This window comes from Oceanisphaera litoralis, assembly GCF_016907015.1.
Classification (GTDB): Bacteria; Pseudomonadota; Gammaproteobacteria; order Enterobacterales; family Aeromonadaceae; genus Oceanimonas; species Oceanimonas litoralis.
Window position 1 is genome coordinate 56,994 of the sequence record NZ_JAFBBE010000007.1, and the last position, 57,671, is coordinate 114,664.

The following is a 57,671-nucleotide window of genomic DNA, read 5'->3' on the forward strand; positions in this document are numbered from 1 at the left end:
CAGGGCGCGGGCTTCTTCCCGCTCCACCAGCGGTGACAGCCTGTCGTCACCGTATTTTTCGGCATCGGCCAGTATCTCTTTTTTGATCAGGGTATTCAGCCGGCGCTCCGAGCCCAGCAACAGCGCCAGCTTGTCGCGCTCGGCGGCCAGCTCGTCCTGTTCACCGCGGATCTTCATCTCTTCCAGCTTGGCCAGGTGACGCAGTTTCAGCTCCAGGATGGCTTCGGCCTGGATCTCGGTCAGCTCGAAGCGGCTCATCAGCACCGGCTTGGGCTCGTCTTCGGCCCGGATGATCTCGATCACCTCGTCGATATTGAGGAAGGCGATCAGCAGACCGGCCAGAATGTGCAGCCGGGCCTCGACCTTGTCCAGCCGGTACTGCAGCCGGTTGCGCACCGTTTGCCGACGGAACTGCAGCCATTCGCCGAGGATCATATCCAGCGTCTTCACCTGGGGCCGGCTGTCCAGTCCCAGCATGTTCAGATTGACCCGGTAGCTCTTCTCCAGATCGGTGCTGGCGAACAGGTGCTGCATCAGCTGATCCACGTCCACCCGGTTGGAGCGGGGAATGATCACCAGCCGGGTCGGGTTTTCGTGATCCGCCTCGTCGCGCAGATCCGCCACCATGGGCAGCTTCTTGGCCTGCATCTGGCCGGCGATCTGCTCCAGTATCTTGCCGCCGCTGGCCTGGTGTGGCAGGGCGGTGATGACGATGTCGCCCTGCTCCTGGTGATAGACGGCCCGCATCTTGATGCTGCCCCGGCCGGTTTCGTAAATTTTACGGATATCGGCCCTGGGGGTGATGATCTCGGCCCGGGTCGGGTAGTCGGGGCCGTCCACGAAGGCCATCAACTCTTCTACCGTGGCCCTGGGGTTGTCCAGCATGTGCACACAGGCATTGGCGATTTCGCGCACGTTGTGCGGCGGTATGTCGGTGGCCATGCCCACTGCAATGCCGGTGATACCGTTCAGCAGTATGTGCGGCAACCGGGCCGGCAGCATGCGCGGCTCTTTCATGGTGCCGTCGAAGTTGGGGATCCACTCCACCGTGCCCTGGCCCAGCTCGGACAGCAGCAGTTCGGAGAAGCGCGACAGCCGCGCCTCGGTATAACGCATGGCGGCGAACGACTTGGGATCGTCCGGCGCGCCCCAGTTACCCTGGCCGTCTACCAGCGGATAGCGGTAGGAAAACGGCTGGGCCATCAGCACCATGGCCTCGTAACAGGCGGAGTCGCCGTGGGGATGATACTTGCCCAGCACGTCGCCCACGGTACGGGCGGATTTCTTGTGCTTGGACAGGGCCGACAAGCCCAGTTCGCTCATGGCGTAGATGATGCGGCGCTGCACCGGCTTGAGGCCATCGCCGATATGGGGCAGGGCTCGGTCCATGATCACGTACATGGAGTAGTTGAGATAGGCCTGCTCGGTAAAGGTGTGCAATGGCTGGCGTTCTACGCCTTCCATGGTGAAATCGTTGTTGTTCATTCTGTCTCTTTCCTCAGGCCAGGGGATCGACCAGGTTGCCCTTGGTTTCGAGCCATTCACGGCGATCGCTCGACCGCTTCTTGGCCAGCAGCATGTCCATCAGTTTCTCGGTGGCGTCCATGTCGTCCACCGTCAGCTGCACCAGGCGGCGGGTATTGGGATCCAGGGTGGTTTCGCGCAGTTGCTTGGGGTTCATCTCGCCCAGACCCTTGAAGCGGGTCACCTGTACCTTGCCTTTTTTCTTCTCGGCCCGGATCCGCTCCAGTACGCCGTCGCGCTCACCCTCGTCGAGGGCATAGAACACCTCCTTGCCCACATCGATGCGATACAGGGGCGGCATGGCCACATAGACATGCCCCTGCTCCACCAGATGACGGAAGTGGCGCACAAACAGGGCGCACAGCAGGGTGGCGATATGCAGGCCGTCGGAGTCCGCATCGGCCAGAATACAGATCTTGCCGTAGCGCAGCTCGGACAGGTCGGTCGAGTCCGGATCCAGGCCGATGGCCACCGAGATATTGTGCACTTCCTGGGAGGCCAGCACCTGACCGGACTCTACCTCCCAGGTGTTCAGTATCTTGCCGCGCAGCGGCATGATGGCCTGAAACTCCCGGTCCCGCGCCTGCTTGGCGCTGCCGCCGGCCGAGTCGCCCTCCACCAGAAACAGCTCGCCCCGCATGGGATCGGAGCAGGCGCAGTCGGTGAGCTTGCCGGGCAGTGCCGGGCCCTGGGTGACCTTCTTGCGCACCACCTTCTTGGCCTGACGCAAACGACGCTGGGCGCTGCTGATACACAATTCGGCAAGCTGCTCCGCCAGCTCGGTATGCTGGTTCAGCCACAGGCTGAAGGCATCCTTCACTATGCCGGAAACGAAGGCCGAGCTCTGGCGCGACGACAGCCGCTCCTTGGTCTGGCCGGCAAACTGGGGGTCCTGCATCTTGACCGACAGTATGTAGGCGCAGCGTTCCCAGATGTCGTCCGGCGTCAGCTTGACGCCCCGCGGCAGCAGGTTGCGAAATTCACAGAAGTCGCGCATGGCATCGAGCAGGCCCTGACGCAGGCCGTTGACATGGGTGCCGCCCTGGGCGGTGGGGATCAGGTTGACGTAGCTTTCACCCAGTCCCTCGCCGCCGTCGGGCAGCCAGGTCAGGGCCCACTCCACCGCCGAGTGTTCGGCGGTAAAGTTGCCGGTAAACGGCTGTTCGGGCAGGCAGGTGAATTCCTTGACCGACTCCACCAGATAATCTTTCAGGCCGTCCTGATAACACCATTCCAGGGTTTCGTCGTTGACCTTGTCCTGGAAGCGGATAGTCAGGCCCGGGCAGAGCACCGCCTTGGCCTTGAGCAGGTGCTTGAGCCGGGAAACGGAGAACCGGGGCGAGTCGAAGTAGCCGGCGTCGGGCCAGAAGCGCACCCGGGTGCCGCTGTTGCGCTGACCGCAGGTGCCGGTGACGGTGAGTTCACTCACCTTGTTGCCGTTTTCGAAGGCCATCTCGAACACCTGGCCGCCGCGACGCACTGTGACGTCGACCCGGGTACTGAGGCCGTTGACCACAGAGATGCCCACGCCGTGCAGACCACCGGAAAACTGGTAGTTCTTGTTGGAGAACTTGCCGCCGGCGTGCAGCTTGCAGAAGATCAGCTCGACCCCGGAGATGCCTTCTTCCGGATGTATGTCCACCGGCATGCCGCGGCCGTCGTCGATCACTTCCAGCGACTGGTCGGCGTGCAGTATCACCTCGACCTTGCTGGCGTGGCCGGCCAGGGCCTCGTCCACGCTGTTATCGATGACTTCCTGACCCAGGTGGTTGGGCCGGCTGGTGTCCGTATACATGCCGGGGCGACGCCGCACCGGCTCCAGACCATTGAGGACTTCGATGGCGTCGGCAGTATATTGACTCGATGTCATATTGACCTTCGGTAATCGGGATTCGTTGGCCGCATCTTACTACCTGAGGGCGCAGGCGCAAAGCGGCCCAAAACCCAGTGGCTGATACTTGAGTCTACAAATCGGACAAAGGGCTCGCTCCACCGACCCGCTTCGCGCCCATCCCTGGGACGCTCAGCACATAACGTCCCTGTTATGTGATGGTCGGCGGAGCAGGTCCCTTTGTCCTCCTGATGCTGCAGAGTCGCCTGTTGGCACCGACTTCGGGCAATTCGGTGCTCAGAAGAGGTAACAGGGATTGTCTCCCACGACCGTGAAATACCAAGGATGGCATTTCCGAGCCCCCATGGGGCAGCTTGCTGCCGTATATCTTTGTTGGGTAATGGACCGAATATCCAGTGAATATTCGCAGCCGTTACCCAGCAAAGATGGCTAGCCCAGTGGCGTGTCGAGGGAGACGACCCTGTTTCCTCTTGGCTGCGCCAAAACAGGCAACAGAAACGGGTAACCAAGAAAGAAGTAGTAGGCCTATAACTGCAGAAAACGAATGATCTGGGCGCAGTAGTGTTCGAAGCCGACGAAGGAGTGGTCACCCCCTTTCTGGATGCAGACCCGGGCGAAACGGTAGTAGTCCAGCGCCTCCCGGTAGTCGAGCACCTCGTCGCCCTGTTGCTGCAGCAGCCAGATGCGCTCCATGCAGCCGGGCGCCTCGACCCGCAGTTCGGCCAGCTCCTGCATGTGGCTGGGCGTCAGCAGGTAACGCTCGTCGGTGTAGGGATTGACTTGTTCGCCCAGGTAATCCTGCAACAGCACATGGGGATGCACCGCCGGGTTGATCACCACGGCCTGTACCCCGAACCGCTCGGCCACCCGGGTGGCCCAGAAACCGCCGAGTGAACTGCCGGCCACGCCGAAAGGCCCTTTTATCTCGTCACAGATGGCCGCTATCTGCGCCCAGGCCGCCGCCGGGGTGGCCGCCAGTTGCGGGCAGATAAAATGAATATCGGGCCGTTTTTGCTGCAGGTATTCCCGCATCAGCCGGGCCTTGATGGAGTGAGGCGAAGAATTGAAACCGTGCAAATACAACAGCGTTGGCATTATCAATATCCCTTGGCACTGAAGTCGGGCACAAAGGCATAGGGCGGCAGGCGCCATACCTGGGTGCCGAGGCGACCATCGGGATAGAGCGACAGGGCTCGCCAGCCCGGTGCCGTGCTGTCGAGGGCAAAGTCGTCGGACAGGGGCTTGAACTGGATGCAGGTGGACGGGCTGGCCAGATAGCGGATGCCGTCATGCACTTCGTCAAAACCCTGATGCACATGACCGGACAGTACCACCCGGGAGGCACCATGACCCGCCAGTATGGCTCTCATGTCATCCGCATTACGCAAGTTATGCTGATCCAGCCAGGCACAGCCCACCGGCACAGCCTGGTGATGCACCGCCACCAGCAGATGATGATCCGGATAACGCTCTATGGCCTGCTCAAGCAGCGCCAGTTGGGAGGCGGACAGGGCGCCATGGGTTTCACCGGGGATCTGGGTGTCGAGCAGGAGTATCTGCCAGTGTCCGCACAACAAGTGCTTGGCGTTGCTGACGCCGGCCTGGTCCAGCTCGGCCTGCATCAGGAGGGCATCGTCGTGATTGCCCGGCAACCAGAACACGGGTGGCGCCAGCTCACCCATCAAGTCGGTAAAATGACGATAAGAGGCAGCGCTGTGATCCTGAGACAGGTCACCGGTCGCCAGCACCAGGTCTCGCCGACCGGCCCCACAGGCCCGCTCGTCTTCGAGAATGGCATCCACCACAGCCCGGCAGCTGTGCCAGGGGGCAATGCCCAGCAAATTCGTGTCTTTATCGGCAAAGAGATGGGTATCGGTGATTTGCAGCAACTCCACGACCCCGTCGGGACGGTGGGGGCTGATCAAGGTGGTATCTAACTGGGTGTGGGCCTGGTTCAAAGCTGTTTAACCGTACTGAATCCGTGGTATAGGCAACATTTCAGCCATTCGGCCAGAAAGAGGTTAACCTGCTCTTTTTCATTGGGATGGTGCATGTTTTCATTGGGGTAATGGTAACTCGGCTGCAGGGTAAAAATCTGCTGACTGGCACACACTTCGGCCATGCGCACATCGTGATACAGCCGAACCTTGACCTTCATCCGCATAAAAGAGGGCAAGCCCGGGGTGCATTGCTCGATGGACACATGCCAGGTATAAGGGGCCGTTTCCAGCACCCGCAGCACGAACAGCACCTGTTCACTGATGCCGACCGACACGCTCTCGCCCACCGCCGCCCCATGAGGCAGCAATTTCATCAGAGCCAGATAGTTGACGTCGCAGGTGCGCTGCAACGCCTTCAAATCCGGTATGTGTTTGCGGGAGGAACCCCTGGCAATCAAATTCAACTCTCCTTGCAGCCACCGCCCTGGTACTGCATTCATGTGCTGACGACCATGGTGATCAAGGTCGTTTCTCTGCGTCCATTACAACAGCTTTTGCCGAGTCTGGTCAAAGGCAGCCCTTACTGCTCCGCCTTCATCGTCTTGCCCTGGAGACGCTGCAACTCGAGCCACTGCAGGGCGATGATGCTGGTGGCATTGTCTATTTTTCCTTCGGCCAGCCATTGCATTGCCTGCTCTCTGGGCAGGCGATGCACCCGTATGTCTTCACTCTCGGTAGCCACCCCGGCATGAGTGGCCGCCTGGCTGGCATCCACTTCGCCGATAAACACGGTGATGCGCTCGCTGCAGCCGCCGGGAGTGGAAAAATAACTCATGACCCGGGTCAGCTTGTTCAGGGTCAGGCCCGCTTCTTCCTCGGCTTCGCGGCGTACGACCTCTTCTGCCGACTCGCCCTCTTCCACTATGCCCGCCACCACTTCCAGCAACCAGGGGCTGCCCTCGGCATGAACGGCGCCAACCCGAAACTGTTCTACCAGCACCACCTCGTCGCGCACCGGATCATAGGGCAATACCGCCGCCGCATGACCCCGGTCGAACAGCTCGCGGGTAATTTCCTCACTCCAGCCACCGGCAAACAGCTTGTGCCGCAACCGCACCCGCAACAGACGGAAAAAACCCTTGTAGCCCACTTCTTCGGCCAGCAGCTGCAGGTCTTCCCGACCAAAAACGGAATAATGCTTTGTGCTCATGGCGTCTCCTTTATTGACATTGGACGGACTGATTCTAGATTGGCGCCGGTGATAAATGAACGTTTATTCCCTTCTGTTCGGCGCAGCAATGGCATCCATTGGCATGATGCCGAACGAATAATATCGAGGTTGCCGTTATACTGAACGGACCAAAACCCACTGCCTGCCCTTAGGGTCTGTTGACCCCAGCACGGCGATAATTGCTCACCCAGTTACGTAAGGCTACACCATGAAAAAAACGCTGTTGTCGACCCTGATATTGTTCTGTGCGTCAGGCCCGGCTCAGGCCGAAGACTTGCTGGATATCTACCAGCAGGCGACACAAAACGATCCCCAGGTACGTCAGGCCAAAGCCGAGCGTGATGCCGCCTTCGAGAAGATAAACGAGTCCCGTGCCGTGCTGTTACCCCAGATTGATCTTGGTGCCGGCCTCAACCATATACAGAGCAACCGGAACGACCGCTCCACCGCCAATGCGGAGCTCAGTCTTGGCCAGTCGCTCTACCGCAAGTCCAGCTGGATCAACCTGGATATCACGGAGAAAGCCGCCACCCAGACCGAGGTGAGCTACAGGCAGGTACAGCAGGCCTTGATTGTGCGTGCCACTCAGGCCTATTTTGCCGTGCTCGGCGCCGAAGATGTCCTGAGCTTCGTCCAGGCCAACAAGGAAGCGGTCAGCCGCCAGCTCGATCAGACCAGACAGCGCTTCGAAGTGGGTCTGAGCGCCATGACCGACGTGCACGAGGCCCAGGCCCAGTTCGATCAGGCGCTGGCCGAAGAAATTGCTGCCGAAAACGCGGTCAACAACGCCAAGGAAGCACTGCGGGAGCTGACCAACATGAGCTACGCCCGGTTGAACAAGCTCGATACCGAGACATTCAGCCCGCAGGCATCGGTGGTGACCGCCGACGCCTGGCTGGAGATCGCCCTGGAGCAGAATCTGGAGCTGCATCGCCAGCGCATCGGCAAAGACATCGCCAGCGAGCAGATCGGCCTGGCCCGGTCCGGGCATCTGCCGACCCTGGATCTGAACGCCGGCCTGAGCAGCAACTATACCGATAACAATAATAGTGGTTCAGGTTTCGGCTCCGGCGACGGCACCCTGAGCGAAGGCACCATAGGGCTGTCATTCAAATTGCCGGTCTACAGCGGTGGCGCCACCAGTTCCCAGGTGAAGCAGGCCCAGTACAACTATGTGGCCGCCAGCGAGCAACTGGAGCGCAGCTTCCGGTCGGTACAGAGCCAGGTGTACTCCTCATACAATGACGTCAGTGCCGCCACCGGCTCTATTCGCGCCTTCGAGCAGTTCGTCGTGTCGGCCCAGAGCGCACTCGAGGCTACCGAGGCGGGCTACGAAGTCGGCACCCGCACCATCGTCGATGTGCTCAATGCCACCCGTCAGCTGTATGACGCCAAGCAGAACCTGTCTGCCGCGCGCTACAACTACATCCTGAGTCAGCTGCAGCTGAAACAGGCCGCCGGTAACCTGACCGAGCAGGATCTGGTGGATATCAACAACGGCTTGAAACGCTGAAGTGAGGGGTGAGGGGTGAGGGGTGAGGGCTGAGGGGTGAGGGGTGAGGAGTAAAAGGAAGGCATCACGCCTTCCCCTTTTCGTTGTTGATGGGCATATCGCTCCCGGCCCGGCGCATCAGCCAGCCGGCAGTGAGGCCGAGTAGCAGAATCCTCAGCACGTGATGAAAGATCACCCAGGACGGTTCCAGCCCGGTCACCAGCGCCAGATAAATCATCGCCTCCACCGCGCCCGGGGCATAGGCCAGCCACACCTGAAACACCGGTAAATTCAACCACCAGGCCACGATCGCCGCCCAGCCCAGTGCGATCACCGAGCTCGACAGGCTGATCAAGAGACCGACCAGCAGCAACTGGCCCATCTCTCTGGCCGGCAACCGCTTCAGCCGACTGCCCACCAGGGCGCCCAGCAATACCATACTCACCGGTATCAGGCCGGCCACCGGCACCGAAGAGGCGCCCAGCCAGGCCGCATATGCCGCCGCCAGAAAGACCCCCGCCAGAATGTAACTGGCCGGCACCCGTAGCAAACCGGCTCCCTTGCCCAGCACCCAGGCCGCCAGCACCAGCAGCAGGCTCTCGGGCAGGGTCAGCACCCGGCTGACCGGAGTATCCACAACCGGCACCCATTCCAGCAGCATGACGGCACTGACCGTCGCCACCAGGGCGATCACCCGCACCGTTTGCGACAGTATCACCCTGATCGGGTTATCCAGCCGGGTGGCCAGTGCCGCCATGATTGACAGCGCCCCGGGCGAGGCCCCCATTGCCGCCTCCTGCCGCGACCAGCCCAGGCGACGCAGCAGATACTGCCCCAGCGGTATCTGGGTGGCCAGACACAGCAAAAGCCCTGTCACGCTGAACAGCAGCGAGGCAGGGCCGGGAAAGTCGAACTCCAGGCGCAACCCGACGGCCACCCCCAGACACGCCTGGATGGGAGGCAGCAGGGCCTTTGGCAACCGCACTTCCAGTCCCAGCATGGCGGAAAGGGCCACCAGCAGCATGGCTCCCAGCAGCCAGTCGGACGGAAAACCGGCCCAGTGGGCCAGTCCTCCTCCCGCCGCACCCAGGGCACAGGTACGGAGCCAGGTCATCATGCCTGTGCCGCCTCCTGCTGCTGCAGGGCGGCCCGGCGGCGCTTGCGTCGGCCCATCACCCAGGGCAGTACCAGCACCAGGACGCTGAAGCCCCACAGGCTCAGGGTGACACCGTTGTTGAACAGTATGCTCCAGTCACCGGCACTGATCGACAGGGCCCGGCGCAGGTTGTCTTCCAGTACCTCGCCCAGTACCAGACCCAGGATCACCGGCGCCAGCGAGAAGTCCAGCTTGCGCAGGATAAAGCCGAACACCCCCAGCACTATCATGAAGAAGAGATCGAAACTGGCGCCATGGATGGAGTAGATACCGACGAAGGTCAGCATCACGATTACCGGCACCAGGTAGGCCTGACGCACACTCAGCATGCGCACGAAGATACCGACCAGCGGCAGGTTCATCACCAGCAGGGCGATGTTACCCACAAACATGGAGGCAATCAGACCCCAGGCGATGTCCGGCTTCTGGCTGAACAGCAGGGGACCCGGCGTCACGTCGAACAGCAGCAGGGCGCCGAGCAGGATGGCGGTGGTGCCGGAGCCGGGAATGCCCAGGGTCAGCATGGGCACCATGGAACCGACTGCCGCCGAGTTGTTGGCTGCCTCGGGCGCGGCCAGACCGCGCACGTCGCCTTGCCCGAAGGTGTTGTTTTCACCGGCCATGCGTTTTTCGGTACCGTAGGCCACGGCACTCGCCACGGAGGCGCCGGTGCCGGGCAGCACGCCGATCACGAAACCGATCAGGGTGGAACGCAGCACTGTCCAGCGCACCGCCACCAGATCCGCCGCCTTGACGAACGACTTGCTCACCTTGTCTATTTTAGTGTTGCCGCTGTAGTGATGCTCCACCAGCAACAGGATTTCGCTGATGGCGAACATGCCGATCACCACCACCAGGAAGTCGACACCGTCAAACAGGCTGGTCAGACCGAAGGTGAAACGCAGCACACCGGTGCCCGAATCGACGCCGACGGTAGCCAGCGCCAGTCCGATGATGGCACCGATCACGGTTTTTACCGGACGCGAGCCGACCATGGAGGCCAGACAACAGAGGGCAAACACCATCAACGCCACGAATTCCGCCGGCCCGAAGGTCACCGCCAGTTTGGTCAGTACCGGCGTAAAGATCACCAGCAGGATCAGCGCGCCCATGGAGCCGGCAAAGGACGACACCGCCGACAGCGCCAGCGCCCGACCGCCCTCGCCCCGCTTGGCCATGGGGTAACCGTCCAGGGTGGTCATGATGGCGCCCGCATCCCCGGGCACATTGAGCAGTATGCTGGAGATACGACCGCCGTATTCGGCGCCGTAATAGACCCCGGCCAGCAGTATGATGGCCGACGCCGGCTCCAGGCCCATGGAATAGGCCAGCGGCAACAGGATGGCGATACCGTTGATCGGCCCTATGCCCGGCAGGGCGCCCATCAGGGTACCGAAAAAACAGCCTGCCAGTACCAGCGCCAGATTCATCGGCGTCAGGGCGACGGCAAAGCCCTCGACCAGGCTAGAAAAAACATCCATACAATTAACCTCCAAACACGGCGCCAACCGGCACATTCAGTTCCAGCACCCGGCTCAGCAGCACATAACCCACACCGCCAAGGGCGGCGGAATAGAGCGCGGCCTTGCCCCAGCCCAGCCCGAAGAGCCGGGCAAAGACGGCACCGACCAGCAGGGTGGACAGCATGAAGCCCAGCAATTCAAAGCTCCAGGCGTATGCCAGCAGACCCAGCACCACCAGCAGGTGACGGCCGAACATGCTGCGGCTGTAGGCTTCCTTCAGGCGATCGGGTCTGATCGCCAGCCAGGCCGTGCAGGCGAACAGCAGCACCGCCAGGATCAGGGGAATGGCCTTGGGGCCCACGGGTTCATATTGAAAGGGCACCTCGAGTTGCCAGGCGGCGGCCCCCAGGGCCACCGCCGCCAACATCAGTACCAGAGAAAAAAGACGATCAGCCATGGGGCCCCCTCTTACCTGAGCAGTCCCATCTCGCGGGACAGGTTCTGGAATTTATCGATCTCGGCCCGGATGTAGGCTTCAAACTCGTCACCGGCCATCGACAGCGGGAACAGGCCCTGATTGTTGCGTACCTGGGTAAAGGCATCGGTCTGGTACAAATCATTGAACTGCTCTACCCAGTAGTTGTAGGCGTCGTCGGATGCATCCGGCGCCATGTAGAAGCCGCGCATGATGGGCCATTCCATATCGAAGCCCTGCTCCTGCGCCGTCGGAATGCCGGCAAAATCGCCCTCCAGCCGCTCCGGTGACAGCACCGCCAGCACCCGGACTATGCCCGCATCCAGCTGGCCCTTGATCTCGGACACATCGCCCGGGTACACCTGAATGTGGTTACCCAGTACCGCCGCCAGAGCATCGCCACCGCCCTCGTAAGCCACATAGCGCATGGTGCGCGGATCCAGGCCCAGGCTCTTGTACAGGAACGCCGCCTTCATCCAGTCCTGGCTGCCCACGGTACCGCCGGCACCGAAGACCAGAGTGGGGTTGGACTTGATCTCCTCCGCCAGCTCCTGCAGGGTGTTCCAGGGCGCATCGGCCTTGACGATGATGGCACCATAGTCGGTACCGACGGCACCAATCCAGCGGGCATCATCCACATCCAGATCCTTGCCAAACTTGCTCAGCGCCAGGTTGAGCGAAGAGCCGGAGCTGAAGGCCACCACGGCGTTGTCGTCGGTACGACGGTTGCTGTTCATGTGGGTATAGGCCACGGCTCCCACGCCGCCGGGCATGAAGGTCACCCGCATCGGCTCTTGCAGCAGACCGGACTTGTCCAGGCTGGAGGTCAGGATACGACAGGTCAGATCGAAACCACCGCCCGGCTTGGCGGGGGCGATACATTCCGGTTTTTTGGGAGTAAAATCCGCATGAGCAGAGCCGGCGGCCATTGCCAGCAGGCCGGCACCCAGAACAGCATGAACCAGAGGGGTTGATTTCATCTTGTTATCTCCTTGAGGACAATTCCATTTCGCTGCTTGCTTCGTGTAAACAGCTTGTTAACATCCGGAATGCTAGCCCCCAAAGCTGTCACCAAGCTGTCATCGCCCAACAGAGGAGTAAATCGTGCGCATTCTTGTGATAGAAGACACCAAAGTGCTGGGTGAAGCCATCGCCGACCGGCTACAGAAGCTGGGCCACGGCACCGACCTTATCGGTAACGGTCGCCAGGCTGCCGACTGGCTGCGCCACCAGCGGGTCGACCTGATCATCCTGGATCTCAACCTGCCCGGTCTCGGCGGCGAAGGGGTGCTGGCAGAGCTGCGCCAGCGCAAGACCGATACCCCGGTGTTGATCCTCACCGCCCGGAATCAAATTGACGATCGCATCAAGCTGCTGGATCTGGGCGCCGACGATTACCTGACCAAACCCTTCGATTTCGGCGAGCTGGAAGCCAGAGTACGAGCCCTGCTGCGACGCAAGCAGGGCTATGCCTCCAATATCAGCGAGCACGGCAACCTGGTGTTCAACCGCGACGCCAAAACGGTCACCATCGACGGGCAGCCCTGCCCGCTGGTCAACCGGGAGTTCCGGCTGCTGGAGATTTTTCTGAGTGGCCTGGAGCGGGTGATGAGCAAGGAAGAGCTGACCGAAAAACTGTTCAATGCCGATGAAACCCCGTCCGCCAATGCCATCGAGCTTTATGTCGCCCGCCTGCGCAAGAAGCTGGCCGGCAGCTCGCTGCAGATACAGACGCTGCGCGGCCTCGGCTATGTCGCTCGGGTCATGCAGCCGTGAACAAGGCACCGGGCCATCATCCGGCCCTGCGTCGGCGTCTGCTGCTGCTCAGCGGCACCGTCCTCGTCGGCCTGGCGTTGTTGGCGATGGGGCTGATGGCCTCCTACAGCAGAAAAACCGCCGATCGCAGCTACGACATCATGCTCAACAGCGCCACCCTGCAGATGGCCAATGCGGTCCGCCACACCGAGCAGGGCTTCAACGTGGATATTCCGGTTGCCGCCTTCGCCACCCTGGCGCTGGCGCCACAGGATCGCGTCTTCTACCGGATCAGCATCAACGGCCGCTTTCTGACCGGTTATCGCTCCTTGCCGGATCTGCCGTCCGGCTCCCCGGACCAGCGGCAGCTGACCCTGCAACAACCGGATTTCTTCGATGTCGAATTTGACGGCGAGCCGGTTCGGGTGGCCCGTCTGATCCGCCTGAATACCGAGCGGCTGCCCCATGATGAAATCCGGATAGAGCTGGCCCAGACCCGGCTCGCCCGCCAGCAGCTGAGTGACGAGATCCTGTATCCGGCCCTGAAGCTGATCCTCGGCCTGCTGTTCAGTGCCCTGCTGCTGCTGTGGCTCGGTATCTATTACGCCCTGCGTCCCTTTGCCCTGATCACCCGGGCGCTGGCCCGACGACAGCCCCGGGATCTGACGCCCCTGTCACTGCCGGTGCCCAAAGAAACCCTGCCGCTGTTGAATACCATCAACCATTTTATCGCCCGTCAGCAGCAGATGCTGTCCCGGCTGGAAGCCAGAACCTCGGTCGCCGCCCACCAGCTGCGCACTCCCCTCGCCAGCCTGCGCGCCCTGAGCGAAAACGCCCGGGACGAACAGGACGCAGAAAAACAACGCATACAGCTGCGCGGTCTGATAGAGCAGTGCGATCAGCTGGCGCTCACCGTCGATCACCTGCTGAATCAGGCCATGCTGGACCATCGTTTTCACAGCCAGGAGCTGCTCCCTCTGGAACTGAATGCACTGGCCAGAAAGGTGTGTCTGGCACTGGCCGTGCCGGCCCTGCAACGACGGGTGGCGCTGTCCTTCGAGGCTGCGGACACGCCCTTGTGGATCCGGGGAGACGAGGTTGCCCTGACCCAGATGCTGAACAACCTGATTGATAATGCCGTGGCCCACTCTCCTCCCGACAGCCAGGTGGAAATATTGCTGCGCCAGGCACCCGAACCGACCGTCCTTATCCGGGATCGGGGACCGGGTATTCCCGCGACCGAGAAGGAAAAGGTCTTCGAGCGTTTCTACCGGGGCAGCAGCGGCCGCTATCGGGGCTCCGGCCTGGGCATGGCCATCGCCCGGGACGTGGCGGAGCACCACGGCGCCCGCATCCTGCTGCAGGACAATAAACCCGGAGGCTTGCAGGTCGAGATCCATTTCGAATCCCACCGGAGCCTTTCATGATACTGCCACCCCTGCTCGCCCCCGTATTTAGCCTCTTGCTTCTGGTCCTGCCTGTGCAGGCGGCGCAGGAATTTCTGCTGCCCGCCTCCGCAGGGCCAGAGCGGAAACTGGTGATCTACAGCGCCACCGACTATCTCCACCTGGAACCGCTGCTACAGCACTTCCAGCAAGAGCACCCCCGGCTGAGCATCCGTCTGCTGGATCTGAATACCCAGGAATTGCATGACCGATTTCTGACCGAAGGCCCCGACTCGCCGGCGGATCTGCTGATCAGCTCGGCCATGGATCTTCAGCTCAAGCTGGTCAACGACGGTCACGCTCGCCCCTGGCGCTCGAATCAGACCCTGGCGCTGCCCGCCGAGGCGCACTGGCGTCATGAGCTGTTCGCCTTTACTTTCGAGCCGGTGCTGACGGTCTTCAACCGGACTCTGCTCGGGCCGCATCCCGTGCCTCGCAGCCGACAGGAACTGCTGACCCTGCTGCGCCGGGATCCCGCCCGTTTTGCCGGTCGCATCGCCACCTACGACATAGTAAGCAGTGGCGTCGGCTATCTGCTGGCCAGTCAGGATAGCCAACAGGGACTCATGTATGGCCGCTTGCTGGAAGCCTTCGGCAGCCTCGCCGTTCATCTCGACGACACCAGCAACGGTATGCTGGAAAGCCTGGCCCGGGGCAATATGGTCATCGGCTATAACCTGCTCGGCTCCTATGTTTCCTCGGCCCTCGCTCGTTACCCTCAGCTGGAGGCGCTGGCGCCCGAAGACTATACCCTGATGCTGATGCGGCTGGCGCTGATCCCCAACTCGGCACCCCATCCCACCGCCGCCGGTGAGCTGATCGACTTCATGCTGTCGGCCCGGGGCCAGGCGCTGCTCGCCCAAAGCGGCCTGCATCCCCTGCTGGAGCCAGACTCGGACCAGCTCCGACTGGCGGTACAGGCCCAGGGTCCCATCACCCTAATCCCCCTGACGCCGGCGTTACTGCCACTTCAGGACCGGCTCGCCAGAAAGCACTTCATCGACACCTGGACTCACTCCATCGCGGCCCCGAACGCCGCGCCCTGAACCGCCACCATCAGCGTCTCGCCGGCCTGCACCATCATGGGCCAACTGCCTTGTCACCGTGCAAGGCGCTGCCCCGATAAAAAGATAACCAGTTGATTAACAATAAAATAACGTAATGGCACAAGCTTTGCTTGATAGATGTAAACACCTCTATCACAGGGTCATTATGACAGCTTCGATCCATACCACCTGCCCCTATTGCGGCGTTGGCTGCGGGGTAAAGGTTGACAGCCAGGGTGCCGTTGCCGGTGACCCGCTTCATCCCGCCAACCGGGGTGCCCTCTGCGTCAAGGGCATGGCCCTCGGGGAAAGCCAGACCCTGCCCCACCGTCTGCTGTATCCCCGGGTCGACGGCAGGCAGGTGGACTGGTCCGAGGCCATCGACACCGTCGCCGGCGGCTTTCGCGACATTATCGAGCAGCATGGCCCCCAAGCCGTGGCCTTCTATGGGTCGGGTCAGATGATGACCGAAGACTATTATGTGGCCAACAAGCTGATGAAGGGTTTTATCGGCTCCGCCAACATGGATACCAATTCCCGCCTGTGCATGTCATCCGCCGTCGCCGCCCAGCAACGGGCCTTTGGCGAAGACGCCGTACCCGCCAGCTATGAGGATCTGGCCGAGGCCGAACTGGTGATACTGGTCGGAGCCAACAGCGCCTGGACTCACCCGATTCTTTTTCGCCGACTGGAGCAGGCCAGGGCCGCCAACCCCAAACAGCAATGGGTGGTGATAGATCCGCGGGGGACGGCCACCAGCCAGCAGACCAATCTGCACCTGCAAATCACCCCCGGCTCGGATCTGCTGCTGTTCAATGGCCTGGCCCGTCGCATCCTGGACAGAGCCGGCATGGACTGCGCCTTTGTCGAGCGACATGTGGCCGGCTTTGCCGAACTGAGCCTGGCCCTGAGCGGGCCCGAATACACCACCGGCAAGGTGGCCGAGGCCACCGGCCTGAGCGTGGCCGAGCTGAACCGCTTCTACCAGCTCTTTCTCGACAACCCGAAAACCCTGACCCTGTTCTGCATGGGGATCAACCAGTCGGAGCGGGGCTCCGACAACGTCAACGCCATCATCAACTGTCACCTGCTGACCGGCCGTATCGGCAAGCCGGGCGCGGCGCCCTTTTCCCTCACCGGCCAGCCCAATGCCATGGGCGGCCGGGAAGTCGGCGGTCTGGCCAACCAGCTGGCGGCCCATATGGACTTTGCTCCCGACAACCGGGACAAGGTGGCCCGTTTCTGGCACACCGACAACCTGGCCCCGGGCCCCGGCCTGAAAGCCATGGAGATGATCGACGCCCTGGAACGGGGCGACATCAAGGCACTGTGGGTCATGGGCTCCAACCCGGCGGTGTCCCTGCCCGACAGCGTCCGTGTCCGTCGCGCCCTGGAAAAGTGCGAACTGCTGGTGGTGTCGGATATCAGCCCCAATACCGATACCGCCCGCCTGGCCAGGGTGCTGTTGCCCGCCGCCGGCTGGGGTGAAAAGGACGGCACCGTCACCAACTCGGTTCGCACCCTGTCCCGGCAGCGTCCGTTCAAGCCGGCCCCCGGCGCCGCCAGAGCCGATTGGTGGGCCATCTGCCAGGTGGCCAGGGCCATGGGCTTTGAACAGGCCTTCGCCTTCGACTCGCCCGCCGCGATTTTCCGCGAGCACGCGGCCCTGTCCGGCTTCGAGAATAACGGCCAACGGCTGTTCGATATTTCCGCCCTGAGCCACCTGAACGACGAGCAATATCAAGGGATGACACCACGCAGCTGGCCCCTGGCCGGTCAGCAGTCCGGTCCGGCCCGGCTGTTTGCCGATGGCCGTTTTTCCACCCCGGATGGCAAGGCCCGCCTGCATGTCGGCCATGCCCGGTCACGGCCCGAGCCGGCCGGTGCCCGCCTGCTGCTCAATACCGGTCGACTGCGGGATCAGTGGCATACCATGAGTCGCACCGGTCATGTGGCCCGGCTGATGGCCACGGCCAGCGAGCCTCAGGCCCAGATCCATCCGCAGACCCTGGCCCGGGCCGGCCTCGACCAGGCGCAACTTGTCCAGCTGCACAACGAGCGCGGTCATACCCTGTTACGGGTTGTCGCCGACGACAACATCGCCCCCGGCGAGATCTTCGTCCCCATGCACTGGAGTGGCGAGTTCGGCTCGGGCGGCCGGGTAAACGATCTGGTCACCGCCCGCGGCTGCCCCACCTCGGGTCAACCGGCCTTCAAGCAGAACCTGGTGCAGGTGGCGGCGGTACAGCATCAATGGCAGGCCAGCTGGATAGGCCTGACCGCTCCTTCCTGGTTGCCGGAATGGTGGAGCCTCCGCCCGCTGGAGAGCGGCGAATGCTGGAGCCTGATCGATTCGCAGACCTCGATTGCCGAGGCCAGGGCCGCCCTGACCCGTGAAGGCAGCTGGCTGGACTGGCCGCTGCCCCGGGGGCGGCTGCTGATCGGACTGAACGCAGGCAAGATAGAAAGCCTGTTGCTGCTTGGCCACTTACCCTGGCAGATTAATCCCGATCCCCTGGCCTCCCTGCTGGGCTCGCCGCTGCAACCCAGCCTGCTGATCGCTCAGCTGAGTCAGGCCCTGGCCGGCAATGGCCGCCTGGTCTGCAGTTGCTGGAGCGTCACCGAGGAGAGCATCCGCCAGGCCATCGACGACGGCGTCGAACAGATTGACGAATTGCAGCAGCAACTGAAATGCGGCACCCGTTGCGGCTCCTGTATCCCCGAGCTAAAACAGTTGATGGCGGCCTGTCAGGACCAGCCTCAAGGAGAGAAGTTATGAGCCAGACCATGCATGTCACCCTGGTGGGCGCCGGCCCCGGCGATCCCGAACTGTTGACCATCAAGGCCCTGCGGGCAATGGAACAAGCCGATGTGGTGGTTTACGACAGCCTGGTGAGTCCGGAGATACTGGCGCTGATCCCCGGCGGGATCAAGCGGCTGGAGATGGGCAAGCGCTGTGGCAAGAACAGTGCCCGCCAGGAAGATATCTGTGCCGTACTGGTACGCCTGGCCAGGGCCGGCAACCGGGTGGTACGACTCAAGGGGGGCGATCCCCTTATCTTTGGTCGGGGGGGTGAAGAAGCCCTCTATCTCAAGCAGCACGACATTCCCTTCAGTGTGGTGCCCGGCATCACCGCCGCTCTGGGCTGTGCCGCCTCCAGCCTGATCCCGCTCACCCACAGAGGGCTGTCCCGGGCCGTTACCCTGGTGACCGGCCACCTGCAAAAAGGCGGCGAATTCAGGGGCTGGTCCGCCCTGGCCCAGGCCGGACAGACCCTGGTGTTCTACATGGGCCTGGAGCAGGCCGACGTGATCCAGCAGCAGTTACTGGCAGAAGGCTGCCTTTCCCGGCTGCCGGTGGCGCTGATCGAATCGGGCACGACCCGCTCTCAGCAAGTGTGCATCACCGAGCTGGGGCGACTGTCTCAGACCGCCACCGTCCTGACGCCATCGGGCCCGGTACTGATGGTGATCGGCGACGTGGTCGGCCTGCGAGCCGAACTGATCGCCACCCTGAATAGCCTGGATACTCTGGCAGTAGCCTAGCTTCCTGCTTTACCGGCCTGAAGACAGGCCTTTCCCATGATGCGTTCTCCATACTCTGCCATTTGGCTGACTCCCATGTACTGCATGGGAGTTTTTTTTGGCTGACAACAAGATAACAAGTGGTGCAACCCTGCTTCATCTTGGTGAAGCCTGGCGCCTCTGACAGCCGGGCGGCATTAACCCTGACAACAAAAACCCTTTAAAATCAAAATCATAAAAATTGGCACGTATCTTGATACCCCTTATCTATCAGCCGACTGACACCGGTAGCGGATTTAATAACAGGGAGTTATCAAAATGACGTTATGGCAGAAAACAGCCCTGGTCGGGGCTCTTTCCCTTGGCCTGGCAGCCCAGGTCTCGGCCGAAACCAGCATAGGGCCGGCAGAAAAAGACGAGCTGACCCTCGGCTTTATCAAACTGACCGATATGGCCCCGCTGGCCATCGCCTACGAAAAGAGATTTTTCGAAGATGAGGGCCTGTATGTCACCCTCGAATCCCAGGCCAACTGGAAGGTGCTGCTGGACAGGGTCATCTCCGGCGAGCTGGACGGGGCTCATATGCTGGCCGGCCAGCCGATTGGCGCCGCACTCGGCATCGGCACCCAGGCCGAGCTGGTCACCGCCTTCAGCATGGATTTGAACGGCAATGCCATCACCGTCTCCAACACGCTATGGGACGCGATGAAGCCCCACCTCGAGCTGGACGAGACCGGCAAGCCGGTGCATCCCATTTCCGCCGCCGCGCTCCAGCCGGCCCTGACCGAATATCAGCAAGAAGGCAAACCGCTGCAGATGGGCATGGTATTCCCGGTGTCCAGCCATAACTACGAGCTGAGATACTGGCTCGCCGCCGGCGGCATCCACCCCGGCTTCTACGCCCCGCACAAGGGCGACAACAGCGGCCAGCTGCAGGCAGAGGTGCTGCTGTCGGTAACGCCACCGCCGCAGATGCCGGCCACCCTGGAAGCGGGCACCATTTCCGGCTACAGCGTGGGCGAGCCCTGGAACCAGCAGGCCGTGCTCAAGAAAATCGGCGTGCCGGTGATCACCAACCACGACATCTGGCCCTATAACCCGGAAAAGGTCTTTGCCGTCAGCCAGGACTGGAGCGACGCCAACCCCAACACCCATCTCCGTCTGGTCAAGGCGCTGCTGCGGGCCGCCCACTGGCTTGATCAGGGCGACAACGCCAACCGGAAAGAGGCCGTCGATATCTTGTCCCAATCCTATTATGTAGGCGCCGACAAGCAGGTGATCGCCGCCAGCATGACCGGCTCTTTCGAATACGAGCCCGGGGATGTGCGCCCGACGCCTGACTTCAACGTCTTCTTCCGTCATAACGCCAGCTATCCCTATTACAGCGATGCCATCTGGTTCATGACCCAGATGCGCCGCTGGGGTCAGATCCCCGAGGCCCAGAGCGACGACTGGTATCTGGAGCAAGCCAAGCGGGTCTATCGTCCGGATATCTACACCCGGGCCGCCAAGGCGCTGATCGCCGAGGGCAGATTGTCTGCCGACGACTTCCCCGAGCTGAACAGCCGCGACGGCTTCCGTCCCGTCACCCGGGCCTTTATCGATGGCAAAACCTACGACGGCCGTCATCCCAACGCCTACATCGACCAGTTTGCCATCGGCCTGACCGGCGATAGCCAGCTCTAAGGAGGTATCATGATCAACATCATCACCCTGTCCCGACTCTCCGGCCTGAGCTCGCCGCACCGGCTGTCCAGAACCCTGATCCCCCTGCTGGGCATTACCGGTTTTCTGCTGCTCTGGCACCTGCTGGCGGCCCAGGTCACCACCTCCCTCGGTACCCTGCCCGGCCCGGTGCAGACCGGGCAGCAATTCTCCAATCTGGTACAGGAGCACCAGGCCGAGCGGGACCGCGAGCGGGCCTTCTACGACCGGCAGATCGCCCGCAACCTGGCCATCAAGGCGGAGAATCCCGATGCCAAGGTGAAAGTGCGCGGGTTTACCGGTCGCCCCACCTTCTTCGATCAGATCCTGACCAGCCTGAAAACGGTCGCCGCCGGCTTTGTGCTGGCCATGGCCATCGCCATTCCGGCCGGTATCGCCCTGGGGCTGAACCGGAGCCTGCATCAGGCATTGAACCCTGTGGTGCAACTGCTCAAGCCGGTGTCGCCCCTGGCCTGGCTGCCGCTGGTGACCATAGTGGTCAGTGCCCTCTATGTGAGTCCCGAGCCGCTGGTGTCCAAGTCATTCCTGATCTCCCTGGTCACCGTCACCCTGTGCAGCCTGTGGCCGATGCTGATCAACACCGCCGTAGGGGTCGCCAACATGGACCAGGATCTGGTCAACGTCAGCAAGATGCTGCGCCTGCCCGGCCTCACCCATGTGCGCAAGATAGTGCTGCCCAGCGCCATTCCCATGATTTTCACCGGCATGCGCCTGTCTCTGGGCGTCGCCTGGATGGTGCTGATCGCCGCCGAGATGCTGGCCCAGAACCCGGGCCTCGGCAAATTCGTATGGGATGAATTCCAGAACGGCAGCAGCGACTCCATGGCCCGTATCATGGTCGCGGTAGTGGTGATCGGCCTGATCGGCTACCTGCTCGACCGGCTGATGCTGGCATTGCAGCAACGCCTGTCCTGGGACAAGAGCAGCGCCAGTCGCTAAGGAGAACGACATGAGCAAGCATTACCTGGAACTGAGCGGTGTGGACATGCGTTTTCGCACCGACAAGGGTGTATTCGAAGCCCTGAAGAACATCAACCTCAGGCTCAAGAAAGGCGAGTTCGTCTCGCTGATCGGTCACTCCGGCTGTGGCAAGAGCACGGTACTCAACCTGGTGGCCGGGCTCTACGCCCCCAGCACCGGCGGCGTCATCCTAGACGGCCGGGAAGTAGACGGCCCCGGTCCCGAGCGGGCCGTGGTGTTCCAGAACCATGCCCTGCTGCCCTGGCTGACGGTGGAGCAAAATATCGCCCTGGCGGTGGACAACACCTTTACCCGGCACGGCAAGGCCGAACGCCAGGAGCGGGTGGCACATTTTCTGTCTCTGGTGCACATGACTCATGCGGCCCACAAGCTGCCCGGCGAGATCTCCGGCGGCATGAAGCAGCGGGTCGGCATCGCCCGGGCCCTGTCGGTAGACCCCAAGGTGCTGCTGATGGACGAGCCCTTCGGTGCCCTCGATGCCCTGACCCGGGCCCACCTGCAGGACTCGCTGATGGAAATCCAGGCCGAGCTGGGCAATACGGTGATCATGATCACCCACGATGTGGACGAAGCCGTGCTGCTGTCGGATCGCATCGTGATGATGACCAATGGTCCCTCCGCCACCATCGGCGAAAGGCTGGACATCCCCCTGGCTCGCCCGCGCAACCGGGTCCAGCTCAGCGACGATCCCCAGTATCACAAACTGCGCCGGCGGGTACTCGGCTTCCTGTACGAAGGCCACGACAAGGTCAGCCAACTCACCAGCAAGTCCAAGGTGGCTTAAGGAGCAAGCTAATGAAACAGCAACTTATCATCATCGGCAACGGCATGGTCGGCCACCATCTGGTACAGCAGCTGGTCGACCGGCAGGGCCTGACCCGGTACGACATCACTGTGTTCGGCGCCGAAAAACACGCAGCCTACGACCGGGTGCACCTGTCGGAGGTGTTCGACGGCAAGACGCCGGAGCAACTGTCCATGGCCGGTGCCAACTGGTACCGCGACCATGGCGTGACCCTGCGCCTGAAGGAAGAAGTGACCGGCATCGACCGGGACGCCAAAACCCTGACCACCTCGCTCGGCCACCGCCTGAGCTACGATCGCCTGGTGCTCGCCACCGGCTCCATTCCCTTCGTGCCGCCCATTCCGGGCAATGATCGGGAAAACTGCTTTGTTTATCGCACCCTGGACGACCTGGCCGATATCAAGGCCGCCTGCCAGCAGGCCAGAACCGGGGTGGTGATCGGTGGTGGCCTGCTCGGCCTGGAGGCCGCCAATGCCCTGCGCCTGCTCGGCCTGGAAACCCATGTGGTGGAGTTTGCCCCGCGGCTGATGCCGGTACAGCTTGATGAACAGGGCGGCACCCTGCTGAAGGAAAAAATCGTCCGCCTGGGGGTGCAGGTTCATACCGAAAAAGCCACCCGCCACATTATCGACGGCGAAGGTGCCCGCCACCGCCTGGAATTTGCCGACGGGGCCGTCCTGGAAACCGACGTGCTGTTGTTCAGTGCCGGTATCCGCCCCCAGGATGCCCTGGCCCGCAGCGCCGGCCTCGCGCTTGGCGAGCGCGGCGGCATCTGCATCGATGACCAGTGCCAGACCTCGGATCCGGCCATACTGGCCATTGGCGAATGTGCCCTGTGGCAAGGCAGGCTGTTCGGTCTGGTCGCCCCCGGCTACCATATGGCCCGGGTCGCCACCGCCCGGCTGCTGGGCACGGAAGGCGCCTTCCAGGGTGCCGACATGAGTACCAAGCTCAAGCTGCTGGGGGTGGAAGTGGGCGCCATCGGCGATGCCCACGGCCAGACTCCGGGCTGCCAGGAAGTGCTGCTGCTCGACCGCAGCAAGGATCTGTACAAGAAACTGGTGCTGAACGAAGCGGGGGATCGCCTGCTCGGCGCCGTGCTGGTGGGTGACACCAGTGACTACGACAGCCTGCTGCAAACCTATCTCAACGACATGCCGCTGCCCGCTCACCCGCTGGCCCTGCTGGTTCCGGAAGGCGCCGAAGGGGGCTCATACAAGGCCGCCCTGCCGGCGACGGCCACCATCTGCTCCTGCCACAATGTCACCAAGGGCGCCATTGTCGAGGCGGTCCAGGGCGGCGCCTGCGATGTGTCCGCGGTCAAGGCCTGCACCAGGGCCGGCACCGGCTGTGGCGGCTGCAGCGGCCTGCTGGGTCAGGTGGTCAACCGGGCGCTGGAAGAACAGGGTATCAGCGCCGACAAGAGCATCTGCGAACACTTTTCCTACAGCCGCCAGGAGCTGTTCCATCTGATCAAGGTCGGCCAGATCAAGAGCTTTGGCGACTTGCTGGCCCGGCACGGGCAGGGCCTGGGTTGCGATATCTGCAAACCGGCGGCCGCCTCCATCCTCGCCTCCCTGTGGAACGAGCATGTGCTGGAGCCCAAACATGCAGGCCTTCAGGACACAAACGACGCCTTTCTTGCCAATATCCAGAAAAACGGTACCTACTCGGTGGTGCCCCGGGTGCCGGCCGGAGAAATTACCCCGGATCAACTGCTGACCATAGGCCGGGTCGCCAAGCGCTACGATCTCTACACCAAGATCACCGGCGGTCAGCGCATCGACCTGTTCGGTGCCCGCCTGGAACAGTTGCCGTTGATCTGGCAGGAACTGATCGACGCCGGCTTTGAAACCGGCCATGCCTACGGCAAGTCGCTGCGCACGGTCAAGTCCTGTGTCGGCTCCAGCTGGTGTCGCTATGGCGTGCAGGACTCGCTGGATATGGCGGTGGCCCTGGAGCACAGATACAAGGGCCTGCGCTCACCGCACAAGCTCAAGTTTGCCGTGTCCGGCTGTACCCGTGAATGCGCCGAGGCCCAGAGCAAGGACGTAGGCGTGATCGCCACCGAGAAGGGCTGGAACCTGTATTTCGGCGGCAACGGCGGCATGCGCCCCCGCCATGCGGACTTGTTCGCCACCGATCTGGATACCGATACCCTGATCCGCTACATCGACCGGCTGCTGATGTTCTATGTGGCCACCGCCGACCGCCTGCAGCGCACCTCGGTCTGGGCCGAAAACCTGGAGGGCGGCCTGGATTACCTGAAACAGGTAGTGATCGAGGATTCCCTCGGCCTGGCGGCAGAGCTGGAAGGGCGCATGACCCATGTGATCGGCAGCTACCAGTGCGAATGGAAGACCACCCTGGAGAGCCCGGAAAAACTCAAGCGCTTCAAGAGCTTTGTCAACACGGATCAGGCCGATGACAGCATCGTCTTCGACCGCAAGCGCGGTCAGATCCGTCCCGCCGAAATGATTGAAATCAAGGAGCTATCATGAGTCTCGTACGTCTTTGCCAACTGGATGAAGTGCCCGTATACGGCGGCATGGCCGCCCTGGTCGAGGGCCGGCAGCTGGCCCTGTTCAACCTGCCGGATCTCGGCTATTTCGCCCTCGACAACTGGGATCCCCTGGGTCAGGCCCAGGTGCTGTCCCGGGGCATACTGGGCGACATCAAGGGCGAGCCCTGCGTCGCTTCGCCCCTCTACAAGCACCATTATTCATTGAAGGATGGCCGTTGCCTGGAGCAGCAAGATACCGCCGTACAGGTCTGGCCGGTGATCGCCAGGGACGGCCAGCTCTGGCTGGCGCAGTAGGCGTATACCACTCCCTCGGCGGCGTCGGCATCAGATAAAACAAAGGGCTTCCCTACCCAGAGAAGCCCTTTTTTACTTTCTTTCCACTTCAGCCGAAGGCGAATGGTCAGCGGGTACGAATGGCCTCGATAATGGCGCTGGTGGAGCAGCCATCCTCGAAGTTGAGCACCCTGACCTCGCCGCCGTTGGCGGTCACTTCCTCGAAACCGGCGATCTGCTCGGGCTCATAGTCGCCGCCCTTGACCAGCACATCCGGCAGGGTCTCGGCAATCAGCCGCTGCGGGGTATCCTCAGCGAAGGGCACCACCCAGTCGACGGCGCCCAGGCCGGCCAGCACCGCCATGCGCCGGTCGACCGTGTTCACCGGGCGACCGTCGCCCTTGAGCGCACGCACCGAGGCATCGGTATTCACCGCCACTATCAGGCGGTCACCCAGCTGGCGGGCATGGTTCAGGTAGGACACATGACCGGCGTGCAGTATGTCGAAGCAGCCGTTGGTCATCACGATCTTCTCGCCCCGGCGACGGGCCGCGTCCACCACATATTTCAGCTGCTGCTCGCTCACCACGCCCATGCCGGACTCGGGGGCACCGTAGAGCACATTGGCCAGCTCGATGGCGGACACGGTGGAGGTCCCCAGCTTGCCCACCACGATACTGGCGGCCACGTTGGCCAGGGCACAGGCTTCGTCCAGCGGCAGGCCGGCGGCCAGGCAGGTGGCCAGGGTGGCGATCACGGTATCGCCGGCACCGGTGACATCGAACACCTCATGGGCCTGGGCCGGCAGGTGCAGTTCATCTTCGTCGGCGCGGATCAGGGTCATGCCGTGCTCGGAGCGGGTCACCAGCAGGGCCTTGAGCTCGAATTTATTCACCAGTTCACGGCCTCGGGCTACCAGTTCCTGCTCGTCTTTCACCTTGCCCACCACGGCTTCGAACTCGCTCATGTTGGGGGTGAGCAGGGTGGCGCCGCGATACTTCTCGAAGTCGGATCCCTTGGGATCCACCAGCACAGGCACACCGGCCTGATTGGCGGCCTGGATCAGCGTCTGCACTTGCGTCAACGCGCCCTTGGCGTAATCGGACAGCACCACTACGCCGGCCCCGCTCAGGGCGGCGCGGGTCTTGTCGGTCAGCGGGGCCGCGTCTTCCGCTGCAAAGCCTTCCTCGAAGTCCAGCCGCAGCAGCTGCTGGTTGCGGCTCATCACCCGCAACTTGGTGATGGTGGGGTGACTGGCCAGACGCACGAAGTCACATTCGACACCCACGCCCTGCATCTTGTCCTGCAGCGAGGTCGCCGCCTCGTCGGCGCCGGTCAGACCCAACAGACGAGCCTTGGCCCCCAGGGCCGCCACGTTCAGCGCCACGTTGGCCGCGCCGCCGGGGCGTTCTTCGTTGTGTTCGACCTTGACCACAGGCACCGGAGCTTCGGGCGAGATACGTCCGGTGGGGCCAGACCAGTAACGATCCAGCATCACATCTCCTACCACCAGCACCCTGGCACTATCGAATTCCGGCAACTTGATCTTCATGGTTCCGACTCTTTTGAACATGGGAAAGGGGAAATATTATCACAGCCACCCATAATCGCACCCGTCGACCGGCCATTGGTGGCCATTCGCGGCCGAGTTAATTAGAATTCCGTCACTTGTTGATAATGACGACCGTTGATAATGGCGACCGCGATGCACGACTCTCGACTTCCCCCTTTTACTCCCGCGCTGCTGCACCCGCGCTATGCATTGAACTGGCTGGGCCTCGGCCTGCTGTGGCTGCTGGTCACCCTGCTGCCTTGGCGTGCCCAGATGGCGCTGGGTCGTGGCCTGGGCCGGCTGTCGATGAAACTGCTGAAATCCCGGGTCAGGGTTGCCCGCCGCAACCTGGAGCTGGCACTGCCGGAGCTTGACGCGAGCGCACGTGAACGCACGCTCAAGGCCAATTTCGAGAGCGTGGGCTGCGCCGTGTTCGAAACCGGCATGGCCTGGTTCTGGCCGCACTGGCGCATGCGCGCCATCACCCGCATGGAAGGCACAGAGCACGTGGATGCCGCCGTGGCCGGGGGCCAGGGCATGCTGCTGCTGTCGGCCCACTTTCTGACTCTTGAGCTGAACGCCCGCCAGTTCGGCCTCTACCGGCCCGGCGTGGGCGTTTACCGCCCCAACACCAATCCGGTGCTGGAATATGCCCAGGTGCAGGGTCGCTGCCGTTCCAACAAGTATCTGGTGGACCGGCTGAACATCAAGGGCATGCTCAAGGCCCTGCGCCAGGGCGACGCCCTCTGGTATGCGCCGGATCACGACTACGGTCGCCATGCCAGCGTGTTCGTGCCTTTCTTCGCGGTCGAACAGGCGGCGACCATCACCGGCACCGCCACCCTGGCGCGGGTGAAGAAAACCGTCACCCTGCCCTGCTTTACCCTGCGTGAAAAAGATGGCTACCGGCTGTTGATCCAGCCGCCCATGGCCGACTTCCCGGTCGGTGACGACGTGGCGGATGCCATCGCCAGCAACCGCGTCATCGAAGCCGCCATCCGCCTGGCCCCGGAGCAGTACATGTGGCTGCACCGGCGCTTCAAGACCACCCCGGAAGGGGTGCCTTATCGTTATTGAGGCTGTGAGGGGTGAGGGGTGTGTTCAATATACGCCGGACGGCTCCTCCCCCTTGGCAGCGAATCGCAGATATCACTGCAGACTGTCGCCAGGGGGAGGCAGGGAGGAGGTGTCGCTTCACTCCGGAGCTGGTGATGTAACCCCTCCCCAGCCCTCCCCTTGCGTTACACCCCGCTGGTATTCTGTTGGTACCGGATTAAAGGGGAAGGAGCCACACAGCGCCCGCGCCGCAGTCCGAGATTCCCTCACCCCTCACGTCTAACCCCTCACGGGGTTTTCAGCCATTTATTCCAGCTGGCGACCACCCAGTCCCGCTCTTGGGTGAGTTCTGTGTCCGGTAGCAGACCCGGCTGGTCCGACAGGCTCAGCCGGTGGCCTCGGTTCCGGATGGCACAGTAGGCGGTTTTCAGCCGCCAGGCTTCCTCTTCCTCCAGCAACCCGACTTCCACCGCCGACTCCAGAATTCGGATATTGTCCGACCAGCGGGTCAGGGCGGCGGGGTGCTCATGACCATGGGCCAGCACCAGGTACTGGGTCAGAAACTCGATATCAACCAGGCCGCCCGCCGACTGCTTGAGATGAAATTCGCCGGGGCCGGCCTTGTTCAGGTGAGTACGCATTTTTTCGCGCATCTTGACCACCTCTTCCGCCAGGGCAAGGTGATCGCGGGGGGCGCTCAGGGTTTCCCGCCGGATCCGGGCGAACTCCTGGTGCAGCACGGCATCGCCCACGATCAGGCGGCTGCGTACCAGTGCCTGATGTTCCCAGATCCAGGCCTCGTTCTGCAGATAATGCCGATAGGCGTCGAGCGGGCTCACCAGCAGGCCGGCGTTGCCGCTGGGCCGCAGCCGCATGTCCAGCTCGTAGAGCACGCCACTGGGGGTGCGGGTGCTGAACAGGTGGATGATGCGCTGGGCCAGTCGCAGATAGAACTGACGCACGTCCAGTGGCTTGTTGCCGTTGGTCTGGCCCTTGAGCCCGGCCTCCTGCACGAACACCAGATCCAGATCCGAGCTGTAGGCCAGCTCGATACCGCCCAGCTTGCCGTAAGCCACCACGCCAAAACCCCGCCGCGGACTGTCCGCCAAGGTTTCGGGCACCCCGTGACGGGCGCTGATCTGGGCCCAGGCCTGGTTGATCACCTCCTCGACAATGGCTTCCGCCAGCCAGGTCAGGTGATCGCTCACCTTCATCAACGGCAAAGCATCGGCAATGTCGGCGGCGGCGATACGCAACAGATGGATCTGCTTGAACTGACGCAGGGCTTCCATCTGCTGCTCCACATCCTCTTCCGGCACCCGCAGCAGGAACTGGCGCAACTCATCCTTGTAGGCATCGAGCGGCATGGGCTTGTACAGCACCTGGGGCACCAGCAGCTCGTCCAGCAGTATCGGATAACGGGCCAGCTGTTCGGCCACCAGCGAGCTGGCCTCGCACAGGCGGATCAACTGGGTCAGGGCGCCGGCGTTTTCCACCAGCAATTGCAGGTAGGCGGTACGGGTCACGATTTGCAGCAACAGCTGCTGCAGCCGGGCAAACAGGATGCCGGGCGTGTCCGAGTGACTGACCTTGTCCAGCAGCACCGGCATCAGTTTGTCCAGCGCCTGTCGCCCCTGGGGACCCATGGCCCGACGCGGACACTCCTCCTTGAAGCTGTTGAGCGCCCGGGCCAGGCGCGTCGCCTTGTCCTGGTCCATGCCCTGCTCCTGCAGCACAGAGAGCAGTTCCGACTCGTCCAGTTCGGTCTGCCACAGATCGAACCAGATCTGGGCCGCGCCTTCCTCTTCGGCCTCGGAATTGTCACCGATAAGACCGCCAAACTGCCGGTGTACCCCGTCCATGGCCTGGTGCAACGCCTGATGGAAGCTGTTCCAGTCGTCGTGCCCCGTCAACCAGGCCAGCCGGCTGCGATTGAGGTCATCCTGAGGCAGGGTCTGGGTCTGCTGATCGTCGAAGGCCTGCAGGAAATTCTCGATCCGGCGCAACAGGCGATAGCTCTGGTGCAACAGCTCCGCCTCGGTTGCGGTGAGGGCCCCGGACTCCCGGATGGCCGCCAGGGCATCCGGCAGGTGCCGCACCTGCAACGCCGGCTCACGGCCACCGCGGATCAGCTGAAAGACCTGGGCGATGAATTCCACCTCGCGAATGCCACCGGCCCCCAGTTTGATGTTGTCCTGCAGGCCCTTGCGCCGTACCTCGGCGGCGATCATCGCCTTCATCTGGCGCAGGGAGTCGATCACCCCGAAGTCGATATAGCGGCGAAAGACGAAGGGCTTGAGCATGGCGCGCAGCTCGGCGCTGTAGTCGCCCTCGTCGTTGAGGATACGCGCCTTGACCATGGCATAACGCTCCCAGGTGCGGCCATGATGCTGGTAGTAATCCTCCATGGCGGCAAAACTCACCGCCAAGGGCCCCGACTCGCCGAAGGGGCGCAACCGCATATCGACCCGGTAGACCTGACCGTCGACCGTGGTCTGGTGCAGGGCGTTGACCAGTTTCTGCCCCAGACGGATAAAGAACTGCTGATTGGCCAGCTCGCGGCGCCCGCCCCGGGTCACGCCGTTATGGGGAAAGGTGAAAATGAGGTCGATATCGGAAGAAAAGTTCAGCTCGCGTCCGCCCAGCTTGCCCATGCCCAGGATCAGCATGGGCACGGCATTGCCTTCGCCGTCGGTGGGGGTGCCCAGCTCGGCGCACTGCCGTTGATACCACCAGCGATAGGCGGCCACAATCAGGGCATCGGCCAGCGCCGAAATATGCACGAAGCTTTCTTCCACCTCGGCACCCAGCAGCATCTCGCGCCAGGCGATCAGCAGCAGCTCGCGCCGGCGATAGCGGCGCAGGGTTCGCTGCAGGCCGGGCTCGTCGTGCACCCCGGCCAGCAATTGTGCCAACTCGGGCCGATAACGCTCGGCGCGTTCGGCGTTGTGCAGATCCTGCTCGTCGTCCAGTTCCAGCGCCAGTTCCGGCTGCCGGCACAGGCTGTCGGCGGCGAAATCGCTGCAGGCAAACAGGGTGTGCAGCTGAGTGCGGCGGGGTTCGCTCAAGCGCGCCACCACCTCGGCGGCACCTTCTTCGAACCGGGACCAGTGCCGGTCGGCCTGGGTTTTCAGCAGGGAGGGCATATCAACCATATACGTATCCTTGTCGGCGGCGTCTGACGGCAGATTATCATTGTTGTCGTCGTTGCACAGTGCGTCGATGCGGATTGTCGTCCGCCCCGGTGCAGGGAAGCCCGGGCTTGCACTGAGGGTAACAGCTGATTTAGTCTGTATCGGACTTATTATGTCAGGACCTCTTGATGGATCTCTCAGTTATCGGCCACCACCTCGAACGGCTCGACGAGCAATCGACCACCGGCTTTCGCTTTCAATGCTTTCCCATCTCCGGCGACGTCGAGGTGCTCAAGGTCACGGTCGAAGGGCGGGAAGAACTGCCGCTGTTTATTTCGGTTTCCGACGATCAGATCCTCTGTATCAGTTACCTGTGGGATGAAGGCCAAGTGGACCCAGTCCGGCGCCAGGCCATGCTCGAGGCCATGCTCGACATGAACATTCCCATGCCGCTGTCGGCCTTTGCCCGGCTCGATGACTGGTATGTGGTGTTCGGCGCCCTGTCGCTCCATTCCGCGCTGGCCGATATCGAACACGAACTGGCGGTGTTGAGCGACAACTGCCTGGAAGTGATCGAAGACATGGCGGAGTTTCTGTTATGAGGGCCGGCCGATGAGCACCCTGGGTCAGGTACTGCGTAGCCTGCATAACCCGGACAATGACAGCCTGGAGCCGGATCGGGTCTGTGTGCAGCTGCTGCGCGATGCTCGCCATGCCGAACAACATATGCAGGGGCTGGCACGCCAGTGCCAACAGCTCGGCCTCGATATCGAGCAATTGCGCCGACAACTGCCGATGTTGCAGCAGCAGCGGGCAGAGCGGGAACAGGCGGTGCTCACTGCATTGGCTACCGGTGAGCAGGATCAGGCCCGCCGGCTGGCTACCGAGCTGGCCCGCGAAGAAGACCGCCTCGATGCCAGCCAGCTGACGCTCGCCAGCCTGCTTAAACGGCACAGCTACTACCAGAGCCGCTGGCTGAGTGCCGAGCGCCATTATCACGATCTGTGCCGCCAGCTGGCGATGGCCAAGACCACCGCCTGTGTACGCAAGACCATGGCCGCCATTCGCCGGCACCCGGCGGTGACCCTGGTCAACGCCAAACAGGCACTGGCCGACATACGGGCACGAGAGCAGCAACAGGCGGCAGACTCGGAGCCCGAGGCGACACCGGCAGCCACAGCCGTGCGCAGTGCCGATCAGGTGCTGGCACGGTTAGAGCAACAACTGAGGGGCCGTTCATGAAGCAACGCAAGCTGCCGGATAAATGGCAAAGCTCGGTCCGCGCCGCCAAGGCGGTGCAGGTTGCCTTCGATATGGATGAGGCCCTGCAGTACCAGATCCGGAGAGAGGCGCTGGATAACGGCCTGAGTCCCTCGGATCAGATCCGCCATATTCTGACCCTGCCTACCGCCGACAAACCCAAGCGTCCCCGACTGACGGTGTCACTCAGCCCGGAAGATTATGTTCATCTGGCCGAGCGCTACGGCCTGCAGCCGGAACAACAGCTGGAAATCAAACACAGGGTGATGGACGAATTGCTGAGCTACAGCCAATCGCTTGATAAGTGAGTTAAAAAAGCTTTCAGCCGGAAGCGTTAAGCCGAAAGAAAAACACCGATCCCTTGGGCTCGGTGTTTTTATCTTTAGCTGATCGCTGACAGCTTAGCGCTGATAGCCAGTTTGCTACGTTAATTTATTACCAGTAGGGTTGCAGCAACAGCGCCTGGGCACGGGACTGTTCCAGCGCCTCCAGCAGAAAACGCTGTTTACGCGCCAGCCACTCATCCAGCTCGGCGCCGTCCTGCTCGTCCAGATCCTCACTCAGATCCAGCAGCGGCGACAGCATGTCCAGATCCTCGATGCCGCGCAGTATGTCGAGCCAGGGCATCCGAAACGCCATCCGCTCCCCTTCCGGATACAGCTCGCTGAAACAGAGCCCGACCATGAGATTGCGTCTGAGCTTGCCCTTTTGCTGTATGTATTGTGCACCATTCAACTCCGCCTTGCCCAGCGCACTGTGACGCAGAGTGTGCCAGCTGTCATCCAGCCGTTTCCGGGCCAGGCTGGCCACCGGGGCCGCCAACTGGACCGTCTGCGCCGGTGCCAATCCGGCTCGCCAGTCCTGCCGGTACAACCAGTGAGTCAGTCCCAGCAGCAGACGTCCATAACGGGGGCTGTAAAACAAGGCCCGCAGCCGGGCTTCGTCGGGCAACTGCGCCTGCTGCGCCATCAATTTGCCGACCAGGGTTTTCTGGCAGTCCAGTCGACGCAGATAGTGGCCTCTGTCACCGGTCAGGTGGGCCAGCATCTGCGCCCGATCCAGCCAGGACAACTGCTGCTGCAACCACAGCAGATCATCGATCCAGCCGCTGTTGACCCGGTGCGATACCAACTCGCCGAACAACAGCAGGGTCTGGTGTACCAGAGAAACCCCCTCTCTCAGCTGAACCAGCCATTCCAGATCCGGTTCGACCAGCCAGCCTTCTTCATGATGCTGCCAGTGGCGTAACCCCTGGTGCAGCAAGGCGACCATGGTCTGCTCACAGGCATCCTGCGGTTGCAAGGCCAGGGGTTCAAGCATTCGCAGTCGGGGGCTGGGGCTGAGCCCCGCCAGTTGGTAGCCTCGCTTGGCCTTGGATACCGCCCCCAGCCGCAAGCCTCCCTCTTTCACCAGGGCGTCGGCCAACTCGAACAGCTGGGAGGCGTCGCCCTTGACCAGTTCCAGCTCCAACTCGTGAATCGGTTCTCGTCGTTCTCCCGCCTGTACCTCCCCTTCGTCCAGTGCCAGCTCTATTTCGGTGCCGTCGATCACCAGCAACCAGCGCCGACGCAGAAAATCGGTGCTGAACAGGGGCTGCAGTGACTGCTGTATCTGCGCCGGGTTCACACCCTTGGGCCAGATCCGGGTGGGAAACAGCGATAAATCCGGGGTGTGCACCGTCAGGGGCACATTATATTCCGGCCTTTGATGCAGGCCACCCACCTGACTACCCGCCAGCTTGACGGTTTGCTCCATCTCCCCGTTCTGACTGCGAATGCGCAGACCGGCATCCATCTTGCGCAGCGCCAGATCGGCGGTATCGAAATAGGTGTTGGCCAGGTGTTGCTGGTCCTGTTTGAGAACTTGGTAAGCTTGCAACAGTGTGGGTAGCCGATTGGCCACATCGGGTGAGACAAGAAACTTGAGTTCGATTTCTGTATCCATAAGGGTGTCCGGAAGTCCCAACCTTTTGATTTGATAGTGGAAAGGGAAAGCAGCTACCACATTAACATGACAGTTTTATGAAAATGCTGTTTTCTTGCCTTTATAGTTAAGTTACCATTCGCGCCACTTTAATGTATCGAGTGTTTTTTCACCGAAACAGGGTTGGCCATGCCAGTAAATACTATTTTAGGACTCTTTGCCAAGTCCCCGATCAAGCCCTTGCAGAAGCATGTGATGAAAGTCCACGAAGCTGCACAACAATTGGTTCCCTTCTTCGACGCCATGTGGGAGCAGGACTGGGCACAAGCCGAGATCGTTCAACGACGCATTTCCCAGCTCGAACGGGAAGCCGACACGCTGAAACGAGAAATTCGCCTCAAGCTCCCTCGCGGCCTCTTCATGCCGGTCGAGCGTACCGACATGCTGGAACTGCTCACCCAGCAGGACAAGATCGCCAACAAGGCGAAAGACATCGCCGGCCGCATGGTCGGTCGTCAGATGAGTATTCCACCGCAACTCAAACCCGCCTTTATGGACTACCTCGGCCGGTGCATCGATGCGACCGCGCAGGCGGCCAAGGCCATTGACGAGCTCGACGAGTTGCTGGAAACCGGTTTCAAGGGTCGGGAGCTGGATCTGGTGTCCGAGATGATACACCAGCTCGACCTGATCGAAGATGATACCGATGTGATGCAAGCCAAGCTACGCAAACAGCTGCAGGCCATCGAAGATGGCTATAACCCCATCGATGTCATGTTCCTGTACAAGATACTCGAATGGGTCGGCGACCTGGCAGATCAGGCCGAACGGGTGGGCTCCCGTCTGGAACTGATGCTGTCCCGTTCCTGAGTGAAATAACAAAGGTATAACAATGGATATCATCGCTAACTACGGCACCACGCTGATTATTATCGCCGCCGTATTCGGTCTTTTCATGGCCTGGGGTATCGGTGCCAACGATGTGGCCAACGCCATGGGCACCTCGGTAGGCACCCGCTCACTGACCATCAAACAGGCGATCATCATCGCCATGATCTTCGAATTTGCCGGCGCCTATCTGGCCGGCGGCGAGGTCACCTCCACCATCCGCAAGGGCATCATAGATGTCAGCGCCTTCGACGGGCATCCCGATCTGCTGGTGTTCGGCATGATTGCCTCGCTGCTGGCGGCCGGCAGCTGGCTGCTGCTGGCCTCCTGCTTCGGCTGGCCGGTGTCCACCACCCACTCCATCGTCGGCGCCATTATCGGTTTCGCCCTGGTCTCCCTGGGTTCGGACGCCGTCCAGTGGACCATGGTGCTCGGTATCATCGGCTCCTGGATTGTGACTCCCGCCCTGTCCGGCGTACTGGCCTACTTCACCTTCATCAGCGTGCAACGGCTGATCTTCAATGCCGACAAGCCGCTTGAAGCCGCCAAACGCTATGTGCCCCTGTATATCTTCTTTACCGCCATGGTCGTCAGCCTGGTGACCATGAAGAAGGGACTCAAGCATGTGGGTCTGGAAATGACCGATGTACAGGGCTGGGGCCTGTCGGTACTGGCTTCCCTGGCACTGGCCGCACTGAGCGCCGTCTATATCAAGCGTCAGCAGTACAACCCCAGCGATGACAAGGACATGCATTACTCCAACGTGGAGAAGGTGTTCGGCATCCTGATGGTGATCACCGCCTGTGCCATGGCCTTTGCCCACGGCTCCAACGACGTGGCCAATGCCATAGGTCCGCTGGCCGCAGTGGTCAGCACGGTGGAAAGCGCCGGCCAGATCGCCAGTAAGGCGACCATCGCCTGGTGGATACTGCCGCTGGGCGGCATTGGTATCGTCATCGGCCTGGCTTCGCTCGGTCACAAGGTGATGGCCACGGTCGGTACCGGCATTACCCACCTGACTCCCAGTCGTGGTTTTGCCGCCCAGCTGGCCACCGCTGCGACCGTGGTGATCGCCTCCGGCACCGGCCTGCCTATTTCCACCACCCAGACCCTGGTGGGGGGCGTGGTCGGGGTAGGACTGGCGCGCGGTATTGCCGCCCTCAACCTGAGTGTGCTGCGTAATATCGCCGTGTCCTGGATAGTCACCCTGCCCGCCGGTGCCATACTGGCGATTGTGTTCTTCTATCTTATTCAGTGGTTCTTCAATTAAGCACTGACTTCAGGGGGGCATAGGCCCCCTTGTTCTTGTCCTCCCCCTCGGCACCCATTACCATGACTTCAATGTTGAGAGTGACTTCTGAAGAATGGATTGTTGAAAATGAAGGAATCCCAGGTGAAATCAAAACTTCTTGTGGCATTGCTGTGCTACCTGCCATGGCTCGGCGTAGCCGAGGCCGCCAATCGCTACATTTCCGATAACGTGTACACCTATCTGCACAGCGGCCCCAGCAACCAGTTCCGTATCATCGGCACCGTCAATGCGGGCGAGCCGGTCGAGCAACTGAACAGCGATGCCGAGACCAAATACGTGCAGATTCGTGACGCCGATGGCCGTACCGGTTGGGTCAATGGCGACTTTGTACAGACAGAGGAAAGCTTTCGCTCCCGGCTGCCGTTGCTGGAAGAGGAGCTGACCAGCACCAAACAACTGCTCGCCTCCGTCGACGAACGCCATGAGCTGGATATGCAGGATAAAACCTCCCGGCTACAGCAGCAGGAGCAGGAACTGAGCCAGGTGCACGAACAGCTCAACGAACTGCGCCAGCAGCATGCCAGGCTGGAAAGTGAAAACCAGCGCCTGACCAGCCTGATGGATGACAAGGAACACAAGATGCGGCTGGACTGGCTGCTGAATGGTGGCCTGGTGGCCGGTGCCGGTGTTCTGTTCGGGATCTTGCTGCCCATGATTCCCCTGCGCCGCAGGCGTAATCAGGGCCGCTGGATGAACTGAGGCCAGACAAGGCTGTAAGCTGTCTGCTGCAAGCCATAAGCTGCCCGAGTTGTTTGTGGGTGCGGCTTATGGCTTTTTTCTTGTTTTACTTACGGCTTAAAGCTTACGGCTGTGTTGTTTGCTGGCTCAGGGCGAAGTGCCGATTGGGCTTGCGGTGGACGATGCCGTCTTGCTGCAACCAGTGAAAGATATCTTCCACTTCTTCCATCGGCTTCTCCAGCATGCGCGACACGGCGCCCTTGGCACAGCGCAGCTCACCCGCCTGTAATCGGGCTACCAGTTCATGGTAATAATCCGGACGGGCCGGCAATGCAGGCTCAGCCGGAGGGGTTTCTGCTTGTACTTGCTGCTCCTGTTTTCTCTGGCTGCGCCGGAAGCGGGTTTCTTCTCCCAGTAAAGAGATAAAGAAGGCGGCGAAGAAATCCAGCAAAACAGACAGGGCGGCGACAATACCAAACTGCACTCGCGCCAGCGGCCAGCCCAGACCATCTGCCAGGCTGGTCATCAGCCCCATCAGCGAGCTCTGGCTGGTAATGGCGACCCGATCCCGCTCCCGGCGCAGTTCATCCTGTCGGGCCCGTAACTCCTGATTGCGTGCCAGCATGTTGGTCATGCCATTCGCAATCCGTTTCATGTCGATATAGGCCTGGGCCGCCTGCTCGTTAATCTCGATTTCCCGATCCAGGGCCACTATCTTGTCGTTATAGCTCTGCACCTCGGCCGCCTTGGCCTCATCCCCCTTCATCAGGGTATTGGTGGCGGCGTTGATACCGCCAACACTGCCGGCGATGGAAAGACCCGCCAATACCCCATAGAAACAGAGCGCCTTCAGGGTGCCCATCGAATCACCGCGGTTGGCTCGTTCGCCCATTTCATACCAGATATAAAACTTGCCCACCTCGAACACCAGTGCCAGGCCGCCAAACATCAGCTTCATCAGCAGGCCCTGTTCCAGCGACAGGAACAACAGGAGAGAAAACACCATGGAAGCGGCAATGGAGGCGCCGGTGATCATATAAACCACGGACAGGGCAAACGGGCCCTTGGGAAGACGTTGATAGTGCACTTTGTTTGGTTACCACTGACAGGAATGAAGTTGCATTATAGAGGGGCAGGATCCGCTGGCAAGCTGTCGCCGCCACCCAGCCACCGGTTCGACTATATTGATAGTGATTTACAGCACGGCTTTCGTATACGAACACCGACCGTAACACCCTATACATCAACAATCCGTCCATGGCCCGCCCGGCTGGGCTGGCATAGTCCCAAGCAACTTCAGGAACCATCGCCATGTTTACTGCCGCCACCGTCTTTGCCCCCGGCTATGCCCCCAGGGATCTGCCGTCCCTGCGCCAGGATATCACCCGGAACTACATTGTCGACGAGAACACCTATCTGGCCGCCCTGCTGGAGCAGGTGCCCGCCAGCGGTCAGACCCTGGCGCAGATCAATCAGCAATCCCGCCGGCTGGTCACCCGAGTGCGGGAAGAAAGCGACGGCGGTGACGGCATAGACGCCTTTTTGCAGCAATACAGCCTGGATACCCAGGAAGGCATCATCCTGATGTGCCTGGCCGAAGCCCTGCTGCGCATTCCCGACAGTCATACCGCCGATGAGTTGATTAAAGACAAGCTGTCCGGCGCCGACTGGGCCAGACATTTTCGCCAGAGCGACTCCACTCTGGTCAACGCTTCCACCTGGGGCCTGATGCTGACCGGCAAGATAGTGCGCATGGACAAGAAGCTGGACGGTAACCCGGCCAATGTGCTCAACCGCATGATCAACCGCATGGGCGAGCCCATGGTACGTTCCGCCATGTATGCGGCCATGAAGATAATGGGCAAGCAGTTCGTGCTGGGGCGGGATATCAAGGAGGCGCTCAAGGCCAGCCGCAAGTCCCGTGATCTGGGCTATACCCACTCCTACGACATGCTGGGCGAGGCGGCGATGACCGCCGATGATGCCGAGAAATACCGAGCCGATTACGCCAACGCCATCACTACCGTCGGCGCCGAAAAGCTGAACAACCCCAAGGTGCCCCGCCCTTCCATTTCCATCAAACTGTCGGCCCTGCATCCCCGCTATGAAGAAGCCAACCGGGAGCGGGTACTGACCGAGCTGTATGACGCCGTACTCGGCCTGCTGGAACAGGCCCGCCAACTGGATGTATTCATCACCATAGATGCGGAAGAAATGGATCGGCTGGAGCTGTCACTGGATCTTTTCGAATCCCTTTATCGTTCGGATATCAACCAGGGCTGGGGCGGCCTGGGGCTGGTGATCCAGGCCTATTCCAAACGCGCCCTGCCGGTACTGTGCTGGCTGACCGCCCTGTCGCGCAGTCAGGGAGATGAAATCCCGGTGCGTCTGGTGAAAGGCGCCTACTGGGACAGCGAAATCAAGCTCTGCCAGCAGGCCGGCATCGACGGTTACCCCGTCTATACCCGCAAGGCCGGCACCGATGTGTCCTACCTGGCCTGTGCCCGCTATCTGCTGAGTGACGCCACCGATGGCGCCATCTATCCCCAGTTTGCCACCCACAATGCCCATACGGTGGTGTCGGTGATGTCCATGGCCGGGGAGCGAAACGTCGAATTTCAGCGGCTGCACGGCATGGGCGAGGAATTGTATAACGCCGTGCTGGCCGAACACCCGGGACTGAATTGCCGCATCTATGCGCCGGTCGGTGCGCACAAGGATCTGCTGCCCTACCTGGTGCGTCGCCTGCTGGAAAACGGCGCCAATACCTCCTTCGTGCACAAGCTGGTGGATCCCAATACCCCCATCGACACCCTGATCACCCACCCGCTGACCAGCCTGGCGGAATACCGCAGCCTGGCCAACGACAAGATACCGCTGCCGCCGGCCATCTTCCCCGACCGGAAGAACTCCCGGGGGCTGAACATGAATATCGAGGACATGCGCGCCCCTTTCTTCACCGCGCTGGATCAACTGGCGAGCAAGGCCTGGCAGGCCGGTCCCATCATCGGTGGCAAGACGCTCACGACGGGGACCGGCAACGCAGTACTGAGCCCGCAGGATCACAGCCGGCAGGTTGGCCAGGTCTATTTTGCCGACAAGGCCACGGTCGAGCTGGCCGTCGGCAAGGCGCAGGCCGCCTTCAAGGGCTGGCGCAACACCCCGGTAGAGGCCCGTGCCCAGGCCCTGGAAAAGCTGGCGGATCTGCTGGAGGAACACCGGGACGAATTTATTTCCCTCTGTACCCGGGAGGCGGGCAAGCTGTTGCAGGACGGTATCGACGAGGTGCGTGAAGCGGTGGATTTCTGCCGCTACTATGCCGTTGAGGCCCGCTGCCTGATGGAGCCAAAGAAGCTGCCCGGCTACACCGGCGAGCTGAACCTGCTGTTCGCCCAGGGCCGGGGCCCCTTCGTCTGCATCAGCCCCTGGAACTTTCCGCTGGCGATCTTCCTCGGTCAGATAGCCGCCGCCCTGGCCACCGGCAATACGGTGCTGGCCAAGCCCGCCGAGCAGACCAGTCTGATCGCTCATCTGGCCACGACCCTGGCCCACCAGGCCGGCATTCCCGCCGATGTGCTGCAGCTGCTGCCCGGCGACGGTGCCACAGTGGGGGCGACGCTGACCGCCGATCCGCGCATCGCCGGCGTCTGTTTTACCGGATCCACCGACACCGCCCAGCTGATCAACCAGACCCTGGCCAAGCGGAAAGGCGCCATCATCCCCCTGATCGCCGAAACCGGTGGTCAGAATGCCATGGTCGTCGACTCCACCGCCCTGCCCGAGCAGGTGGTACGGGACGTGGTGCGCGCCGCCTTCCAGAGTGCCGGCCAGCGCTGTTCCGCCCTGCGGGTACTCTATCTGCAGGACGACATTGCCGAGCGGGTGCTGGAGATACTGAAAGGGGCCATGAAGGAGCTGAGCGTGGCCGATCCGGCACTCTGGTCGACCGACGTGGGTCCGGTGATCGATCAGGACGCCCGGGCCGGTCTGGACGCTCACCTGAGCAAGATGCAGGCCGCCGGCAGGAAACTCCTCGCCCAGACCCCGCTCGGCAAGGGCTGCGACCAGGGCTTCTATATTCGGCCCACGGCGCTGGAGATAAGCGCCATCGGCGAGCTGGAAAAAGAACAGTTCGGTCCCATACTGCATGTGGTGCGCTTCAAGGCCAAAGACATCGACCGGGTGATCAATGATATCAATAACACCGGTTACGGCCTGACCCTGGGCATTCACAGCCGTAACGAGTCCTTTGCCGACTATGTGGCCCAATGCATCGATGCGGGTAACGCCTATATCAACCGGGATCAGATCGGCGCCATGGTGGGGGTGCAACCCTTCGGTGGCCAGGGCCTGTCCGGCACCGGCCCCAAGGCCGGTGGCCCCCACTACCTGACCCGCTTCATCACCGAAAAGACCATCACCAACAACACCACCGCCATCGGCGGCAACGCCACCCTGTTGTCACTGGGCGAAGGCTGAGGCCTCCCGCATGTTGAAATTCGCTGCACTTATTCGCAACCGGCTGCCCAGCGAGGGCTGAAAACAGCATGATGAAAATGATTCTCAAAGGCGCTGCAGCGCCTTTTTCATATTCAGCCGCTATAATGGCCGTTTTGGCTTTGGGGAGAAGCGGGCGTGGAAGTCTATCTGGTAGGGGGGGCAGTACGAGATGAACTGCTGGGCCTGAAGGTCAGGGAACGAGACTACATGGTGGTGGGCGCCACCCCCGAGCAACTGGTCGAGCTCGGTTATAACCAGGTCGGCAAGGATTTTCCGGTTTTTCTGCACCCGAAAAGCAGGGAAGAATATGCGCTGGCCCGTACCGAACGGAAATCGGGCCAGGGCTACACCGGCTTCATCTGCGAGTTCGGCCCCGAGGTGACGCTGGAAGAAGACCTGATGCGCCGGGATCTCACCATCAATGCCATCGCCCGGGATCAGCAGGGTAGGCTGCATGACCCCTATGGCGGCCAGGCCGATATCGAAGCCAGAGTACTGCGCCATGTCTCCGACGCCTTCGGTGAAGATCCGCTGCGGGTACTGCGGGTAGCCCGCTTTGCCGCCCGCTTTCATGCCCAGGGGTTTACCGTGGCCGACGACACCCGGGCCCTGATGCAACAGATGGCCGCCGGCGGTGAGCTTGGCACCCTGACGCCAGAGCGGGTCTGGAAAGAGACGGAGAAGGCGCTGGCCAGCGACCACCCCCAGGTGTATTTCGAGGTGTTGCGCCAGTGCGGGGCACTCAAGGTGCTGTTTCCGGAAGTGGATGCCCTGTTCGGTGTGCCCGGTCCGAAACAGTGGCACCCGGAAATCGATACCGGCCTGCATACCATGATGGTGCTCAAACGTGCCGCCGAGCTGGGCGCCGGACTCCCCTGCCGCTTTGCCGCCCTCTGCCATGACTTCGGCAAGGCGCTGACCCCATCGGACAGGTGGCCCAGCCACCACGATCACGGTGAACTGGGGATGGTGCCGATAGCGGCGCTGTGCGCACGATTCAAGGTACCCACAGAACACAGGGAGCTGGCCATGCTCATGAGCCGCTGGCATATCTACCTGCATCGGCTGGTCAATCCGGCGCCGGAACAGGCCGAAGCGGTGCTGGAGCTGTTTCAGCATACCGATGCCTGGCGCAAACCCGAGCGTTTCGCCCAGTTACTCTTGTGTGCCCAGGCGGACTTGCAGGGCAGAACCGGCTTCGAGCAACGTCCTTACCCGCAGCGGGAACAGCTGTGGCAATGGCTGTGCGAGCTGAGAACCATTACCGCCGCGCCTTTTGTGGCCCGGGGCCTGAAAGGCCCGGCCATCGGCGAGGCCATAGCCGACGCCCGCCTGCAGCAACTCAGGCTGTGGTTGGCTTAAAGTTGCCCGGCCATGATCCAGAACAGCACAGCACCCAGCCCCAGTCGATACAAGACGAAGGGCATGACACCAAGGCGGTTGAGCAGCGCCAGAAAAAGATGAATGCAGGTCAGGGCGCTGACAAAAGACACCGCCACGCCCAGGCCTATGGCCGACCAGGGAATAGCCAGACTGGAGCCGATTAAACCGGTCGCCTGATGGCTGCCGGCCAGAAAGATAATGGGGATCGACATTAGAAAGGAGAATCGAGCGGCGGCGGCCCGGGTCATGCCCAGCATCAGACCCGCGGTCAGGGTAATGCCGCTACGCGAAGTGCCGGGGATCAGGGCCAGCGCCTGAGCACACCCCAACAGCAGGGCGCCACGCCAGCTGGTCTGGTATTCGTCTTTGTGCAGCTTTGCCGCCTTGTCCGCGACCCACAGCAACAAACCAAACACCACGGTGGCAGACGCAATCACCCAGCCGGAACGCAGATAGTCGGCGATAATGCCGCCAAACAGCGCCCCCACCACGCAGGCCGGTATGGTGGCCAGCACTATGCTCCAGGCCAGCCGCGATTCGGCATTGTGTCCTTTGCCGCACAAGGAGCCGGACCAGGCCTGGGTCAGGGTGACCACTTCCTTGCGGAAGTAATACAACACCGCCAGCAGGCTGCCCAGATGCACCGCCACGTCGAAGGCCAGGCCCTGGTCGCGCCAGCCCAGCAACACCGAGGGCAGGATCAGGTGCGCCGAGCTGGAGATGGGAAGAAATTCGGTAACCCCCTGAATGAGGGCGAGCAGTATGACGTGCACTTCCATGTATCTATTCCTTTAATCGGTTATGCCCGCAGGCTAGCCGTATTTCATGACGCTTTAATGATGTCTCAACCCATGGGACCATCATGAGCAAAGCGCTCTATTTCCACGCCAACTCCGGCGGCATTGGCCACCGCACCCGGCTTGGTCAGCCGAACTTTTACCGAGTGAACCGAAAACTCCGTCAGGATCAGCTGGGCTATCTGTTCGGCCATGGTTTCGACCAGCTCCACATGATTTTGTTCAGCATGATGCGTGACTTTCTTGGACAGGGCGGCGTAATCCAGCGCCTTGTCGAGATCATCGCCCAGCGCCGCAGGCCGAATGTCATATCCCATCTCCAGATCGAAGCGGAGCTTCTGACGTATCCCCTTTTCCCACTCATAGGCACCTATGGTGGTCAGCACTTCCAGGCCTTGCACAAACACTTTATCCATCATCTCTATCTTCTGTTAAGCTGTGGCTATCTTCGGCGACCGGGCCCCGCTGGCCCTGCCAGCCCAGCCGGTAGTTCGGTTTAAGCGCGCAATAGTAACGGATTGACCCCGAGGTATAAACCGAGAATGACGGCCCTCACCCTGTTTATGATCATGCTCGCCTATCTGGGGGGATCCATCTCCAGTGCCGTCTTGATCTCTCGCCTTTACCGCCTGCCGGACCCGCGCCAGCATGGTTCGGGCAACCCCGGAGCCACCAATGTGCTGCGGACCGGCAACCGCAGTGCCGCGGTCTGGGTGCTGTTGCTCGATATTCTCAAGGGCACGGTGCCGGTCTATCTGGGCTGGTTTCTGGACATCAGCCCCTTGTATCTGGCGCTGATTGGCATGGCCGCCTGCCTAGGGCACATGTTCCCGCTGTTTTTCCACTTTCGTGGTGGTAAAGGTGTGGCCACCGCCCTCGGCACCCTGCTGCCACTGGGCATGGACATGGCCGGCCTGATGCTGCTGACCTGGCTGTTGTGCCTGGGACTGTTTCGCTATTCCTCGCTGGCATCACTCATTACCGCCCTGGTGGCACCGCTCTATGTCTATTTCATCAAACCGGAATATACCCTGGCGGTCGCCCTGCTCTCCTGCCTGATTATACTGCGCCATCACCGTAATATCAGTCGTCTGTATCACCGGCAAGAAAAACCGATTTTAGATAAATTCAAACGCGCCGATAAAACAGGTGAAGAGTAAAGGGTGAAGGCGGACGACATATTGCACGGATGTAGTAGCTGCTTTAGCTGCTAAATTCGGCAGCGCCGGATCTGATGCACAAGCGCTACCCTTCACCGCTTTTTTCATCTTCCAGATTAAGTCAGGACTTTGGATTCAGATTTAAAACCATCCTGTTGCGCAGTATTTCGCAGCTAAAGCAGCGGCTACAAGGGCACTCAGCCCTTAATCCACAGACGTTAATTCATCCAGCGGCCAGCGCGGCCGGGCTCGCACCGCCAGCGGCTCGGTCTCACCGGCTTTCAGTCGTTGCAGACCGGCGAAGGCAATCATGGCCCCGTTGTCGGTACAGTATTCGTTACGCGGATAAAACACCTCGCCCTTCAGGCCGGTCATCAGCGCTGCCAGCTGCTGACGTAACGAGACATTCGCACTGACGCCACCGGCCACCACCAGCCGATTAAGCCCGGTCTGCTGCAATGCGCGCTTGCACTTGATGGCCAGGGTATCCACCACCGCCTGCTGAAAGGCGTGGGCAATGTCGGCCCGGGTCTGCTCATCATTGCCTTCGGCGGCAATGGTGGTGGCGGTGGCGGTCTTGAGGCCGGAAAAACTGAAGTCCAGCCCGGGTCGGTCGGTCATGGGCCGCGGAAATTTGAAGCGATTGGGCCGGCCCTGCTCGGCCAGTTTGGCCAGGCGCGGCCCGCCGGGGTAATCCAGCCCCATCAGCTTGGCGGTCTTATCGAAGGCCTCGCCGGCCGCATCATCGACCGACTCTCCCATAATTTGATAGCGGCCGATGCCGTCCACCCGCACCAGCAGGGTGTGTCCACCGGACACCAGCAGGGCGACAAACGGAAAGGCCGGCACCCGCTCTTCCAGCATGGGGGCCAGCAGGTGGCCTTCCATGTGGTGCACCGCCACCGCCGGCTTGTTCCAGGCAAAGGCCAGGCTGCGGCCTATGGTGGCCCCCACCAATAGTGCGCCCATCAGGCCGGGGCCGGCGGTATAGGCCACACCGTCGATATCGTCTTTGCTACAGCCGGCGTCGGCCAGGGCGGCCTCGATCAACGGAATCGTCTTGCGAATATGATCCCGGCTGGCCAGTTCGGGCACCACGCCACCATAGTCCGCATGCAGCGCGACCTGGCTGTATAACTGGTGAGCCATGATACCGAGTTGGTCGTCATAGATGGCGATGCCGGTTTCATCACAGGAGGTTTCTATACCTAATACACGCATGTCGGTCTAATCATTCAAGGCTGTTGAAAAAGAGGGGGCTATGTTACCCTCCCCGTGATTTTTTAACCAGCGAAGGGCTGCCGGACTTTACTTTAGGTTCCGGTTCAGAGTAGAATTTCGCACCATTTTTATTAGTCAAACTGGTCGGTGACAGGCCAGTTAACCGAGGTGAGAGGCACATGCCAGTAATTAAAGTACGTGAAAACGAGCCCTTCGACGTAGCCCTGCGTCGTTTCAAGCGTTCCTGCGAAAAGGCCGGTATTCTGTCTGAAGTGCGTCGTCGCGAGCACTACGAGAAGCCGACTACCGAACGCAAGCGCGCCAAGGCTGCTGCTGTTAAGCGTCATGCCAAGAAACTGGCTCGTGAAAACGCACGTCGTACTCGTCTGTACTAAGTTGTATTTGATCTCATGTCTTTAAAAGACCAGCTGTCGGAGCAACAAAAGATTGCCATGCGTGCCAGAAACAAGGCGCGCCTCGGCACCTTGCGTATGCTGCTGGCAGAGATCAAACAAAAAGAGATAGACAGCCGCGAGACCCTGGATGATGACGCCATCATCACCATCGTCACCAAAATGGTGAAACAGCGTAAAGACGCCGCCACTCAGTTCGAGCAGGCCGGTCGTCAGGAGCTGGCCGATGGTGAACGCCAGGAAATCGTGGTGCTGCAGGAATTCCTGCCGCAACCTCTGACCGCAGACGAACTGGATGCCTTGCTGACGCAAGCCATCGCCGATACCGGTGCCACCGGCATGCAGGATATGGGCAAAGTGATGGCGGTGCTCAAACCGCAAATCCAGGGACGTGCAGATATGGGCAAGGTCAGCGCCAGCATCAAAGCCAGACTGGCTTAAAGCGCTCACGCTGTTCCCTGCCGACGGGCCGTGCCTCTTCATGAAGCACGGCTTTGTTTTTTTCGCTTTCCGGTGAATGATGACAGGCAGAATCCCCCAATCTTTTATTGACGATCTGTTGGCCCGCACCGACATCGTCGATCTTATCGATCAGCGGGTAAAACTGAAAAAAGCCGGCAAGAACTATCAGGCCTGCTGCCCTTTTCACAACGAAAAATCCCCCTCCTTTACCGTCAGTGCCGATAAACAGTTCTACCATTGCTTCGGCTGTGGCGCCCACGGCACCGTGCTGGGCTTCCTGATGGAATATGACGGACTGGAATTTCTCGATGCCATCGACGAACTCGCCGGCATGCACGGAGTCACGGTTCCGCGAGAAAACGGCGGCTCATCCCTGTCTCCGGCACAACAGGCGGCGGCAAAGGCGGTACGCCAGGATCTCTACGGCCAGCTCAAGGATATCAGTCGTTTCTATCAGGGGCAGCTGCGACAGTCCCGGGCTGCCATCAACTACCTCAAGGGCCGGGGCCTGAGCGGCGAGGTGGTCAAACACTTCGGCATCGGCTATGTGCCGGATCAATGGGACGGCGTCAAACGCCAGTTTGCCCGCAATCCGGAGGCCGAACGGCAGCTGATTGAAGGCGGCATGCTGCTGCAAAGCGACAATGGCCGGGTCTACGACCGTTTTCGCGATCGCGTCATGTTTCCCATTCACGACCGACGCGGCCGGGTAATCGGCTTCGGCGGCCGGGTGCTGGGTGACGGCACCCCGAAATATCTGAACTCGCCGGAAACGCCGGTGTTTCACAAGGGCCGCGAACTGTATGGCCTCTATGAAGTTCGCCAAGCCCACCGTAACCCGGATCGCATCCTGGTGGTGGAAGGCTACATGGATGTGGTGGCGCTGGCCCAGTTTGGCATCGACTATGCCGTGGCTAGCCTGGGCACCTCTACCACGCCCGAGCATCTGCAACTGCTGTTCCGCACCACCCGCGAGGTGATCTGCTGCTACGATGGTGACAGGGCCGGACGCGAGGCCGCCTGGCGGGCATTGGAAAACGCCCTGCCGCTGATGCAGGATGGCCGCAGCCTGAAATTCGTGTTTCTGCCCGATGGTGAAGATCCCGATACCCTGGTACGCAAACTCGGCGCACCCGCCTTTGAGCAGCAACTGAACCAGGCTCAGGACTTCGGCGACTTCCTGTTCGAGCGTCTAGCTCAGGACACCATGAGCGGTGACGCCGGCCAGCACGAACTGGCCAACAAGGCGGCGGAAGCCATTCTTCGAGTGCCGGAAGGCTTTACCCGTGAGGGCCTGATCACTCACCTTTCACGCCAGCTGAACTGGGGCGAAAACGAACGACGAGTACGAGAGCTGTTCGGGCGTTTGCAGAAGAGCGGCACCGAGCCGGCCACCCAGGTCAGACAGGCCAGCAAAAAGATAAAGCTGACCCCTCTTCGCCGGGCCATTGCCCTTGTGCTACAATATCCGGCTGCCGCTGCCAGACTACCGGCCATGCCCGAGCTGGCCGAATTGCCATTACCCGGCATGGGGCTGCTGCAGACCTTGTTGGCTCAGGTACAACAGCGGCCGGAAATGACCACGGCCCAGTTGCTTGAACACTGGCGCGGTCATGAAGCCGAACCGGCGCTGGCGCGGCTGGCCATGGCCGAAGGCCTGTTTGCAGGCGATCATATCGAGCAGGAGCTGCAGGATATCTTCGTGGTGTTGATCAACGAGTATCTGGCCAGCCGCATCGAATCCCTGCAACGAAAAAGCAGCCAGCACGGACTGACCTCGGCAGAAAAACAGGAATTACTGTTGTTGCTCAGCGAAAGCAAGGGTGGCAGCGGCTGAACATTGAAAAGTGGGCGTGACACCCCAATATCGTAAAACAGGCCCGGCAAACGGGTAATGATGAACCATTGAACGCTGCAGCACTCTCACCGTTTATGAAGGCGAGGCGTGTTGGCAAGCTCGGACCAGCATAGCGAGGCTGGTCAAATTTTGTTATAATCGGCTACTTGCGCGCCATAAAAGAGTGCCTAATGCCTACACCCTCTTGCACATCTAACCGGACGAGTTCTATGGAGCAAACCCCGCAGTCTCAGCTTAAACTTCTCGTTGCCAAAGGTAAAGAACAGGGTTACCTGACCTATGCCGAGGTAAACGATCATCTTCCTCAGGATATCGTCGATTCCGATCAAATCGAAGATATTATTCAGATGATCAATGACATGGGCATTCAGGTGGTGGAAAGCGCCCCCGATGCCGATGATCTGATGATGTCTGAAACCACCGCCGACGAAGACGCCGCCGAGGCCGCCGCCCAGGCGCTGGCTTCCGTCGAGTCGGAAATTGGCCGCACCACGGATCCGGTGCGCATGTACATGCGCGAAATGGGTACCGTTGAACTGCTGACCCGGGAAGGCGAAATCGACATCGCCAAACGGATTGAAGAAGGCATCAATCAGGTACAGAGCTCGGTGTCCGAATACCCCGAGACCATCACCTCTCTGCTCGATCAGTTCGACCGTTTCGAAGCCGGTGATATCAAATTGAGCGACATCATCTCCGGCTTTCTCGATCCGGATGCCGTCGACACCGTCGCCCCCACCGCCACTCACATCGGTTCCGAGCTGAGTGAGAAGGAGCTGGAAGACGAAGACGACGACGAAGAAAAAGACAAAGACGACGAAGAAGAAGAGGAAGTCGACACCGGCCCCGATCCCGAGCAGGCTCGCGAAAAGTTCGGCGCCTTGCGCGAACAGTACGAAATCATGCGCGCCACCATCGAAGCCAAGGGCCGTACCTCCAAAGAGGCCGCCGAGCAGATCGCCGAACTCGCCTATATCTTCCGCGAATTCCGGCTGGTGCCCAAGCAGTTCGATCGCCTGGTCAATGCCATGCGTAACACCATGGAGCGCGTTCGCATCCAGGAACGCCTCATCCTCAAGTTGTGTGTAGAGCAGTGCAAAATGCCGAAGAAGACCTTCGTGCAGGCCTTTGCTCAACACGAAAGCGAGCAGGAATGGTTCAACAAGCAGCTGGCTGCCGGTAAAACCTGGTCGGTGAAGATGGAAGACGTGGCCGAAGACGTGCTGCGCTCCATCGGCAAGCTCAAGCTGGTAGAAGAAGAAACCGGCCTGACCATCTCGCAGATCAAGGACATCAACCGTCGCATGAGCATCGGCGAGGCCAAGGCCCGTCGCGCCAAGAAGGAAATGGTTGAAGCCAACCTGCGCCTGGTTATTTCCATCGCCAAGAAATACACCAACCGTGGCCTGCAGTTCCTGGATCTGATCCAGGAAGGCAACATAGGTCTGATGAAGGCAGTGGACAAGTTTGAATATCGGCGCGGCTACAAGTTTTCGACCTACGCCACCTGGTGGATCCGTCAGGCCATTACCCGCTCCATCGCGGATCAGGCCCGTACCATCCGTATCCCGGTGCACATGATCGAGACCATCAACAAGCTCAACCGTATTTCCCGCCAGATGCTGCAGGAAATGGGTCGCGAACCGACCCCGGAAGAGCTGGCTCATCGCATGGCCATGCCGGAAGACAAGATCCGCAAGGTGCTGAAAATCGCCAAAGAGCCCATCTCGATGGAAACGCCCATCGGCGACGATGAAGATTCCCATCTGGGCGACTTTATCGAGGACACCACCCTGTCCTTGCCTGCAGACCAGGCCACCAGCGAAAGCCTGCGTAATGCCACCAAGGACGTACTCTCGGGCCTGACCGCCCGGGAAGCCAAGGTACTGCGCATGCGCTTCGGTATCGACATGAACACCGACCATACCCTGGAAGAAGTGGGCAAGCAGTTTGACGTGACCCGCGAGCGTATCCGCCAGATCGAAGCCAAGGCATTGCGCAAACTGCGCCATCCCAGCCGCTCCGAAGTACTGCGCAGCTTCCTCGACGAGTAAGCCCAGCACCACGGAACAATCAAAGGGCGCCTCGGCGCCCTTTCTCTTTTCCGGCTCACGTGCCAACCGTTTAAAAATCAAACTGATATGGGTCGCCCTCTACTGGACAGCCAAGACGGCTTTCCCTATAATCAGCTCCACTTTTGGCCCCTTAGCTCAGTTGGTTAGAGCACACGACTCATAATCGTTAGGTCCCCAGTTCAAGTCTGGGAGGGGCCACCATATAAACACTGAAAAAAGCCAGCTGCATCAATGCGCTGGCTTTTTTTGTGCCGCTTATGTGCCGCTTTCCCACGCGACTAAAAAGTTCTTGGGATACTCGGGGGATGCCTCTGCTCCTTGAACGTTCGGTAGACATGGAATGAGCCTTGGCGAATTCCAACATTTCACAGCCGCCTGCATGTGTCGGGATTCGCTTCGCTCATCACAACCTACCACACTGTCATGAAGTTGCTTATTTCCTGGTCCTTGCTCAGCAGATCGGCCACCGACCAGATAAGGCCGGCCAGAGTAGAGATATTGGGCATCAGCCCTTGCCGTATTTGTTATAAATATGATGATAAACCAATGGCAAACCGAAAGAGATTTATAAAAGATGAAAACCCGTGAACTGCTGAAGCTTGATGAAAAAGCAATGGCCGAAGCCATTCAGTCAATGAAAACAAAAGAGTGTGAAAAGCATGCCAGAAACTATTCAAAGCTGCTTGGCGTCAACTATGACAGAGCGCTGATGACAGCCGTACATGCCGCTTTTATCAGCGATCAGGACGAGCATGTTTCGATGAGAGTTCATACTGCAGTCAGCAAGATAGCCAAGGAAGAAAGCGACTGTGAAGAGGCAGAAGCGATAGTATTATCCGCCCTGTGCTTAATGTTTGTTTATAAAAAGACCAATGGCTTTAAATTAATGGATACGCTGGCTTCCGTGCTCAAGGAACGGGTCTGAAGGCTTACCGTCCTGCCCAAAAGGATTGACGATTTCACCTTCCTCACCCTGGGCAAAACCCGGGCCGATGAGCCGCTCGGCCTCAAGCTGAATGCGCCCATCACGCCGCTGCTGCAGGCCACACTAAACGGACTGGCAGACAACTGGCCGTAGAAGGTGAAGGGATCCGGCCGGGCCGGTGTGCGGCGGCCGAAGACTATTATAAAATCAGCGCCAGCCCCCGCCGTCAAGGAACCACAATGTCGCTCATCCTGCTACTGATCCAGCAGATGTCCCTGTACCTGGTGATCGTTTACCTGGTCAGTAAAACGCCGCTGTTCAAGCTGTTTACCGAAGCCTCTACCCGCTTGCCTCACAAGATTTTCATCTATCTGGTGTTTTCCGGCTTTTGTGTCATGGCGACCTACTTCGGTGAACAAACCCATGGCGCCATCGCCAATACCCGGGCCATGGGCGCCGTGCTGGGCGGTCTGCTCGGCGGCCCGGTCACCGGCTTTTTGGTCGGGCTGACCGGCGGGCTGCACCGCTACAGCTTGGGCGGCTTTACCGATCTGGCCTGCGCCGTGGCCACCACCCTTGAAGGACTCTCTGCCGGCCTGGTCAGCCTTTACCTGCGGCGCACCGGCAGAAGCGAGCTGATTTTCAACCCCTTGCGGGTGTGCCTGCTCACACTGGGCGCCGAAGTCATGCAAATGAGCATCATACTGCTGCTCGCCCGCCCCTTTGATGAGGCGCTGGCGCTGGTTATTCAGATCGCGCCGTCCATGCTGCTGGTCAACTCGGTGGGGGCCGCCCTGTTCATGAGCATGATCCGCGATCAGAAAACCATGTTCGACAAATTGTCCTCCGCCTTTTCCACCAAGGCGCTGAAAATCGCCGAACGCAGCGTGGGTCTGCTCAGCAAGGGCTTTAACGAAGAAAGCAGCGCCCAGGTGGCCCGCATCCTGATAGAGGAAACCAAAGTCGGGGCCGTGGCCATTACCGACAGAGACAAGCTGCTGGCCTTTATCGGCATCGGCGCCGATCATCACCTGCCCGGCGCGCCGATTTCCTCCCGGATGACCCTGGACGCCATCAACCACAACAAGGTGATGTTTGCCGACGGGGTGGAAACCCCCTACGCCTGCTCCATGTCGCCCCATTGCACCCTGGGCTCCAGCCTGGTGATCCCGCTCAGAAGCGACAATGAAGTCATCGGCACCATCAAGTTGTACGAGCCGAAGAACAAGCTGTTCCTCAATATCAACCGCACCTTGGGCGAAGGCATTGCCCGACTGCTGTCCAACCAGATCCTCTTCGGGCGCTTTATGCAACAGCAGAGCCTGCTGACCCAGGCCGAACTCAAGCTGTTGCAGGCCCAGGTCAACCCGCATTTTTTGTTCAATGCGCTCGGCACCATAGGCGCCATCACCCGGCAGGATCCCAACAAGGCCCGGCAGTTACTGCAGCAACTGAGTCAGTTTCTGCGTATAAACCTCAAGCGTACTACCGGCCTGGTGACACTCGGTGATGAACTGGAGCATATTCACGCTTATCTGACCATCGAGAAGGCCCGTTTCATCGATAAACTGCAGGTTGACATTCAGCTTCCCGAATCACTGCTCGGCATTCAGGTACCGGCCTTTACCCTGCAGCCGATTATCGAAAATGCCGTCAAACACGGTACATCCCACCTGCTCGAAACCGGACGGATTCAGGTTGCTGCCAGCATGAGCGAGGATATTCTGCTACTCGAGGTGACCGATAATGCGGGGCTTTATCAGCCCAGAAAAGACTCGGATGGCCTGGGTATGAACCTGGTGCACAAGCGTATTCAAAATCTGTTCGGGCCGGACTACGGCCTGAATGTCATCTGTGAGCCCGGAGAATATACCCGGGTCGAGATTCGTCTACCCATCACGGAAACAGCATCATGATCACCTGCCTGATTATCGACGACGAGCCCTTTGCCCGGGATGAACTGGCAGCCCAGCTTGCCGAGGCCGATGACATCGAGATTGTCGGCCAGTGCAGTAACGCCATCGAGGCGATGCAGGCCATCAGCCGGCTCAAACCCCAGCTGATTTTTCTGGATATTCAGATGCCCAGAATTACCGGTATGGAACTGATCGCCATGCTGGATCCGGCCACCATGCCCCGGGTGGTATTCGTGACCGCCTACGATCAATTTGCCGTGCAGGCCTTTGACCGGCATGCCTTCGACTACCTGCTCAAACCGGTAGATGAACAGCGACTGCAACGCACGCTGGAAAAAGTACGCCGCGATCTGCATCCACAGGCAATCGGTGAGCTGGCCCCGAGCCAGCTGGAACACCTGCCCTGTTACAGCGGCCAGCGCCTTAAGGTGGTGCCGGTTCAGGAGGTCGAATATGTGTATAGCGATCTCGGTGGGGTACATGTGGCCACCGCCAAAGAAAAGGTGCACACCCACATGACTCTGAAAGTCATGGAGGAAAAAACCCCGCTCGTCCGCTGCCACCGGCAGTATCTGGTGACCCCCGGTGCCATTGCCGAAATCGAGCTGCTGGATACCGGAGGAGAGATCATCACCCGCTCCGGTGCCAGGGTGCCGGTCTCTCGTCGTTACCTCAAACCGCTGAAACAGATATTCGGCTTCCATTAAAGCAGGCAAGTGGGAGTGAGCGATCGTTCACTCCCGCTGGCAACCGCTTACCCTTCGTTTTCGACCGCTGACCCATTTCCCGCTATACCCGACGCATCACCCTCTTACACTGTCGGCCATCTAATAAGGGAGATGACGTTATGACCTGGTTTTTACTCTGTGTCGGCCTGTTGCTCGGCGGATATTTTATCTACGGCACCTTTGTTGAAAAGATATTCGGCATTAAAAAGGAGCGTCAGACTCCGGCGTTTACCCAGGGCGACGGCGTAGACTTTGTGCCCATGTCCAAGGGCAAGGTCTATCTGATCCAGTTGCTCAACATCGCCGGTGTCGGCCCCATCTTCGGCCCCATTCTCGGTGCCCTTTATGGTCCGGCCGCCATGTTGTGGATTGTGCTGGGCTGTATCTTTGCCGGTGCCGTGCACGATTACTTCTCCGGCATGCTGTCGGTGCGCAACGGTGGCCAGTCGGTCCCCAACCTGGCGGGTAAATACCTGGGCCGGGGCGCCAAAAACTTCATGAACGTCTTTGCCATCGTGCTGCTGCTGCTGGTGGGCGTGGTGTTCATCTCCGCGCCTGCCGGCCTGCTGGCCAAGCTGACCGGTGTCAGCCTCTCGGTATTTGTCGGCGTTATCTTCGTTTACTACCTGCTGGCGACCATAGTGCCGGTCGACAAGATCATCGGTCGTCTCTATCCCTTCTTCGGCGCCCTGCTGATCTTCATGTCGGTCGGCCTGACCCTGGCACTGGTGGTTTCCAGCGAGCACAGCATGCTGCCGGGCTTTGAAGTCGGTGACTTCTTCCAGAACCTGAACCCCAACGACATGCCGCTGTGGCCGGCGCTGTTTATCACCATCGCCTGCGGTGCCGTATCCGGTTTTCATGCCACCCAGTCACCCTTGATGGCCCGCTGTGTAGAGAATGAAAGCAATGGCCGCTTCGTGTTCTACGGTGCCATGATCGGCGAAGGCATCATCGCCCTGATCTGGTGTGCCATCGCACTGTCTTTCTTCGGTGGTGTTGAAGGTCTGAATGCCGGCATGGCCGGTAACCCGGCCAATGTGGTGTACGACGCCTCTACCGGTCTGCTCGGCGCCGTGGGTGGCTTTATGGCGGTATTGGGCGTGATAGTGCTGCCGATTACTTCCGGTGATACCGCCTTCCGTTCGGCCCGTCTGATCCTGGCCGAGTATTTCAATATGCCACAGACTCAGCTGCCCAAGCGCCTGCTGCTGGCCATTCCGCTGTTCATCATCGGCGCCGTGCTGACTCAGGTCGACTTCGGTGTGATCTGGCGCTACTTCGGTGTCGCCAACCAGGCGACCGCCGTGATGATGCTGTGGACCGCTGCCGCCTATCTGCTGCGTCATAACAAGCTGCACTGGATTGCGACCATACCGGCGATGTTCATGACCACTGTGGTGATAAGCTTTCTGCTCAACTCCACCACCTTGGGGGCCGGGTTGCCGATGACGCTCTCTACCGTGGCCGGCATAGTGCTGACCCTGGCGATTACCGCCCTGGTCATCACCAAAACCAAGGGCAAGGATGTCGAGGATGTCGAGCTGCAGGCGGAAAAAGCCTAAGCCCTCGCTACTCGCAACCAGCAAAAAGCCGGTCATCAAGACCGGCTTTTTTTATTGCGTCATGCTGCTGAGCCTGGTTTTTCCACACGATACGAGCAATACCGCGCGCCCATGTGCCGCTTTCTGCCATCGCAGGCTGCGCGTGCTCAATACATTCCCCTTGGCCTGCTCTCTACATATATTGAATACTGTACACCATGCAGACCAAGGGAAGCCGCGCCATGACCGAGACCCATACCGAACTGGTTGAATTTATTCAGGCCCACCCGCGCCTGCTGGTGCTGACCGGTGCCGGCATCAGCACCGACTCGGGCATTCCCGACTACCGGGATCGGCAGGGCCAGTGGAAGCGCCGGCAGCCGGTGCAGCATCCGGACTTTATGGGCTGCGAGCACACCCGCCAACGCTACTGGGGCCGCAGCCTGGTGGGCTGGCCTGTGATGCGTGACGCCCGGCCCAATCCGGCGCACAGCGCCCTGGTGCAACTGGAGCGGCTGGGCCATATCGAGCTGCTGGTCACCCAGAATGTGGACGGCCTGCACCAGCGCGCCGGCAGTGAAAAAGTGGTGGATTTGCATGGCCGTTCCGACCAGGTGGTGTGCATGAGCTGCCACTATCGCGGCAGCCGCGACCATACCCATGCACGCAGCGCCGCGCTGAACCCGGATTTCACTCATTACACCGCCGCCACGGCGCCGGATGGGGATGCGGATCTGGAGATGGATTTCAGCCGCTTTCGCATTCCGGAGTGTGACCAGTGCGGCGGCATTCTCAAGCCGGATGTGGTGTTCTTTGGCGACAACGTACCCAAACAGCGGGTGGTGGAGGCGCTGGATGCGCTTGAGAATGCCGACGGTCTGCTGGTGATCGGCTCGTCCCTGATGGTCTACTCGGGCTTTCGTTTCTGCCGCTATGCCCAGCAATGGAACAAGCCCATCGCCGCCCTCACCCTGGGTAAAACCCGGGCCGATGAGCTGCTCGGCCTCAAGCTGAATGCCCCCATCACGCCGCTGCTGCAGGCGACGCTCAGCGGGCTTGCTGGTGCTCAGCCCGCCAGCAAGCCGTAAGCCAGGCGGGTGGCCGGCACCTCCATGCCCAGTTGCTCGGCCCGGCGCCGCTGATGGCGTCCAGCTCCAGCTCCCGGCCCTTTTCCCTGTCCACCAGCATCGAGGTCTTGATGGCGTCGAACTGGCGCATCAGCTCGAACATGGCGTCCACGTCGGCCTGACCCAGGCTCACCCCATCGGCCTCGGCCACGGCGGCGGTTTCCGCCATCATCTGGTAGACGCTGCGCCCCAGCAGCGGGTGATGGGTGAGGCTGCGGGTATCCAGCCCGGACAGCGCCGACAGCGGATTAACGCCGTTGTTGATAATCAGCTTGCGCCACAGCTCGCGGCGAATATCGCCCACCACCTGGGTCGGCACGCCCGCCCCCTCAAAACACTGCTGCAGTTGCGCCAGCCACGCGGCCTGTTCGGGCCGGCGCTGGGGCCAGGCGCCCATGATCACCTGGCCCGGACCCTCGGCCTGCACCAGGCCGGGGGCGATCAGGTGGCCGCCAATGCGCACCGCCAGTCCGCCCAAGGTGCGCGCCTCGCCCACCACGGCGCTGATATGCGGTTCGTTGTCCACGCCATTTTGCAGCGACAGCAC

48 protein-coding genes and 1 tRNA gene (2 of these 49 cut by a window edge) are annotated in these 57,671 nt (G+C 60.8%); 31 read left to right on the forward strand and 18 right to left on the reverse strand.

Annotated elements, in window-relative coordinates; genetic code table 11:
- From parC to nudF, 6 genes are all read right to left on the reverse strand, one after another.
- Positions 1 to 1,485, reverse strand: the 5' portion of a protein-coding gene (gene parC, locus HNR62_RS05955) for a DNA topoisomerase IV subunit A (RefSeq protein ID WP_204795180.1). 762 nt of this gene lie to the left of the window's left edge; only the first 1,485 of its 2,247 coding nucleotides appear in the window; it begins with the start codon at positions 1,483 to 1,485; its stop codon lies beyond the left edge, outside the window.
- Positions 1,486 to 1,498: 13 nt separating this feature from the next.
- Positions 1,499 to 3,394, reverse strand: coding sequence for a DNA topoisomerase IV subunit B (gene parE / locus HNR62_RS05960; RefSeq protein WP_204795181.1), 1,896 nt, complete (start codon positions 3,392 to 3,394; stop codon positions 1,499 to 1,501).
- Positions 3,395 to 3,901: 507 nt separating this feature from the next.
- The gene (locus tag HNR62_RS05965; RefSeq protein WP_204795266.1) at positions 3,902 to 4,474 is read right to left on the reverse strand and encodes a YqiA/YcfP family alpha/beta fold hydrolase; all 573 of its coding nucleotides are present in this window, start codon (positions 4,472 to 4,474) and stop codon (positions 3,902 to 3,904) included.
- Positions 4,474 to 5,301, reverse strand: a complete 828-nt coding sequence (gene cpdA, locus HNR62_RS05970; protein WP_204795267.1) for a 3',5'-cyclic-AMP phosphodiesterase — start codon at positions 5,299 to 5,301, stop codon at positions 4,474 to 4,476. The genes HNR62_RS05965 and cpdA overlap by 1 nt, the downstream gene beginning before the upstream one ends.
- Positions 5,302 to 5,330: 29 nt before the next feature.
- Positions 5,331 to 5,816, reverse strand: coding sequence for a DUF1249 domain-containing protein (locus tag HNR62_RS05975; protein ID WP_204795182.1), 486 nt, complete (start codon positions 5,814 to 5,816; stop codon positions 5,331 to 5,333).
- Between the two features lie 80 nt (positions 5,817 to 5,896).
- Positions 5,897 to 6,526, reverse strand: coding sequence for an ADP-ribose diphosphatase (nudF, locus tag HNR62_RS05980; protein ID WP_204795183.1), 630 nt, complete (start codon positions 6,524 to 6,526; stop codon positions 5,897 to 5,899).
- A gap of 229 nt (positions 6,527 to 6,755) precedes the next feature.
- On the opposite strand from nudF, the gene tolC reads away from it, so the two are divergent.
- Positions 6,756 to 8,060 carry an outer membrane channel protein TolC gene (gene tolC, locus HNR62_RS05985; protein WP_204795184.1) on the forward strand — a complete coding sequence of 435 codons (1,305 nt, stop codon included), beginning with the start codon at positions 6,756 to 6,758 and terminating at the stop codon, positions 8,058 to 8,060.
- Positions 8,061 to 8,124: 64 nt separating this feature from the next.
- On the opposite strand, the gene HNR62_RS16290 is transcribed toward tolC, so the two are convergent.
- Genes HNR62_RS16290 through HNR62_RS06005 form a run of 4 tightly spaced genes read right to left on the reverse strand, consistent with a single transcriptional unit; the run spans position 8,125 to position 12,113 of the window.
- Positions 8,125 to 9,156, reverse strand: coding sequence for an AbrB family transcriptional regulator (locus HNR62_RS16290; RefSeq protein ID WP_204795185.1), 1,032 nt, complete (start codon positions 9,154 to 9,156; stop codon positions 8,125 to 8,127).
- Complete coding sequence (locus tag HNR62_RS05995) at positions 9,153 to 10,676, reverse strand: tripartite tricarboxylate transporter permease (RefSeq protein ID WP_239552627.1); 1,524 nt, start codon at positions 10,674 to 10,676, stop codon at positions 9,153 to 9,155. Before HNR62_RS05995 ends, HNR62_RS16290 begins: the two co-directional genes overlap by 4 nt.
- 4 nt (positions 10,677 to 10,680) lie before the next feature.
- Positions 10,681 to 11,115 (reverse strand): tripartite tricarboxylate transporter TctB family protein, encoded by a 435-nt coding sequence (locus HNR62_RS06000; RefSeq protein ID WP_204795186.1) that lies wholly within the window; start codon positions 11,113 to 11,115, stop codon positions 10,681 to 10,683.
- A gap of 11 nt (positions 11,116 to 11,126) precedes the next feature.
- Positions 11,127 to 12,113: a Bug family tripartite tricarboxylate transporter substrate binding protein gene (locus HNR62_RS06005; protein WP_204795187.1), complete on the reverse strand. Its 987-nt coding sequence runs from the start codon at positions 12,111 to 12,113 to the stop codon at positions 11,127 to 11,129.
- Between the two features lie 124 nt (positions 12,114 to 12,237).
- Here HNR62_RS06005 and HNR62_RS16370 point away from each other — a divergent pair, with 124 nt between their 5' ends.
- From HNR62_RS16370 to nirD, 10 genes are all read left to right on the forward strand, one after another.
- Complete coding sequence (locus HNR62_RS16370; protein ID WP_204795188.1) at positions 12,238 to 12,909, forward strand: response regulator; 672 nt, start codon at positions 12,238 to 12,240, stop codon at positions 12,907 to 12,909.
- Complete coding sequence (locus tag HNR62_RS06015; RefSeq protein WP_204795189.1) at positions 12,906 to 14,315, forward strand: sensor histidine kinase N-terminal domain-containing protein; 1,410 nt, start codon at positions 12,906 to 12,908, stop codon at positions 14,313 to 14,315. The genes HNR62_RS16370 and HNR62_RS06015 overlap by 4 nt, the downstream gene beginning before the upstream one ends.
- Positions 14,312 to 15,379: an ABC transporter substrate-binding protein gene (locus HNR62_RS06020; RefSeq protein WP_204795190.1), complete on the forward strand. Its 1,068-nt coding sequence runs from the start codon at positions 14,312 to 14,314 to the stop codon at positions 15,377 to 15,379. Before HNR62_RS06015 ends, HNR62_RS06020 begins: the two co-directional genes overlap by 4 nt.
- A 166-nt stretch (positions 15,380 to 15,545) precedes the next feature.
- A complete protein-coding gene (locus HNR62_RS06025; RefSeq protein WP_239552628.1) occupies positions 15,546 to 18,158 on the forward strand; it encodes a nitrate reductase in 2,613 nt (870 codons plus the stop codon).
- Entirely contained in the window at positions 18,155 to 18,925 is a 771-nt protein-coding gene (gene cobA / locus HNR62_RS06030; RefSeq protein ID WP_204795191.1) for a uroporphyrinogen-III C-methyltransferase, read from the forward strand. Before HNR62_RS06025 ends, cobA begins: the two co-directional genes overlap by 4 nt.
- 297 nt (positions 18,926 to 19,222) lie before the next feature.
- A complete protein-coding gene (locus HNR62_RS06035) occupies positions 19,223 to 20,590 on the forward strand; it encodes a CmpA/NrtA family ABC transporter substrate-binding protein (RefSeq protein ID WP_204795192.1) in 1,368 nt (455 codons plus the stop codon).
- A 9-nt stretch (positions 20,591 to 20,599) separates the two neighbouring features.
- The gene (locus HNR62_RS06040) at positions 20,600 to 21,568 is read left to right on the forward strand and encodes an ABC transporter permease (RefSeq protein WP_204795193.1); all 969 of its coding nucleotides are present in this window, start codon (positions 20,600 to 20,602) and stop codon (positions 21,566 to 21,568) included.
- A 10-nt stretch (positions 21,569 to 21,578) separates the two neighbouring features.
- A complete protein-coding gene (locus HNR62_RS06045) occupies positions 21,579 to 22,394 on the forward strand; it encodes an ABC transporter ATP-binding protein (RefSeq protein ID WP_204795194.1) in 816 nt (271 codons plus the stop codon).
- Between the two features lie 11 nt (positions 22,395 to 22,405).
- Positions 22,406 to 24,916: a nitrite reductase large subunit NirB gene (gene nirB, locus HNR62_RS06050; RefSeq protein WP_204795195.1), complete on the forward strand. Its 2,511-nt coding sequence runs from the start codon at positions 22,406 to 22,408 to the stop codon at positions 24,914 to 24,916.
- Positions 24,913 to 25,233 (forward strand): nitrite reductase small subunit NirD, encoded by a 321-nt coding sequence (gene nirD, locus HNR62_RS06055; protein ID WP_204795196.1) that lies wholly within the window; start codon positions 24,913 to 24,915, stop codon positions 25,231 to 25,233. Before nirB ends, nirD begins: the two co-directional genes overlap by 4 nt.
- A 106-nt stretch (positions 25,234 to 25,339) precedes the next feature.
- On the opposite strand, the gene hldE is transcribed toward nirD, so the two are convergent.
- Entirely contained in the window at positions 25,340 to 26,764 is a 1,425-nt protein-coding gene (gene hldE, locus HNR62_RS06060; RefSeq protein WP_204795197.1) for a bifunctional D-glycero-beta-D-manno-heptose-7-phosphate kinase/D-glycero-beta-D-manno-heptose 1-phosphate adenylyltransferase HldE, read from the reverse strand.
- 153 nt (positions 26,765 to 26,917) lie between these two features.
- Here hldE and lpxL point away from each other — a divergent pair, with 153 nt between their 5' ends.
- Positions 26,918 to 27,841, forward strand: coding sequence for an LpxL/LpxP family Kdo(2)-lipid IV(A) lauroyl/palmitoleoyl acyltransferase (gene lpxL / locus HNR62_RS06065; protein ID WP_204795198.1), 924 nt, complete (start codon positions 26,918 to 26,920; stop codon positions 27,839 to 27,841).
- A 266-nt stretch (positions 27,842 to 28,107) separates the two neighbouring features.
- On the opposite strand, the gene glnE is transcribed toward lpxL, so the two are convergent.
- Positions 28,108 to 30,975: a bifunctional [glutamate--ammonia ligase]-adenylyl-L-tyrosine phosphorylase/[glutamate--ammonia-ligase] adenylyltransferase gene (gene glnE, locus HNR62_RS06070; RefSeq protein WP_204795199.1), complete on the reverse strand. Its 2,868-nt coding sequence runs from the start codon at positions 30,973 to 30,975 to the stop codon at positions 28,108 to 28,110.
- Positions 30,976 to 31,142: 167 nt separating this feature from the next.
- Between glnE and HNR62_RS06075 the strand changes: the two genes are divergently transcribed.
- The 3 genes from HNR62_RS06075 to HNR62_RS06085 are packed head-to-tail and all read left to right on the forward strand — an operon-like array spanning position 31,143 to position 32,522.
- On the forward strand, positions 31,143 to 31,556 hold the full coding sequence (locus tag HNR62_RS06075) for a YjfI family protein (RefSeq protein ID WP_204795200.1): 414 nt from the start codon (positions 31,143 to 31,145) through the stop codon (positions 31,554 to 31,556).
- 10 nt (positions 31,557 to 31,566) lie between these two features.
- Positions 31,567 to 32,196: a hypothetical protein gene (locus tag HNR62_RS06080; RefSeq protein ID WP_204795201.1), complete on the forward strand. Its 630-nt coding sequence runs from the start codon at positions 31,567 to 31,569 to the stop codon at positions 32,194 to 32,196.
- Complete coding sequence (locus tag HNR62_RS06085; protein WP_204795202.1) at positions 32,193 to 32,522, forward strand: hypothetical protein; 330 nt, start codon at positions 32,193 to 32,195, stop codon at positions 32,520 to 32,522. Before HNR62_RS06080 ends, HNR62_RS06085 begins: the two co-directional genes overlap by 4 nt.
- Before the next feature lie 127 nt (positions 32,523 to 32,649).
- Here the strand turns inward: HNR62_RS06085 and HNR62_RS06090 are convergent, their stop codons facing one another.
- Positions 32,650 to 34,158: a CYTH and CHAD domain-containing protein gene (locus HNR62_RS06090; RefSeq protein WP_204795203.1), complete on the reverse strand. Its 1,509-nt coding sequence runs from the start codon at positions 34,156 to 34,158 to the stop codon at positions 32,650 to 32,652.
- Positions 34,159 to 34,326: 168 nt separating this feature from the next.
- On the opposite strand from HNR62_RS06090, the gene HNR62_RS06095 reads away from it, so the two are divergent.
- The 3 genes from HNR62_RS06095 to HNR62_RS06105 all read left to right on the forward strand — a co-directional run bounded on the left by HNR62_RS06095 (position 34,327) and on the right by HNR62_RS06105 (position 37,036).
- Positions 34,327 to 35,007, forward strand: coding sequence for a TIGR00153 family protein (locus HNR62_RS06095; protein WP_204795204.1), 681 nt, complete (start codon positions 34,327 to 34,329; stop codon positions 35,005 to 35,007).
- Between the two features lie 22 nt (positions 35,008 to 35,029).
- Positions 35,030 to 36,295: an inorganic phosphate transporter gene (locus HNR62_RS06100; RefSeq protein ID WP_204795205.1), complete on the forward strand. Its 1,266-nt coding sequence runs from the start codon at positions 35,030 to 35,032 to the stop codon at positions 36,293 to 36,295.
- A gap of 123 nt (positions 36,296 to 36,418) precedes the next feature.
- Positions 36,419 to 37,036, forward strand: a complete 618-nt coding sequence (locus tag HNR62_RS06105) for a TIGR04211 family SH3 domain-containing protein (RefSeq protein WP_204795206.1) — start codon at positions 36,419 to 36,421, stop codon at positions 37,034 to 37,036.
- Positions 37,037 to 37,139: 103 nt separating this feature from the next.
- Here HNR62_RS06105 and HNR62_RS06110 read toward each other — a convergent pair whose 3' ends face one another.
- The gene (locus tag HNR62_RS06110) at positions 37,140 to 38,102 is read right to left on the reverse strand and encodes a hypothetical protein (RefSeq protein ID WP_204795207.1); all 963 of its coding nucleotides are present in this window, start codon (positions 38,100 to 38,102) and stop codon (positions 37,140 to 37,142) included.
- Positions 38,103 to 38,326: 224 nt separating this feature from the next.
- On the opposite strand from HNR62_RS06110, the gene putA reads away from it, so the two are divergent.
- Both putA and HNR62_RS06120 read left to right on the forward strand, forming a co-directional pair.
- The gene (putA, locus tag HNR62_RS06115; protein ID WP_204795208.1) at positions 38,327 to 41,494 is read left to right on the forward strand and encodes a bifunctional proline dehydrogenase/L-glutamate gamma-semialdehyde dehydrogenase PutA; all 3,168 of its coding nucleotides are present in this window, start codon (positions 38,327 to 38,329) and stop codon (positions 41,492 to 41,494) included.
- 156 nt (positions 41,495 to 41,650) lie between these two features.
- Positions 41,651 to 42,877 carry a multifunctional CCA addition/repair protein gene (locus HNR62_RS06120; protein ID WP_204795209.1) on the forward strand — a complete coding sequence of 409 codons (1,227 nt, stop codon included), beginning with the start codon at positions 41,651 to 41,653 and terminating at the stop codon, positions 42,875 to 42,877.
- Here the strand turns inward: HNR62_RS06120 and HNR62_RS06125 are convergent.
- Together HNR62_RS06125 and folB are read right to left on the reverse strand one after the other, a co-directional pair.
- A complete protein-coding gene (locus HNR62_RS06125; protein WP_204795210.1) occupies positions 42,874 to 43,677 on the reverse strand; it encodes an undecaprenyl-diphosphate phosphatase in 804 nt (267 codons plus the stop codon). The two genes, HNR62_RS06120 and HNR62_RS06125, sit on opposite strands and share 4 nt — an antisense overlap.
- A 65-nt stretch (positions 43,678 to 43,742) precedes the next feature.
- Positions 43,743 to 44,111 (reverse strand): dihydroneopterin aldolase, encoded by a 369-nt coding sequence (gene folB / locus HNR62_RS06130; protein WP_204795269.1) that lies wholly within the window; start codon positions 44,109 to 44,111, stop codon positions 43,743 to 43,745.
- A gap of 126 nt (positions 44,112 to 44,237) precedes the next feature.
- On the opposite strand from folB, the gene plsY reads away from it, so the two are divergent.
- Positions 44,238 to 44,855, forward strand: a complete 618-nt coding sequence (gene plsY, locus HNR62_RS06135; RefSeq protein WP_204795211.1) for a glycerol-3-phosphate 1-O-acyltransferase PlsY — start codon at positions 44,238 to 44,240, stop codon at positions 44,853 to 44,855.
- A 204-nt stretch (positions 44,856 to 45,059) separates the two neighbouring features.
- Here plsY and tsaD read toward each other — a convergent pair whose 3' ends face one another.
- The gene (gene tsaD / locus HNR62_RS06140; RefSeq protein ID WP_204795212.1) at positions 45,060 to 46,076 is read right to left on the reverse strand and encodes a tRNA (adenosine(37)-N6)-threonylcarbamoyltransferase complex transferase subunit TsaD; all 1,017 of its coding nucleotides are present in this window, start codon (positions 46,074 to 46,076) and stop codon (positions 45,060 to 45,062) included.
- Positions 46,077 to 46,255: 179 nt separating this feature from the next.
- Between tsaD and rpsU the strand changes: the two genes are divergently transcribed.
- The 10 genes from rpsU (at position 46,256) to HNR62_RS06190 (ending at position 57,085) form a co-directional block, all read left to right on the forward strand.
- Positions 46,256 to 46,471 carry a 30S ribosomal protein S21 gene (rpsU, locus tag HNR62_RS06145; protein ID WP_014293599.1) on the forward strand — a complete coding sequence of 72 codons (216 nt, stop codon included), beginning with the start codon at positions 46,256 to 46,258 and terminating at the stop codon, positions 46,469 to 46,471.
- A 15-nt stretch (positions 46,472 to 46,486) separates the two neighbouring features.
- A complete protein-coding gene (locus tag HNR62_RS06150; protein ID WP_204795213.1) occupies positions 46,487 to 46,930 on the forward strand; it encodes a GatB/YqeY domain-containing protein in 444 nt (147 codons plus the stop codon).
- 79 nt (positions 46,931 to 47,009) lie between these two features.
- Positions 47,010 to 48,788, forward strand: a complete 1,779-nt coding sequence (dnaG, locus tag HNR62_RS06155; protein ID WP_204795270.1) for a DNA primase — start codon at positions 47,010 to 47,012, stop codon at positions 48,786 to 48,788.
- 191 nt (positions 48,789 to 48,979) lie between these two features.
- Positions 48,980 to 50,863, forward strand: coding sequence for an RNA polymerase sigma factor RpoD (rpoD, locus tag HNR62_RS06160; RefSeq protein ID WP_204795214.1), 1,884 nt, complete (start codon positions 48,980 to 48,982; stop codon positions 50,861 to 50,863).
- A gap of 145 nt (positions 50,864 to 51,008) precedes the next feature.
- Positions 51,009 to 51,085 (forward strand) — tRNA-Ile (locus HNR62_RS06165).
- Between the two features lie 373 nt (positions 51,086 to 51,458).
- Complete coding sequence (locus tag HNR62_RS06170) at positions 51,459 to 51,809, forward strand: hypothetical protein (RefSeq protein WP_204795215.1); 351 nt, start codon at positions 51,459 to 51,461, stop codon at positions 51,807 to 51,809.
- 239 nt (positions 51,810 to 52,048) lie between these two features.
- Positions 52,049 to 53,725, forward strand: a complete 1,677-nt coding sequence (locus HNR62_RS06175; RefSeq protein ID WP_204795216.1) for a sensor histidine kinase — start codon at positions 52,049 to 52,051, stop codon at positions 53,723 to 53,725.
- Positions 53,722 to 54,432: a two-component system response regulator BtsR gene (btsR, locus tag HNR62_RS06180; protein ID WP_204795217.1), complete on the forward strand. Its 711-nt coding sequence runs from the start codon at positions 53,722 to 53,724 to the stop codon at positions 54,430 to 54,432. The genes HNR62_RS06175 and btsR overlap by 4 nt, the downstream gene beginning before the upstream one ends.
- Before the next feature lie 140 nt (positions 54,433 to 54,572).
- Positions 54,573 to 56,018, forward strand: coding sequence for a carbon starvation CstA family protein (locus HNR62_RS06185; protein ID WP_204795218.1), 1,446 nt, complete (start codon positions 54,573 to 54,575; stop codon positions 56,016 to 56,018).
- A 221-nt stretch (positions 56,019 to 56,239) separates the two neighbouring features.
- A complete protein-coding gene (locus HNR62_RS06190) occupies positions 56,240 to 57,085 on the forward strand; it encodes an NAD-dependent protein deacetylase (RefSeq protein WP_204795219.1) in 846 nt (281 codons plus the stop codon).
- On the opposite strand, the gene HNR62_RS06195 is transcribed toward HNR62_RS06190, so the two are convergent.
- Positions 57,045 to 57,671 carry the 3' portion of a ketopantoate reductase family protein gene (locus tag HNR62_RS06195; protein WP_204795220.1) on the reverse strand. 306 nt of this gene lie beyond the right edge of the window, so 627 of the gene's 933 nt are visible here — the last part of the coding sequence; its start codon lies off the right edge, out of view; its stop codon occupies positions 57,045 to 57,047. The genes HNR62_RS06190 and HNR62_RS06195 overlap by 41 nt on opposite strands.

Bases quoted from the DNA above. Each gene is read 5' to 3' on its own strand.
- parE (WP_204795181.1), bottom strand. From the start codon at position 3,394: ATGACATCGAGTCAATATACTGCCGACGCCATCGAAGTCCTCAATGGT.
- HNR62_RS05975 (WP_204795182.1), bottom strand. From the start codon at position 5,816: ATGAATGCAGTACCAGGGCGGTGGCTGCAAGGAGAGTTGAATTTGATT.
- nudF (WP_204795183.1), bottom strand. From the start codon at position 6,526: ATGAGCACAAAGCATTATTCCGTTTTTGGTCGGGAAGACCTGCAGCTG.
- tolC (WP_204795184.1), top strand. From the start codon at position 6,756: ATGAAAAAAACGCTGTTGTCGACCCTGATATTGTTCTGTGCGTCAGGC.
- HNR62_RS16290 (WP_204795185.1), bottom strand. From the start codon at position 9,156: ATGATGACCTGGCTCCGTACCTGTGCCCTGGGTGCGGCGGGAGGAGGA.
- HNR62_RS05995 (WP_239552627.1), bottom strand. From the start codon at position 10,676: ATGGATGTTTTTTCTAGCCTGGTCGAGGGCTTTGCCGTCGCCCTGACG.
- HNR62_RS06000 (WP_204795186.1), bottom strand. From the start codon at position 11,115: ATGGCTGATCGTCTTTTTTCTCTGGTACTGATGTTGGCGGCGGTGGCC.
- HNR62_RS06005 (WP_204795187.1), bottom strand. From the start codon at position 12,113: ATGAAATCAACCCCTCTGGTTCATGCTGTTCTGGGTGCCGGCCTGCTG.
- HNR62_RS06020 (WP_204795190.1), top strand. From the start codon at position 14,312: ATGATACTGCCACCCCTGCTCGCCCCCGTATTTAGCCTCTTGCTTCTG.
- HNR62_RS06025 (WP_239552628.1), top strand. From the start codon at position 15,546: ATGACAGCTTCGATCCATACCACCTGCCCCTATTGCGGCGTTGGCTGC.
- cobA (WP_204795191.1), top strand. From the start codon at position 18,155: ATGAGCCAGACCATGCATGTCACCCTGGTGGGCGCCGGCCCCGGCGAT.
- HNR62_RS06035 (WP_204795192.1), top strand. From the start codon at position 19,223: ATGACGTTATGGCAGAAAACAGCCCTGGTCGGGGCTCTTTCCCTTGGC.
- HNR62_RS06040 (WP_204795193.1), top strand. From the start codon at position 20,600: ATGATCAACATCATCACCCTGTCCCGACTCTCCGGCCTGAGCTCGCCG.
- HNR62_RS06045 (WP_204795194.1), top strand. From the start codon at position 21,579: ATGAGCAAGCATTACCTGGAACTGAGCGGTGTGGACATGCGTTTTCGC.
- nirB (WP_204795195.1), top strand. From the start codon at position 22,406: ATGAAACAGCAACTTATCATCATCGGCAACGGCATGGTCGGCCACCAT.
- nirD (WP_204795196.1), top strand. From the start codon at position 24,913: ATGAGTCTCGTACGTCTTTGCCAACTGGATGAAGTGCCCGTATACGGC.
- hldE (WP_204795197.1), bottom strand. From the start codon at position 26,764: ATGAAGATCAAGTTGCCGGAATTCGATAGTGCCAGGGTGCTGGTGGTA.
- lpxL (WP_204795198.1), top strand. From the start codon at position 26,918: ATGCACGACTCTCGACTTCCCCCTTTTACTCCCGCGCTGCTGCACCCG.
- glnE (WP_204795199.1), bottom strand. From the start codon at position 30,975: ATGGTTGATATGCCCTCCCTGCTGAAAACCCAGGCCGACCGGCACTGG.
- HNR62_RS06075 (WP_204795200.1), top strand. From the start codon at position 31,143: ATGGATCTCTCAGTTATCGGCCACCACCTCGAACGGCTCGACGAGCAA.
- HNR62_RS06080 (WP_204795201.1), top strand. From the start codon at position 31,567: ATGAGCACCCTGGGTCAGGTACTGCGTAGCCTGCATAACCCGGACAAT.
- HNR62_RS06085 (WP_204795202.1), top strand. From the start codon at position 32,193: ATGAAGCAACGCAAGCTGCCGGATAAATGGCAAAGCTCGGTCCGCGCC.
- HNR62_RS06090 (WP_204795203.1), bottom strand. From the start codon at position 34,158: ATGGATACAGAAATCGAACTCAAGTTTCTTGTCTCACCCGATGTGGCC.
- HNR62_RS06095 (WP_204795204.1), top strand. From the start codon at position 34,327: ATGCCAGTAAATACTATTTTAGGACTCTTTGCCAAGTCCCCGATCAAG.
- HNR62_RS06100 (WP_204795205.1), top strand. From the start codon at position 35,030: ATGGATATCATCGCTAACTACGGCACCACGCTGATTATTATCGCCGCC.
- putA (WP_204795208.1), top strand. From the start codon at position 38,327: ATGTTTACTGCCGCCACCGTCTTTGCCCCCGGCTATGCCCCCAGGGAT.
- HNR62_RS06125 (WP_204795210.1), bottom strand. From the start codon at position 43,677: ATGGAAGTGCACGTCATACTGCTCGCCCTCATTCAGGGGGTTACCGAA.
- folB (WP_204795269.1), bottom strand. From the start codon at position 44,111: ATGGATAAAGTGTTTGTGCAAGGCCTGGAAGTGCTGACCACCATAGGT.
- plsY (WP_204795211.1), top strand. From the start codon at position 44,238: ATGACGGCCCTCACCCTGTTTATGATCATGCTCGCCTATCTGGGGGGA.
- tsaD (WP_204795212.1), bottom strand. From the start codon at position 46,076: ATGCGTGTATTAGGTATAGAAACCTCCTGTGATGAAACCGGCATCGCC.
- rpsU (WP_014293599.1), top strand. From the start codon at position 46,256: ATGCCAGTAATTAAAGTACGTGAAAACGAGCCCTTCGACGTAGCCCTG.
- HNR62_RS06150 (WP_204795213.1), top strand. From the start codon at position 46,487: ATGTCTTTAAAAGACCAGCTGTCGGAGCAACAAAAGATTGCCATGCGT.
- dnaG (WP_204795270.1), top strand. From the start codon at position 47,010: ATGACAGGCAGAATCCCCCAATCTTTTATTGACGATCTGTTGGCCCGC.
- rpoD (WP_204795214.1), top strand. From the start codon at position 48,980: ATGCCTACACCCTCTTGCACATCTAACCGGACGAGTTCTATGGAGCAA.
- HNR62_RS06170 (WP_204795215.1), top strand. From the start codon at position 51,459: ATGAAAACCCGTGAACTGCTGAAGCTTGATGAAAAAGCAATGGCCGAA.
- HNR62_RS06175 (WP_204795216.1), top strand. From the start codon at position 52,049: ATGTCGCTCATCCTGCTACTGATCCAGCAGATGTCCCTGTACCTGGTG.
- btsR (WP_204795217.1), top strand. From the start codon at position 53,722: ATGATCACCTGCCTGATTATCGACGACGAGCCCTTTGCCCGGGATGAA.
- HNR62_RS06185 (WP_204795218.1), top strand. From the start codon at position 54,573: ATGACCTGGTTTTTACTCTGTGTCGGCCTGTTGCTCGGCGGATATTTT.
- HNR62_RS06190 (WP_204795219.1), top strand. From the start codon at position 56,240: ATGACCGAGACCCATACCGAACTGGTTGAATTTATTCAGGCCCACCCG.